This is a genomic window from Candidatus Accumulibacter sp. ACC012 (assembly GCF_907163155.1).
Classification (GTDB): domain Bacteria; phylum Pseudomonadota; class Gammaproteobacteria; order Burkholderiales; family Rhodocyclaceae; genus Accumulibacter; species Accumulibacter delftensis.
In genome coordinates this window covers 1-57671 of record NZ_CAJQUC010000009.1, presented here as the reverse complement: position 1 = coordinate 57671, position 57671 = coordinate 1, and the positions used below count along the sequence as shown (strand labels likewise).

Below are 57671 nucleotides of genomic sequence, written 5' to 3'. Positions count from 1 at the left end.
ATCCGCGCCGCGGCGCTGAAATCTGCTGTTTCTGCCATGACGACTCCCTACTCCCCTACTCCCCTACTCTCGAGTGGGCCGCTTGCCGAGCTTGCGCTGCAGCGTGCGGCGGTGCATTTTCAGGGCGCGCGCGGTGGCCGAGACATTCCCCTGCTGCTCGGCCAGGACGCGCTGGATGTGCTCCCATTCAAGCCGATCCACTGACAGCGGCGAGCCGGACACCGCTGTCGCCGAATCGCCTGCGCTGCCCTTGTTGAGTGCCGCGACCACCTGATCGGCGTCACAGGGTTTGGCCAGGTAGTGAATGGCGCCAAGCTTGATCGCCTCGATGGCGGTGGCGATGCTGGCATAGCCGGTGAGCATCACCACGCGCGTGTTCGGATCCAGCTCGATCAATTTCTCGATCAGCACCAGGCCCGACGTCCCGGGCATTTTCAGATCGACGACGGCATATTCGGGCGGCTGCTCGAGGGCGCTGGCGAGGGCTTCATCGACCGTCGCCGCGACGCTCACTGCATAGCCGCGGCGGTTGAGGGCGCGCGCCAGGACGCGACGGAAGACATCGTCGTCGTCCACCAGCAGCAGGGTCGAACGCTCGTCGTCGGGGAGTTTCGGGAGTTTCTCGGTCATCACAGGCATCAGTTCAGTTCTCAGCTTTGCGCTTTCAGTCGGGCCAAAAGCAGGGTGACGCGGGTGCAGGCGCCGCTCTCTGGCGGCTCACGGTTGAAGAGCTCAACCTTGCCGCCGAGGCGCTCGAGCGTGGCGTTGCTCAGGAACAGGCCAATGCCGAGGCCGCCGGCACGCTCGCCGGCGTCGACCTTGGTGGTGAAAAAGGCCTCGCCCTGCCGCTGCCGCGCTTCGGCGTTGAGCCCGGGACCGGCGTCGAGGATCTCGATGCGACAGCGGTCGCCATCCCAGGACGCCGTAAAGCGTAGCACTTCCTGGCTGGCACCGTTGGCGTCGGCGGCGTTATCGAGCAGATTGAGCAGCGCTTGCTCCAGGGTGCGGTCAACGGCGATCAAGGGCGCTGGTTGCGCACCGTGCAGCGTCACGCTGAGCCGCGCGTGCGGACGAATCAGCTGCCAGTCGTCAAGCACGTGCTGCAGGTAGGCATCGAGCGCCAGCGAGCGCAGACTTTCCTCGCGCCCCTGACCGGAAGAGGCGAGAATCTGCGAAATCGTCTGCTTGCAGCGATCGACCTGTTCGCGCAGCAGCAAGAGGTCCTCGCGCAACTCGGTGTCGCCGCTGCCATGGTTGAGCTCAAGCTCGCGGATGACCACCGCCATCGTCGCCAGCGGCGTCCCCAGCTGGTGCGCCGCGCCAGCGGCGAGGGTGCCCAGCGAGAGAATCTGCTCGTCGCGCAGAACGGCTTCGCGGACCACGGCGAGTTCGCGTTCACGCTGCTTGAGCGCTGCCGCCATGCGCGTCAGGAAAAAGGCAACGACGCCGACGCTGATCACGAAGTTCAGCCACATGCCGAGAATGTGCAGGGCAAAGCCGCTGCTGTGGATGGCGTGTTCGCTGGCGCCGCCGGTGGCACGGGCGAGCAGCGCGTCGAACTGGGCGAGATCGCCTTGCGGTGGCGGCAGCGGCAGCTTCCAGAAGATCAGGAAAGTGTAGGCAGCCAGCGTCATCGCCGCCATGGACCAGGCGTAGCGGGTCGACAACATCGCTGCAGCCAGCGTGGGTGGCAGCAGGAACAGCGAAACAAAGGGATTGGCCGAACCCCCGGCAAAATAGAGCAGGACGCCAAGGGCAGCGACGTCGATCGCCAGATGGGCGAAGACTTCGCCTTCGCTGGCCGCAGCACCGCGGGCCAGGCGCCAGCGGGTGAGCAGATTGACCGCGGCGAGCAGGGCGATGACCGCCATCATCGGTGCGACGTCGAGGGGGATCTTCAGCCACGCCACCGCCAACAGCAACACCACGGCTTGCGTCAGCACTTCGATGCGCCGCAGCACGAGCACGCGCGCCAAAGGATTCGCGCTGCCGGACACGAAAGCCGGTGCCCGCTCTTGCTCCTCTCCTGGCTGCTCCTGAAAGGCTGGAAACATCGTTGTTGGCGGCGCTAGCGAGCGGTCGAAAGCAGCAATTTTACGCCTTGCCTCTTGTCCTTGCCGAGACTGCGGCGATCTGCCGCAGGGAGGTCACGGTCATCGCCGCTTGTCGCCAGCCTGCGCATACCTCCGCCGACGACAGCGAAAGCTGCGAAATAACCACGCCAGGGCATTTCGTTGCGAATGATTCTCATGTATATTGCAAGCCTGTGCACTCGGGCTCTTGTCGCTGGTGCACTGCACTGACAGCGACAACGCCCCGCAGAGGCCAGACCTGACTGTCTTTTTTGAACGCTGGCAAGCGTTCGCAGCGGTATCGATGCACTAGCCGGAAGGTGGCAGACGACATGAATGGCCCATTGGAATTGATTTCCCTTTTCGACCTTCCGCGGGGTCACGAAGGTACTGTAAGCAGCGGCGACCTGGCCACCGCTGGCGATGCTGCCGAGCGTGAGCTGGCGCTGCGGCTGTACGAAATCGGCTTTGTCGACGGTGAGCGGGTGCGCGTCGTCGCGCGCGGCTTCCCGGGAGGCGAGCCGATCGCGGTACGCGTCGGCAGCACGATTTTCGCCTTGCGTCGCTTCGAAGCCGAGCGCGTACTGGTCGCCCCACTGCGTAACGGGAGAGCGACGGCATGAGCAGCGCCAGTGAAGCCATGAGCCTGGTCCTGCTGGGCAACCCGAACTGCGGCAAGACGGCCCTCTTCAACCTGCTCACCGGCAGCCGGCAGAAGGTCGCCAACTATCCTGGCGTCACCGTAGACCGCAAGGAGGGGCTGCTGACGACGCCAGCCGGCCGACCGTTCCGTATCCTCGACCTGCCCGGCGCCTACAGCCTCAACGCCGTCAGTATCGACGAGGAGATCACGCGCGATGTAGTTCTCGGCACGCTCGCCGGCGAGCAACGCCCGGACATGATCGTCTGCGTCAGCGACGCCACCAACCTCAAGCTCAACCTGCGCCTGGTGCTGGAAGTCAAACGTCTGGGATTGCCAATGATGCTGGCGCTGAACATGACCGATCTGGCCAAGAAGCGCGGCATCACCATCGACGTCGCCGCCCTGCAACGCGAGCTCGGCATGCCGGTAGTCAATACCGTCGCCGTCAGACGCGGTGGCGCCAGCGAACTGCTGGCCCAGCTCGAAGCGAGCGTACCCATGACGCTGCCTCACACCGCCGCCGAGCTGCCGCCACCGGCCGCCTGGCTGGCCCCCGATGTCGCCGATGTCAGCGCCACGCAGCGCGAAGTGCGCCGCATTCTCGCCGCCAGCGTCCGCGAGCCGGCGATCGACACCCGCTTCGACGAACGCATTGATCGCGTCGTCCTGCACCCGGTGTGGGGACTGCTGATTCTGGCGGCCACGCTTTTCCTGATGTTCCAGGCGGTATTCAGCTGGGCCAGCCTGCCGATGGAGATGATCAGCGCCAGTGTCGACGCCTTTGGCGCATTCCTCAGCGCCCACATGCCGGAAAGCCTGCTGCGCAGCCTGCTCGTCGATGGCATCGTCGCCGGCGTCGGTGGCGTGCTGGTCTTCCTGCCGCAAATCCTGATTCTGTTCCTGTTCATTCTCGCGCTTGAGGATTCTGGCTACCTGCCGCGGGCGGCCTTCCTGCTCGACCGCCTGATGGGGACCGTCGGCCTGTCGGGGCGTTCGTTCATCCCGCTGCTCTCGAGTTTTGCCTGCGCCATTCCCGGGATCATGGCCGCGCGCACGATCAGCAACTGGCGCGACCGCCTGGCGACGATCATGATCGCCCCGCTGATGACCTGCTCGGCGCGCTTGCCGGTCTATGCGCTGATCATCGGCGCCTTCATTCCGCAGACAACGGTCGGCGTCTTCAACCTGCAGGGCCTGGTGTTGTTCGCTCTCTACGTCGCCGGCGTGGTCAGCGCCATGGCCGTCGCCGCGGTCCTCAAGATGACCGTCAGCAAGGGCCTGCAGCATCCACTGCTGCTCGAACTGCCTTCCTACCGCCTGCCGCACGGCCGCAATCTGCTGCTCGGTCTGCTCGAACGCGCGAAAATCTTCCTGCTCCGCGTCGGCAACATCATTCTCGCGCTGACCGTGCTGCTGTGGTTCCTGTCGACCTTTCCCGGCGCACCGGAAGGCGCTACCGGCCCGGCCATCCAGTACAGCTACGCCGGCATGCTGGGCCAGGCACTCGAAGTGATCTTCGCGCCGATCGGTTTCAACTGGCAGATCTCGATCGCCCTGGTCCCCGGCATGGCCGCGCGTGAAGTCGCCGTCGGCGCGCTGGGTACGGTTTACGCTCTCTCGGCAACGGGTGACGACGTGGCCGGGCAACTCGGCCCGCTGCTGGCAGCCGGCTGGTCGCTGCCAACAGCCTTCTCGCTGCTTGCCTGGTTCGTCTTCGCGCCGCAGTGCCTGGCCACGCTGGCCGCGGTCAAGCGCGAGACCAACTCCTGGCGCTACCCGCTACTGATGGCCGGCTATCTGTTCGCCCTGGCCTACCTCGCGTCGTTCATCACCTATCGGGTGGCGCTGCTCCTTACTGGAGCCGGCCATGCTTGAGGATCTGATCGTGTACGCTGCGGTCGCCTGCGCCGCTCTCTACGCCGGCTGGCGCCTGCTACCGGCAGGCGCCCGTTTCTCGCTTGCCGAGCACACGGCCACCATGGCGCTAAGTCTGGGCTTTGCGAAAGCCGATCCCGAGGCGGTAGCGCTACGCCAACGACGCGCCGCGGCGCGCTCAAAAAGCGCTTGTGGCGGCTGCAGCGGCTGCGCCGGCAAACAAGGAGCGCAGCCCGTGCGCTTCATCAACAAGGGGAATTTGTAGCGTGTTCCTTCGCCACCATTCCCGCAACACAGCCCTACACTAGTCGCGCAGGGATACCGACTCCCCGGCCTGCTCCGAAAGCAGCCTCGAGAGGGCGGTCATCAGGTCCTCGCCGCCGCGGGTATCCTGCCAGCAACTACCGTCCCAGCGGTAGTGAAAACCGCCGGACCGGGCGGCCACCCAGACTTCCTTGGCCGCGTCATGGCGGTTGACGATGATCTTGCCGCCATCGGAAAACTCGATTTCGAGCAAGTTGTCGCCGACCCTTTCAAAGTCCAGATCGGCGCCGCTACGCTCCAGTCCGGCCTCGATCTCCTGCAGCGCTGCGTCGGCAAGCGCGTTGAATTCGCTATCATTCATCCTGTGCTAACATTTCCCGTTTTGGCGATTCGACCTATGCGGCAATATCTCGCGCTGGCTTTGCTGGCAACCCTCGCGCTCGCCGGCTGCGGCAGCAAAGGCGGACTGACGCTGCCCCCGAAAGCGGTGCCCACGACACCGTCGCCAAGCCCGGCAACGGCTGCGAGCGATTCTAGCACGGTGCCCGCGAGCGCCGAGAAAGCGACCAAATGAAGCGCGACGCGATAACCCCGCTGACCCCACTGCCCCCATTCCACAGCAGCAAGGGCGTGTTGCACGCCGAGTCGGTCGCGCTGAGCGACATCGCGAGCGAGTTCGGCACACCGTGCTGGGTCTACTCGCGCCAGGCACTGGAGAACGCACTCGACGAGTTCCAGCACGAACTGGCCGGGCTTGACGCCCTCGTCTGCTACGCCGTCAAAGCCAACTCCAACCTCGCCGTGCTCGACGTCCTGGCCCGCCGCGGCGCCGGCTTCGACATCGTCTCGGCCGGCGAACTGAAGCGCGTCCTGGCCGCTGGCGCCGATCCGCAGCGCATTGTTTTCTCCGGGGTCGGCAAGACCGCCGCCGAAATGGAACTGGCGCTGAACACCGGCATCCTGTGCTTCAACGTCGAATCCGCGCCCGAACTCGAACGCCTGAACGCCGTCGCCGACAGGCTCGGCAAGACCGCGCCGATCAGCCTGCGCGTCAATCCCGACGTCGACGCCGGTACGCACCCCTACATCTCGACCGGCCTCAAGGAAAACAAATTCGGCGTCGCCTACGACGAAGCACGTGCCCTCTACCGACAGGCTGCCGCACTGGCGCACCTCGAAGTCAGCGGCATCGACTGCCATATCGGTTCGCAACTGCTCGATGCCGCGCCATTTGCCGAAGCCCTCGACAAGCTGCTGGTACTGGTCGATCAGTTGGCCAGCGACGGCATCGTGCTGCAGCACATCGACCTCGGCGGCGGTCTCGGCATCCGTTACAGCGACGCTGATGTACCAACCAGCGTGCACGCCTACCTGCAACCGCTGCTCGAAAAGCTCAAGGGGCGACCCCTGCGCATCCTGCTCGAACCCGGTCGCCGCCTGGTTGGCAATGCCGGCGTGCTGCTCACCCGCGTCGAGTATCTGAAGCCCGGCGAAGTCAAGAATTTTGCGATCGTCGACGCGGCGATGAACGACCTCTCCCGACCGGCCTTGTACGGCTCGTGGCACGACATCGTTCCCGTGGCAGTACGTTCAGGCGACACGGCAAAATGGGAGATCGTCGGCCCGATCTGCGAATCCGGCGACTTTCTCGGTCACGGCCGCGAACTGAAACTGGCCGAAGGCGACCTGCTGGCGATCCTCTCCGCCGGTGCCTACGGGATGGCCATGAGTTCGAACTACAACACCCGCCCGCGCGCTGCCGAAGTGATGGTCGATGGCCAGCATGCGCATCTCGTTCGCCGCCGCGAAAGCGCCGAGGAACTCTACGCGCTGGAGCAGCGCCTGCCCTGACGAAAACGGCCGCCTTGCGGCGGCCGTGTGGACTGGCGACTTGCCCGAGCCAGTGACTCGGCGCTACTTGACGACCAGCAGGCTGTCGTCCCACTTGGCGTGCTTCTCGAAGCCGAGCAGGTTGGCAATCGTCGCCGCAATGTTGGAGAGGCCGGCAGTCTCGCTCGCCTGCAGGCCAAGCTTGCCGCCGGAAACATTGTCGTAGAGGATGAACGGCACCGGATTGAGCGTGTGCGCCGTCTTCGCCTTGAACGAACCATCGGCATTCTTCGCCGGCTGCTTGCTCTTCTTGTCGATCTCGTACATCTCGTCAGCATTGCCGTGGTCGGCAGTAATCAAGGCCACGCCGCCGAGCGCATCGATCACTGGCAGGATGCGCGCCAGTTCCAGGTCAACCGCCTCGATGGCCATCGTCGCGGCGCGGAAACTGCCGGTGTGGCCGACCATGTCGCCATTCGCGAAGTTGCAACGTAGCGTCTTGTACTGGCCACTCTTCAGGGCGGCGATCATCGCGTCGGCAATTTCAGCGGCCTTCATCCACGGCCGCTGCTCGAAGGGCACCACATCGCTGGGCACCTCCTGGTAGGTTTCCCCGTCGAACTTGTTCGAGCGATTGCCATTCCAGAAATAGGTCACATGGCCAAACTTCTGCGTTTCCGAGCAGGCGAACTGGGTGATACCGGCCTTGGCAAACCATTCGCCCATGGTGTCGAGAATGGCCGGCGGATCGACCAGGAAGCGATTCGGCAACTTGAGATCGCCGTCGTACTGAAGCATCCCGGCGTAAGTCACGCGGGGCACGCGGACGCGATCGAACTTGTCGAAATCGGCGTCTTCGAAAGCGCGCGTGATCTCGATCGAGCGGTCGCCGCGGAAGTTGAAGAAGACCACCGCGTCGCCATCATTGATCGTTCCAACCGCAACGCCGGCGCTGCCGATGACGAATGCCGGCAGATCCTGGTCGATGGTGCCGGGGAATTCCACCCGCAGGGCCTCGATCGCGGCAGCCGCACTGTCATATTGCGGGCCTTCACCGAGGACGTGCGTGTGCCAGCCCTTGTCGACCATGTTCCAGTTCGCCTCGTAGCGATCCATGGTGATGTTCATGCGCCCGCCACCCGAGGCGATGCGGGCGTCGAAGCGGTCATCGTTGATCTCGCCCAGGAAAGCTTCGAAGGGCAGTACATAATCAAGCGCGCTGGTCTCGGGAACGTCACGACCGTCGAGCAGGATGTGAATTCGCACCGCTTTGACGCCCTCTTCCTTGGCGCGGACGATCATCGCCCGCAGGTGGTCGACGTGGCTGTGCACATTGCCGTCGGAAAAAAGGCCGAGGAAGTGCAGCACGCCGCGCCCGCCCTTGACGCTGGCGACAACTTCCTGCCACGCCGCGCCTTGCCAGATCGAGCCGGCGGCAATGGCGTCGGCGACCAAGGAGGCGCCCTGGCTGTAGACCTGGCCGGCGCCGATGGCGTTGTGGCCGACTTCAGAGTTACCCATGTCGTCGTCGGAAGGCATGCCGACCGCAACGCCGTGTGCGCGCAGGGCGATATTCGGATACTTGGCAAAAAGACGATCCAGGGTCGGCTTTGTGGCGGCGGCGATGGCACTGCCGACGTCGGATTTGGCGATCCCGTAGCCGTCCATGACGATGGTTACGATAGGTCCCTGAATGCCAGGGAAAGAAGCAGATTTCTGCAGCATGATGGTGGATTCCTGGGGAGTGGAGAGGTCAGAAGCCAGGTCGCAGGAATCGGGACAAGCGACAAACCCGCGACGTCAGCGCCAGTATACCCCCAAGCCCTGCCGACCGGGATCGACGAGGAGTCGTCGTCGCAACGAGCGCTGACTGGGCCTCTCCCGCCTCCGCCAAGCATGCGCGGCGCGCCGTGGCAGGAGCACGCCGCCGCCCACAGGACAGCAGCGCCGCCAGCACCTACGCGGACGGCCGCAGCCTGATTCGGGTACGCACGCGCTTGAGCTTGATGCGCGCGCGAGTACGGAGGTGCTTTACCTTGGGCTGTGCGCTCGATTTGAGCCGCAGCAAACGCCGGCGTTTGCGCGGGGTGGCAAGCACCAGCGCGATCTTGCCGATCAGCGCCATAAAAACCAGGACCCAGAACAAGGGATACTGAACGACGCGTACGCCGAGCACAAGCAGATCACGCAGCAGATTGGAAGAGCTGGGCAGCGCTCCCTGCTCGGCGTCGCGGACCGCATCAAGCGCCGCGATCCGCCGCCCAAGCTGGGCACTCCTGTCCTGGTTGAACGCCAACACCGTATCGCCATACCCCAGCGACACCTGCCCGCTGCCAGTGCTGACGTGAAAGCCTTCCACGCCAGCCATGGAAAAAGTGACCCGACCGTCCTCGTCGACACGCGCGTCGAGGGCTTCGCTGAGCACTTCGGCAAGCCCTTCCTCCATTCTCAAAACCGCCGCAGCGATCTCGTCTCCCAGGATGGGGGTAAACGGGTCGAGCGGCTCCGTAGGCACAACCACCGCTGCGGCGGAAGCTCCCCGCTGCCGTCTGGCAGTGACGTTGACCACCGCGCGCAGCGCCCGGCCGAGGGGGTCAGCTTGCGCAGGCTTGGCAAAGTCCACGTCCTGGCGCGCATCCGGCGAAGGGTCGACGAACAAGGGGACGGGAGCCGCGCGGTCGACGCCGGGCAAGGACCCGGTCGACCAGGTGCCAGCGCTCACGGCCGCGGGCAACTCGGCAAACGCGTCGCGACTGACAGCGCCGTGCGCTGCCCGATCATAGTCGTCAAGTGGATATGCTGCGACCTGAGTTGCAACAAGGACCGCGGCGAAAAGGCCGAAGACCCCATGCGGTCGCTTGAAAGCTGCCATCATGCCCAGGATCCGAAACATTAGAAACAACCCAAGCAACAACTGTGCCGATATTTAATACAACATTAAATCATAGCGCCTTATTGAAAACCACAAGCGCCCGCTTATACGCTGTCAAATATTCCGACACTATCGCCCGGCACCAACCCACAGGTGCTCGGCGACGTGCGCCAACGGATGCGCGACTGCACTGCCACCCCGCCTTGTCCAGGCAACATCCGCGAATACGTGTCCAGGGCTGCTTTATAATCCTCAACACAGCGCTAAACGCGATTCTGAAGAAGGCAGCTGCCAAGACCAGAAGCCCGCGCACCGATAACGGTCAAGGGGGAAAAATGAACGAGAGATCTCGCGAACGGGTCGCCTGGCATTTCATCGCCGCTGACGAAGCGGCGACGCGCTTGCAAGCGAGCTACGACCAAGGGCTCGCCGCAGGCGAAGTTCTCAACCGCCGCGCGCTGCATGGGGAGAACCGGATTACCCAAAAGCCAGGCAAGGGGGCTCTGCTGCGCTTCGCCCTGCAGTTCGTCCAGCCGCTGGTGCTGGTGCTCCTGCTGGCCGGCGTGGTTACTGCCGTCCTCGGCGAATGGGTCGATTCGGGAGTGATCTTTGGCGTCACCCTGATCAACGCGGTGATCGGCTTCATCCAGGAGGGCCGCGCCGAGGATGCGCTGGCGGCGCTGGCGCGCTCGGTCAGCAGCGAAGTCACCGTCCTGCGCGACGGCTGCAAGCAACGTCTGCCATCGACCGAACTGGTTCCTGGCGATGTGGTGCTGCTGGCCGCCGGCGACAAGGTGCCGGCCGACCTGCGCCTGTTCCGCGCCAAGGACTTGCAAGCCATCGAATCGGCACTGACCGGCGAATCGACGGCGGTCGCCAAGCACGGCGACGTGCTCCCCGAAGCCACTGTGCTCGCCGACCGCTGCAACATGGCTTATGCCGGCACGGTGATGATTACCGGCCGCGGCGCCGGGGTGGTGGTCGATACCGGAGACCGCACCGAAACCGGCCGCATCTCGCAACTGATCGCCGAAGCACCGGACCTGACGACGCCACTGACGCGCAAGATGGCGGTTTTCAGCAACTGGCTGCTGATCGCCATCGGCCTGCTGGCGGTACTCACCTTTATCGTTGGCATGTGGCGCGGTTCGTCGGCATTCGAAATGTTCATGGCCGCCGTCGCGCTGGCCGTCGGCGCCATCCCCGAAGGGCTGCCGGCGGCGATGACCATCACCCTGGCCATCGGCGTCGCGCGGATGGCCAAACGGCGGGCAATCATCCGCAAGCTGCCGGCCGTCGAAACCCTGGGCAGCACGACGATCATCTGTTCCGACAAGACCGGCACCCTGACCGAAAACCAGATGACCGTCCGTGAGCTGTACGCCGGCGGCGTGCAGACGACGGTCAGCGGCAGTGGCTACGCGCCCGAAGGCAAACTCGGCGACGGCAGCGAGATTGCTGGCGCCTTGCGCGAGTGCCTGCTCGCCGGCGTACTGTGCAACGATGCCGCGCTGAGCAAGGAAGAGGCCGGCAGCGAAGGCAAGGACCTGCGCGAACACGGCGAACAATGGACGATCGTCGGCGACCCGACCGAAGGCGCGCTGATCGTCGTCGCCCGCAAGGCCGGTCTCGACGAGGCGACGCTGCACAAGCGCTTCCCGCGCCACGACGAAATCCCCTTCGATTCGACGCGCCAGTACATGGCGACAGCCCACGAAATCGACGGCCAGCGCCTGGCATACTTCAAAGGGGCTCTCGAACAGTTGCTGCCGCGCTCGCGGCAGATGCTCGACGCATCAGGAGAGCCGGTGGCGCTACGCTCCGAGGAGATCGAGAACGCGGCGCGCGCCATGGCCAGGGAAGGCCTGCGCGTCCTGGCGATCGCCCGCCTCACCAGCACTACCACAAAGACGCTGCCAGCACTCGACGAGCACAGCGCCGATGCCGGCCTGGAGTTCATCGGCCTGGTCGGAATGATCGACCCGCCGCGCCCGAAAGCGATCGCCGCGGTGGCCACCTGTCACGCCGCCGGCATCACGGTCAAGATGATCACCGGCGATCACGCCGTCACCGCCCTGTCGATCGCCCGCAAACTCGACATCATCAAGGACGGTGAGACGGCTCTCACCGGCGTCGAACTGGCGGCTTTCGACGATCAGCAGCTGCGCCGGGTGGTTACCGAGGTCAACGTCTTCGCGCGCGTCGAACCCGAGCAGAAGCTGCGCCTGGTCAGGGCGCTGCAGGCCAATGGCGAGGTGGTGGCGATGACCGGCGACGGGGTTAACGATGCGCCGGCGCTGAAGCAGGCCGACATCGGCATCGCCATGGGCCTGGCCGGCACCGAAGTGGCCAAGGACGCCGCCGACATGGTCCTCACCGACGATGATTTTGCCGCCATCGAAGCAGCCGTCGAGGAAGGGCGCGGCGTCTACGACAACCTGGTCAAGTTCATTACCTGGACGCTACCCACCAATTTCGGCGAGGGCCTGGTGATCCTGGCGGCGGTCGTCGCCGGCGCCACGCTGCCGATCACGCCGCTGCAGATTCTCTGGATCAACATGACCACCGCCGTCTTTCTCGGTCTGATGCTGGCCTTCGAACCGATTGAGGCGAATGTCATGCAGCGCAGCCCGCGCCGGCCGGGGACCCCGATTCTCGACAGCGCGCTGGTGTGGCGGATCGTGCTGGTCAGCCTGCTGCTGCTCGCCGGTGCCTTCGGCCTCTTCCTGCGCGAACTGTCGCTCGGCAATCCGCTCGCCGAAGCGCGTACGGTCGCCCTCAACGTCTTCGTCGTCGTCGAAGCGATGTACCTCTTCAACTGCCGCTCGCTGACCCGCTCGGCGCTGCATGTCGGCCTGTTCTCCAATCCGGCCATCTGGTACGGTGTGCTGACCATGGCCGTGCTGCAGGCGCTGCTGACCTACCTGCCGCTGCTCAACCGCCTCTTCGCCACCGCGCCGATCGGCGTTCGCCAATGGCTGGAAATAGCCGCGGTCGGCTTGCTCGCCTATATTGTCGTGGGCGTCGAAAAACGCCTGCGCGAAGTTCGCCAAGCCCACTGATGCCTGCCACTCACCTGAAAGCATCCCGCTCGATGAAACAAATTCTCGCCCTGCTTTCCCTGATCTCGCTGCTCGCCATGACCGGCAGCGGTGCCGCCGCGATGTCGAGCGACAGCGTCGCCCAGGAGATGACTTCGCTGTCGCTCGATCAACCAGTCGCCGCCGACGATCCGGCCGTAGCCAGGGCGCGGGCTATGCTCGAGCAGATCAGCAAGCGCAGCGGTGACGACGCGACGGCCATTTTCGCGGCCTGCCGACGCTACGCCGGCCATCTGCGCGACGCCGCCCACATCAAGGCCAGCCAGCTCGAACTGCTGGCAGCACTCGATACCTATGGCAAGACCGGTCAGTCGATCAACGACACGCTGCAGGCCTATGTCGCCGCACGCAAGGCGGCAGCGGACAAAACGCACGCCGCCGCAATGGCGGCACTCGCCAGGCAGAAGTAGGCTGCAGCCGCGATACGCGCGACAGCGGCAGCAACGGCAAGGGGGATGGCGAAGCGCTGGCCAGCGCTGTCTTTGCCAGCATGGCGGACTTCATGAAAGTGGCAACGAATGCAAATCTGGGTTGACGCCGACGCCTGCCCCGGCGTGATCAAGGAAATCCTCTTTCGCGCCGCGCAGCGGACGCGCATCATGACTACGCTGGTCGCCAATCAAATGCTGCGCGTACCACCCTCGCCTTACATCCGCGCGCGCCAGGTGCCCGCCGGTTTCGACGTCGCCGACCAGCGCATCGTCCAGGACGTGCAGCCCGGCGACCTGGTGATCACCGCCGACATTCCCCTCGCCGCGCTGGTCATCGAACGCCAGGCACACGCCCTGAATCCGCGCGGCGAGTTCTACACCCCGGAAAACATCCGCGAACGACTGACAATGCGCAACTTCATGGAAGAGCTGCGCGGCAGCGGCGTGGACATCTCCGGGCCGGCGGCTTTCAGCCACAGCGACCGACAGGCGTTCGCCGCGCAGCTCGATCGCTTTCTCGCCAGGCCGCACGGGCCGGGCTAACGGTCAGCGCCGCCGCGCCTGTCAGCCGGCCGCGCGCTTGTCGAGTTCGTCCTCGATCACTGCCGCCCAGGCGACTTCATCGCCGCGCGCCGCCCGCGCGGCGCGGATCAAGGCCAGGTTGCGCGCCGTCGTTTCCGGCTCCCACGATTCGCGAACGGCGGCCAGCGCATTGCCGGCAGCCTCCATTGCCGCGTCTTCGTCCTTTTGCAGGACGGCCAGTTCGAGCAGCGTCGCATGGTCCCAGTAGTCCGGAGTGCCGTGCGCCAGGCGTCGCTTGACCGCATAACTGACCACCGGCAGCAGCTCAAGCCGGCGCGGGTCGGGCGGGTTCTTCAGCTCCATCAGCGTCACCGCGTTGATACCCGGGTAAGCGTCGCGCCAGTCGGCTTCGAAGCCCTGCAGGTAAGTGTCGATCGCCTTGCGCAACCAGCCGTTGGCTTTGAGCGACTCACTCGCGTTGCGCGCCTCGTCCCAGCGATCCTTGTACACGCGACCGAGCAGTCCGTTGGTTTCGCTGCTCGCGCCGCGCTCCTGGATCAATTCGGCCAGCAGCTGCTCGGCTTCGTCGCGACGCTTGAGGCGATTGAGGGCAAAGCCCAGTTGCTCGCGTACCAGCACGCTGCGTGCCAGCGGTGCCGACATTCGCGCCGCCAGATCGACCATCGCCTGCCAGTCGCTGAGCGCGCGATACGAGAGAAAGAGATCGATGACCACCCCCGCTTCGAGATCCTGCACCTCGCCGAGAGCACCCGCCGCCTTCTTGAGTGCGTCCTTGCCGGCGCGCCGGGCGTCCGCGAGCTGCTTGCGCGCCTCGACCGCATAGTGCGCGCAATCCCGAAAGACATCGGTTTTCAGGCGGGCGATATCCGGCGCGGTGTAGCCCTCGAGCAACTGGAAAACCGGACTGTCGGCACTCTCGTCTCCGCGCGCAGCCCTGGCGGTTTCGAGCAGCTTGGACAAGGCCTGGCGTGCGCCCTCGACATCGGTCGGCTTGCCGTCCGCGCCCAACTGGTAGGGCAAGGCACGCAAAGGCGCGACGTCAAACGGCATGCGTTCGCTGCCCGCGTAGAGCAGGACGGTGGTCGCAGGGCGAACGCCGTGACGCAAGCCAAGCTCATAGAAGACATTGGCGTTGGCACCGGTGAGGTCGGCGACGGCGAAGTCGCAGAGAATCAGCCGCTCGTACATCGGTTTGTGAATCACCCCGCCGCTGACCTCCTGGTCGGCCCGCAGCGCCTCCATGCCCGCCGCCTCTATCGCCGGGGCGATCAGGTCGTGGTAAACGGCGTCGAAGTCGACCGTGGCCCCGGAGGGAATGGCCTTCTTGCCGAAGGGCATGAGTACGAAACATAGCGGTAGCATCGTTCTTCTCCTTGAAAGAAAGCGCATCAGCAAGCTTGCTTCGGGCCGCCTGACCGCTGAAGCACCCGGCGACGTGGATCAGCGCCACGGTAGTCGCGCCAGCGGCGCTCCTTGTCTATTCTGAACTCAGCCACCAGCCTGGCCAAGCGACTCGCGAAGATTCGCGAAGCCGCAGCGGCGATCGCTCTGCCCGGAAAAAGCTGCCAGCAAACCTGAGGTCTGCGCTCAATCCTCAACCCGCCAGGCTCGCTCGATCAGCCAGCGGCGCATCAGCGGCACGCGCAGGACGCATTCCCCCGCGCTCTCGACGAGCAGCAGACGGCGGCGTAGACGGCGGCGTAGCGAGGCGTACACGCGGGGGTCAGCCGGCGGCGGCTGACGCTCGCTGCCCGCAAAGCCGCGCAGATACTCCCATTCACCCGGCAGCCGGCTCTCGCGCCGCGACAACTCATAAAGGACGTTATGCCCCTTGACGATCGCCTGCGCCAGCGCCTGGTCGAGAAGTGCGGCATCGAGCTCGCGGCGATCGCTGTCGTTAACCAGGTCAATCGCCGTTTCGGCGATCAGCTGCACCAGGTGCGGCCAGCCGCCGGCTTCGGCATGGATACGTTCGATGCCGTCTTCGCCCCAGAAGGCGCTGGCAAAGCGCGGCCGCTGGCGGTCTTTCTCGCACCAGAAACGCGAATGCTGCAGGTCGGTGATTTCGTGGCTGCCGACGAGGCTCCAGGTGATCTGCCGGTGCGACTGAATCGACTCGCGCAGCGTGTCGAGCAGCTCCTGCGGCAAGACGCCTTGGCCGATCTTGTCGTCGATCATCTCGTATTCGTCCAGACCGATCAGCAGGCGACGGTCGTCCTTTTCCAGACTCCGGTTCGCTTCCCCGAGAAAGGCGAACAGTTCGGCCAGGCCGACCGCTTCGGCGGTGATCGGCACTGGCGGCGCCACTGTGCCCAGCGCCTCGCGAATGCGGGTGATCAGCAAGCTGATCAACGACGCAAGCGAAGCAAAGGCCTTGGGGTCCTGCATTGACAGGCAGACCGGCAACACCGTGGCCGGCAAAAAGCCCCCCAGGTTGAGCAGCACCGTCGACTTGCCGGTACGACGCCGGCCGTAGAGGACGATTCCCGGGCAGCCGGTGCTCAACATCACCTGACGTTCGAGCTCGCCGAAAACTCCGAGGCGGGCAACAAAAGCCTCCTGCTCGCGGCGCACCGGATCGCCGGCACGAAAGACCTGCGGAGTCGGTTCGCGATCGCGGCAACGCCTGACTTCCTCGCGCTGCCGACGCGCGATCGCCAGCCAGTTCGTCACCGCCCGACGAAATTCGCTGGCCAGCGGCTCGTGCAATCCGGCGATGCGATGCGCGAAGTTGTCGACTTTTTCGTCGTGCTTGCTGGACAAACATTCGCTTACAAGCGAAAATACGCCTCATGGAGATCGCCCACTACCTCACCGCAGACGGCCATGATCCGGTGCAAGACTGGATGGACGCCGTGCGGGACATGCGGGCGCGGGTGGCAATCCTGCGGCGACTTGAACGGATGAAAGTCGGCAACTTCGGAGACCACAAGTTCTGCCGTGACGGGGTGTGGGAACTGCGTATCGATACCGGGCCCGGTTACCGCGTGTACTACGCGCAGGCGGGCGAGACCCTGGTGTTGCTGCTCTGCGGCGGCGACAAGCGCAGCCAGCGTTCAGATATCGAACGGGCGGCAGCTTACAGGCAGGACTGGGAACGGAGGACATGATGAGCGGCAAATCAAGAGCGCATGAGGACGCGACCATCGAGAGTTTTCGCAACGACCCGGTTTTTGCGGCCGAGTACCTCAACGCGGTACTGGCAGACGGCGACCAGGCCGAACTGCTGACTGCCCTGCGCTACATGGCAGCGGCTTTTGGTGGCGTGACCGGATTGGCCGATCAAACCGCGCTGAACGCGACGACGCTGTACCGCACCCTCTCGCCACAAGGCAATCCCGAGTTGCGCAGCCTCACCGCCATTCTCAAGGCGATGGGTATGCGGCTTGCCGTTCAGCCCGATGTCGGGCCGCGATCGGTGGTTTAAGAGGCCAGATTTGAAGGAGCAGAAAATGGACGCAGAATGGGTTCTCACCACTCTCACCGACGCCATGGAAGCACTCGAAGAAGCGATCGGCGAACTGGAGTCGGATCCGGAGGCGGTCGACGAGCTGTTGCCACAACTGCTGCCGGCGATATACGCCAAGCTCAATTACGCGTGGAATAGCCGCGAGCTGGGGCCGGAGGCGATTGACAAACTCGACCACGACGAGCTGATCGGCTTTCCGAAGGATTTGCCAATGTAATTGGCGAAACGGTGTTCGTTGGCGTGCTGGCGGAGGCCGACTTCGCCGACGCACGCGCTTTTTTTCGTCACCCTGCGCCAAAGCGTGTATAGTGCCGCCCAGAACTGAGCCGCGTTTCATCCGGTCGGCAGCTCGTTCTCTCGCGGTTGATCCGCCGTCGGCACTTGCCGATCGCCCCGCAGCACACCCATCCCCCTAGTTCCAAGCGCCTGAACCGGCTCTGTTGGCATCATGCCGCAGCAGGTCGTTCACCGGAGATTCACCTTGACCCAATCGTTTTCCGCGCTCGGCCTGTCGGCCGAGCTCACCCGTGTTGTCGCCGAACAAGGCTACACCGAGCCGACGCCCGTACAGGCGCAGGCCATTCCATTGATTCTCGAAGGACGCGACGTCCTCGCCGGTGCGCAAACCGGCACCGGCAAGACCGCCGGTTTCACGCTGCCGCTACTGCAACGCCTGGCCACCATGCCCGCACGCGCTGGCGCCACTGCGCAGCCACGCCAGCGCGTGCGGGCGCTGATCCTGACCCCGACCCGCGAACTCGCCGCGCAGATCGAAGAGAGCGTGCGCACTTACGGCAAGTACATGTCGCTCAAGACGACGCTGATCTATGGCGGCGTGAACATCAACCCGCAGATCGACGCCTTGCGCCGCGGCGTAGACATCCTGGTGGCGACACCCGGACGCCTGCTCGATCACCTGCAGCAGAAGACCGTCGAGCTGTCGAATGTCGAAATCCTGGTACTCGACGAAGCCGACCGCATGCTGGACATGGGTTTCATCCGCGACATCCGCCGCGTTCTCGCGCTGCTGCCGGCGAAACGCCAGAACCTGCTTTTCTCGGCGACCTTCTCGGAAGAAATCCGCAAGCTCGCCGACGGCCTGCTGCACAACCCGGCGATGGTCGAAGTTGCACGCCGCAACGCCGAGTCCGAACTCGTCGCGCAGCGCGTGCACCCGGTCGATAGCTGGTGCAAGCGCGATCTGCTGGTGCATCTGGTGTCGTCGGGCGACTGGCAGCAGGTGCTGGTGTTCACGCGCATGAAGAGCGGCGCCAACCGCCTCTCCGAATACCTGTGCAAGGCCGGTATCGAGGCTACCGCGATCCACGGCAACAAGAGCCAGCCGGCGCGCACGCGCGCCCTGGCCGGTTTCAAGAACGGCACGGTGCGCGTCCTGGTGGCCACCGACATCGCCGCGCGCGGCCTGGACATCGAAGAGCTGCCGCACGTGGTGAACTTCGAACTGCCCAACGTTCCCGAAGATTACGTGCACCGTATCGGCCGCACTGGCCGCGCCGGCAGCTCCGGCGAAGCGCTGTCGCTGGTTTGTGCCGAAGAGCGGCCGCTGCTGGCGGCAATCGAGAAGCTGCTCACCCGGCGTATCGAGAAACAGGTCGTCGAAGGCTTCGAGCCGGGCACGACTCCTGCGCCAGCGGTGACCACTCCGGCGCCGCGCGGCAGCCACGACGGCAACCGCCGCGGTGCGGGCCCTGGCCACGACGGACGCGCGCGCGCGCCGGCCAAGGCACCGGCCAAGGCGGCAACGCCACCAACGCGGCCGGGAGCGCCTTCGTCCCCCGCCCGAGCCAATACGAGCGCAGCGCACAACCCACCGCGCGCACCGCAACGTCCGCGCGCGGATGGCGGCGCCGCCACGGCAGCGCTGTTTCGCGGCCCGGCGCGGCGCGGCAGCTGAGGGCGATGGGCGGCGGCCTGGACCGACGCCCGTGCCGACCGTGCCAGCCATGCCACTCCCGGCCCGCCTTGATCCATCGCAAGCTCCGCTCAGGAGTCGGCAATGAAACAGACTGCGAAGAGCGCTTGCCCCTGTGGCAGCGAGCGTCCCTACGCCGAATGCTGCGGCCCCCTGCACGATGGCGCCGCAGCGCCGGATGCGGCAGCGCTGATGCGCTCGCGCTACAGCGCCTACGTACTGGCCATCGAAGCCTACCTTCTCTCCACCTGGCACCCCTCCACCCGGCCGACGCAAATCGACCCTGATGGCGCCCTGGCGCCGCAGTGGCTGGGCCTGCAAGTGCGCCGCCACGTGACGACCGGACCGGAAACGGCGATCGTCGAATTCGTTGCCCGCTACCGGGTAGGCGGCCGCGCGCAGCGGCTGCACGAAGTCAGCCACTTCGTGCAGCAAGCCGGTCGCTGGTACTACGTCGATGGCGAGTTCCCTGCGGCGACGAGCAGCAAGTGAGCCCCAATGATTGACGCCGGTAGCGCCGTGCTGCCCATCATTTATCAAGACCAGCACCTGGTCGCCATCCACAAGCCGGCGGGACTGCTGGTCCACCGCAGCCTCATTGACCGCAGCGAGCGACGCTTTGCGTTGCAGATGCTGCGCGATCAGCTCGGCCAGCGCGTCTACGCGGTGCACCGCCTCGACAAGGGAACCTCCGGTGTCCTGCTCTTCGCGCTGAGCAGCGCCGTCGGGCGGGCGCTGAGCACGAGCTTCGAACAGCGCCAGGTCGGCAAGAACTACCTGGCGGTGGTCCGCGGCCATCCCCCGCTAGCGGGCGAAATCGACCACCCCTTGCGTCGCCACTTCGACACGGAAGGCGCTCGCGCCGCCGCCGCTGCCACCGCTGAACTGAACTCGCCGACGCAGGACGCCTGCACCCGCTACCGGAGGCTGGCCACCATCGAATTGCCGCACCGCGTCGACCGCTATCCCTCGAGTCGCTACGCCCTGCTTGAACTCGAACCACTGAGCGGGCGTCGGCATCAGCTGCGTCGGCATCTCAAGCACATCGCACACCCGATCATTGGCGACGCGACGCACGGCAAGGGGCGCCACAACCGCCTGTTTCAGACCCTCTTCGCTTGCCACCGGCTGCTGCTGGCCTGTACCGAGCTGCGTCTGGCGCACCCGCTGACCGGCGCGGAATTGACGCTGCGGGCACCGCTGGCGAACGATTTCCACCGCCTGCTGGCACGTCTGGAGTGGACCAGCGCCGTACCGCCGCAGTGGCTGCCGGACGGCGCTGCCCCGGGGCTGGAGGAAAGCGATGGCGATGACGGCAGCGCGACGATCACTGCCCCCGGCGATCCGGACTGAGCACGCTGGCCGCGCGCAGAAAAACAACGCGCGGGAGCGGCGCCGGAATCCGAATACGCTTCAGGGTTTATTGACGCACTCGCCGACAACGCTGTCCCCGGCGCGACCGCAGGGGGTCGCGACGCCAGCTCTCGGCTGCGGGCTGCCGTCCTCGTCCATGTGCGCGGCCAGGGTCTCCCAGGCGAGCAGTCCACTCTTGTCCAGGGTCAGGCGCAGCAGCCAACCGGTACGCGTGGCGGCATTGTCGAAACCGTCGAAGACAAAATTGCCCAGGCTATAGACGATCAGCTTGCCGCGGTAATACTCGGCGCCCTGCGTGACATGCGGGTGGCCACCGACGACGACATCGGCGCCCGCATCGATCATCGTCCGCGCCAACTGCCGCTGCCGCTCGCTCGGCTGCTCTTCTCGCTCCCAGCCCCAGTGCATGAACGGAATCACCAGGTCGGCACCGGCCGCCCGCGCGGCCCGGATGTCGGCGACGACCTGGCTGTCCTCGCTCCAGGCGATGCCAGGCCAGTCAGCCCCGGCTTCGAAGGAACGCGGCTTGAATTCGTTGTAGGCCAGTACCGCAATGCGCAAACCGCCACGCGCGATCCACAGTGGTCGGTGCGCTTCTTCGAGATTGTGGCCGCCACCAAGGGCGGCGATTCCCTGGCCGGAAAGATGGCCGAGCGTTTCCAGAAAGGCCTGCTGCCCGTAGTCACCGGAGTGATTGTTGGCGACCGCCAGCGCGTCGAAGCGGCCCTTGAGCAGGGGCGCCACGCGCGGATCGGCGCGAAAGCTGTAGATCTTGCTGTCCAGGGCTTGACCCTGCGTGGCAATCGGACATTCGAGGTTGCCGATGGTGTAGTCGGCGTCCTGCAACTGCGCCGCAAACGCCGCCAGTGGATCGCCACCACGGCTGATCAGACGGCCTGGCCCGTCGTCGAGCATGACGTCGCCGACGAAGACCAGGCGCACGCTCTCGGCGCCAGCCGGAGCCGCCAGCGCCAGGCCGAAAGCGAGCGCCAGCAATGCAAGAACACGGCTTCCCCTGCTCATTGTTGCTGCCCCGCGGAGCGCGAGTCCCGCAGCTCGCCCGACCACTCGCACCAGTAGCTCAATTCGCCGTCCCTGAGCGGCTCATAGACGTGATTGAGTCCGGTGAATCCCCACGGCGCAGCTTCCACCAGCAGCGGTGGATAAGCGTGCGTCGCCTGATGGATCGGCGTCGGGCCGCTGTCCTTGGCGGCCAGCACATAGACCTTGATCGCCGCCAGATCGGCAGGCTCCTTCTGAAAAACGACGCGGAAGAGAAAATACGAACCCACTTTCTCGACCGCGACGCCGTAGGGCGAAACAACGGGCCGCGCCTGCAAAATCCGGGTTTCGCCGCCGTAGCTGACGTGGCAAGCGACGCTTTCAAGGTCTGCTGCTCGCGCCGGAACGGCCAGCAGCTGCGAGCTGAACAGGCCAAGAAGAAAGAGACAGAGACGAGGGGCAGGCATGCGAGCAGACAGTGGTTGCGAAGGGCGGAGTATCGGGAGCCGCCGGAAGCCCGTCAAGATATATAGATGAATTGAACGCTCGCCAGCACAACCATCCAGGGAGAATCATTGCTAAACTAGAAGTCTCGCGCCTGGGGAGTCATCTCCCGAATCGGGCGCCGTCTCCCGCATTAAGGGCCGTGTCTCGACCTGCAGGTGCATCAAAAATGCCTCCTTACCTTCGTCTTCGCCTCATCTGCCTTGCCGGCGCCATACTTCTCAGCGCCTGCACCACCATCGACCAACCCGTGAGCGAGCCGGTCACGGTTCGCGAACCAGTGCCGGTAACACCCGCAGTCCCTAACACGCCTTTCGCCGACGAACCCGAGAAGAGAACCGTCTATTTCGGCTTTGGCGAGGCGCGGATCGGCCACGAAGGCGTCGTCGTTCTGCGCGAGAATGCCCTGCACCTGAAAAATGATTCGCAGCTGATCGTGACCCTGGTCGGCCATACCGACAATCTCGGCAGCGCCGCCTACAATCTGGCGGTTGCGGACAAGCGCATCGAAGCGGTGAACGACAAGCTGCGCTCGCTCGGCGTGGCCAAGAACCAACTGCGGCGCCTGCCGCTCGGCAGCGAGCAGAGCAACAAGGAGGCCTGCGACAGCGAGGCCTGTCGTCAGACCATGCGCAAAGTCGAACTGGTGTACGAAAGGCGCTGAGTTCGCACTGCGCAGCACCGCGGCCGTCGCCAGATTGGCGACCAGCACAGGCGATCACGAAACCGCGGCAGCCGTGACTGGACGGCTGCCCCTCCACTTGCAGTGCGCATTCCGGCTTTCACGCCGGAATCGTTCGCCGAGCGGGGAGCATGCTCCCCGAATTCCCCGCCCCCCCGGCCCTTCTCCCGCAGGGGGAGAAGGGAGTTTCGTGAGTCGCTTGCGCGACTTTCACATTAATGTGAAACAACGCCATCTTCGGACGCAAAAAAGCATCGCCGACAATGACGTCGCGATGCCAGGAAAAGAGCCGCGCGGACCCACTCTGATGCCTCTGTCAAGCACCACCCCTGGTGCCTCTAACTTTGGTCGGCGAGCAGACCGCGCCTCAATATGTTTCATGATACGGGGTGGCTACCCGCTCTGCAATGACCGTTAAAGCAACTTCAACTTGTGTGCCGCTGCGCTAAGTTCGCCACGAAAATCAGGGTGCGCAATACTGATCAGCGCCTGCGCCCTTTGCTTGGCGCTCTTGCCACGCAACTGCGCAAGCCCATATTCGGTGACCACGTAGTTGACATCGTTCTTGCTGGTGGTGACGTGCGCGCCAGTGGTCAGCGTCGGCACGATTCGCGAAATGGTGTCGCCCTTGGCCGTTGCCGGCAGGACAATGAAGGACTTGCCATCGCGTGAGCGGTTGGCCGCACGCACGAAGTCGACCTGTCCACCGGTACCCGAGTAGGACTGCGGACCGAAACTCTCCGAACAGCACTGGCCGATCAGATCAACCTGCAGCGTCGCGTTGATGCTCACCAGCTTGTCGTTGCGCGCCGCCAGGAAGGGATCGTTGGTGTAATCGACCGGATGCATTTCGAGCGTCGGGTTGCGATGCATGAAGCGATAGAGCGGCTGCGAACCGAGCGCAAAGGTGGCGACCATTTTTCCCGGCAGATAGGTTTTCTTGCGGTTAGTGACCGCACCGCATTCGAGCAGCTTGAGGATGCCGTCACCGATCATCTCGGTGTGGATTCCGAGATCGTGCTTGTTAACCAGTTGCATGACCACGGCGTCAGGAATGGCGCCATAACCGATTTGCAGCGTCGACCCGTCCTCGATGATGTCGGTGACGTACTCGCCGATCGCCTCCTGCACTTTGCCGATCTTCGGCAGGCCGACCTCGAGTACCGGGTCCTCGTTCTCGACGAGGGCGGCAATCTGCGAGACATGCACGTGACAATTGCCGTTGGTGAACGGCACGTTCGGATTAACCTCGAGGATCACCACCCGCGCGCGACTGATCGCCGCCATGGTGTAGTCGGCAGCCAGGCTGATCGAGAAGTAGCCGTGCTCATCCATGGGCGAGGCCATGGTGAACACCACGTCGACGCGAATCTGCCGGTTCTTGATCAGCGACGGCATCTCGGAGAAATAACTTGGCAGATAATCGATCCATCCTTCCAGTCCGCCGGGACGACTCGCACCACCATAGAAGAAAGCGAGATGGCGGACGTTTTCAACCGTCTCGGGGTCGAAATAGGCGTATTTGCGCAGCGGCAAAATCTGCGCCACGGTCACCCCGTGAAAGCGCTCGCGTTGGTCGGAAAGCGCGCTCAGCAGGGTCGGCGGTTCGCCAACACCGGTTGGCACGCTGATAAAATCGCCATTGTCGACCAGACCCATGGCCTCTGCTGCCGTCATTTTCTTGCTCTGGTAGATCCTTTGGTAAATGTCCGACATGCTCCATCCCCTCCTTGCTATTGGCCAACAAACCGTATCCCGGGAGTGGCTGCCTCCCGACTACGCTCTTTTTTCTGGCGCCGTGCCACGCATGCAAAAGACACACACCGGGCGCGCGGGCAAGGCGCGTCCCGGCAAAACCCGGCCTGCAAGCTACATGCTACGACGATACTGACCGCCGACGTCGTAAAGCGCATGCGTAATCTGCCCCAGCGAGCAAACGCGCACAGCGTCGATCAGCACCGCGAAAACGTTGCCGTCTTCGATGACCGTCTGCTGCAGACGTTCCAGCATCGCGCCGGAGGCGTCGGCGTTGCGCTCCTGGAAGGCTTGCAGGCGCGTGAGCTGCGACTGCTTTTCTGCTTCCGTCGAGCGCGCCAGCTCAATCTCGATCTGGGCGTCGCCCTTCGGATTGCGAAAGGTATTGACGCCGACGATCGGGAAGGAGCCGTCGTGCTTCTTGTGCTCGTAATGTAGCGACTCTTCCTGGATCTTGCCACGCTGATAGCCGGTTTCCATGGCCCCGAGAACGCCGCCGCGCGAAGCGATGGCTTCGAACTCCTTGAGCACCGCTTCTTCGACCAGATCGGTCAGCTCGTCGATGATGAACGAGCCCTGGTTGGGGTTTTCGTTCATGGCCAGACCCCACTCGCGGTTGATCACCAACTGGATGGCCATGGCGCGGCGAACGGATTCCTCGGTCGGCGTGGTGATCGCTTCGTCGTAGGCGTTGGTGTGCAGCGAGTTGCAGTTGTCGTAAATGGCGATCAGCGCCTGCAGCGTCGTGCGGATGTCGTTGAAGGACATTTCCTGCGCGTGCAGCGAACGCCCCGAGGTCTGGATGTGGTACTTGAGCTTCTGGCTGCGCTCACTGCCGCCGTACTTGTTCTTCATCGCCACCGCCCAGATGCGCCGGGCAACGCGACCAATCACCGAATACTCGGGGTCCATGCCGTTGCTGAAGAAGAACGACAGGTTCGGCGCGAAGTCGTCGATATGCATGCCGCGCGCCAAATAGGCCTCGGCATAGGTGAAGCCGTTGGCCAGGGTGAAAGCCAGCTGCGAAATCGGGTTGGCGCCCGCTTCGGCAATGTGATACCCGGAAATGGACACCGAGTAGAAATTGCGGATGTTGTGATGGACGAAGAACTCCTGGATGTCGCCCATCATCTTGAGCGCGAATTCGGTCGAGAAGATGCAGGTATTCTGTCCCTGATCTTCCTTGAGAATGTCGGCCTGGACGGTGCCACGCAGGTTGGCGAGCACCCACTCGCGGATTTTGTCGATCTCGTCTTCGGTCGGCTGGCGACCGTTCTCGCTGTCGAACTTGGCAATCTGCTGGTCGATCGCGGCGTTGAAGAACATCGACAGAATGATCGGCGCCGGGCCATTGATGGTCAGCGATACCGAAGTCGTCGGCGCGCAGAGCTCGAAACCGTCGAAGAGGACTTTCATGTCGTCGAGCGTGGCAATCGATACGCCGGAGTTGCCGACCTTGCCGTAGATGTCCGGCCGGGCGTCGGGGTCGCAGCCGTAGAGGGTGACCGAGTCGAAAGCGGTCGATAGGCGCTTCGCCGGCATGCCCTCGGAGACGCGCTTGAAGCGGCGATTGGTACGGAAAGCGTCGCCTTCGCCGGCGAACATGCGCGTCGGATCCTCGTTCTCGCGCTTGAAGGCGAAGACGCCGGCGGTGAACGGGAAGGAGCCGGGCACATTCTCGCGCATCAGGAAACGCAGCACTTCACCGTCGTCCTTGTAGGTCGGCAGCGACACCTTGCGGATGCGCGACCCGGAGAGCGAGGTACTGGTCAGGCGAGTACGTTTCTCCTTGTCGCGGATTTTGACGACGTACTCGTCCTGGGCGTACAGCTCAAGGGTTTTCGGCCACATGTCGAGAAGCTTGCGGGCGCGCGCGTCGAGCTGCCCCTCCTTCCATTCGATCAGCTCGTCAAAGTCGCTGCCGGCCGGCTTGCCGCAGGCCTGGAAGAGGTTCTTGGCGGTGCGCAGCGACTGCCGCTCGCGGGCCACTTCGGCCTGCTCGGCGGTATGTGCGTGGTAAGCACGTACGCTATCGGCAATCTCGGCCAGGTAACGCACGCGCTGCGCCGGCACAATCGCGCGCCGGTTCGACGATTGGCGAACGGAAACCAGCGGCAGCTTGCCTTTCTTGAGCGGCAGGCCGAGCTCAAGCAGACGCGGCAGCATGGCCTGATAAAGCGCGGTGACGCCGTCGTCGTTGAAGCGCGCAGCCATGGTGCCGAAGACCGGCATTTCCGCGGTACGCTGACCGAAGGCCTCGTGGTTGCGCTGAAACTGCTTGCGCACGTCGCGCAAGGCGTCATCGGCACCCTTGCGGTCGAATTTGTTGATAGCCACGAAATCGGCGAAATCGAGCATGTCGATCTTCTCTAGCTGCGACGCGGCGCCGAACTCGGGCGTCATCACATACAACGAGGCATCGACCAGCGGCACGATGGCCGCGTTGCCCTGCCCGATCCCCGAGGTTTCGACGATCACCAGGTCGAAGCCGGACAGCTTGCAGGCGGCGAGCACTTCGGGCAGGGCGGCGGACAGCTCGCAGCCTGTGTCACGCGTCGCCAGTGAGCGCATGTAGATGTTCGCATGCTCGATGGCGTTCATCCGGATGCGGTCACCGAGCAGGGCACCACCGGTCCGCTTGCGCGAGGGGTCGATGGAAATGATTGCCAGCTTGAGGCGCTCGCTCTGGTCGAGCCGGAAACGGCGCACCAGCTCGTCGGTCAGCGACGACTTGCCGGCGCCGCCGGTGCCGGTGATGCCCAGGGTCGGGACTTTCAGCCCGGCGGCCGCGTCGACGAGCTTCTTGCGTAGCGCTTCCGGATAGACACCGTTCTCCAGGGCCGTAATCACCTGCGCCAAATGGCGGCGATCGCCAGCCTTGAGCGTCGCCAGCACCAGTTCGGGATCCTGTGGCGCCAATGCCGAGAGATCGAAGTCGGAGCTTTCCGCGACATCATTGATCATTCCCTGCAGGCCCATCGACTGACCGTCTTCCGGCGAATAGACCCGCGCCACGCCGTAGGCATGCAGCTCGGCGATTTCGCTGGGCACGATGACGCCGCCGCCGCCACCGAAGACCTTGATCTTCTCGCCGCCGCCCGCTTTCAGCAGGTCGATCATGTACTTGAAGAATTCGACGTGGCCGCCCTGGTACGAGGTGATGGCGATTCCCTGCACATCCTCCTGCAAGGCCGCATTCACAATTTCCTGCACCGAACGGTTGTGGCCGAGATGGATGACCTCGGCCCCGGTTCCCTGCAAAATCCGGCGCATGATGTTGATTGACGCGTCGTGGCCGTCAAACAGCGAAGCCGCAGTCACAAAGCGCAGTTTGTGCTTGGGTTTGTACGGTAGAAGCTTCTTGGCAATCGAAAGGTCGGTCATCAGCTTTGTGCTCCACGAAAATTGAAGAAGTCTCGGTGATCGGGAATTTCACGGGAATGTCCATGGTAGAAACTTGAGCACGATAAAGCCATTACCCGACACGCCTTGAACAGTGTAAATTTCGCCAACTTGAAATATGCTATCAATTCACGGCCTTGCAAGACGACCATGCGCGACCCTGAGAAGACTGCCAAACACCTGCCGACAAGCCCCGCCGCGCCCCGCGGGTCCGCCACCGGTCGCGCGACGGTGGCCATCGCCTTCGTCAGGGGAATGCTCGCCGGTCTGCAACATGCCGGCGGCCCCACCGCGCCCCTGCTCGAACACGCCAACATCGCCCCGGCCCTGCTCGACGACCCGAGCGCGCGCATTCCTGTGGACCGCTATGCCGCGCTCTACAACCTGATCAACGCGCAACTCGACGACGAAGGCTTCGGGCTTTTCTCGCAACCGATGCGCTGCGGCGCCTTCGAATACCTCTGTCGCAGCACGATCACCGCGCCCACCCTCTCCGAGGCCATCGAACGCAGCATCCGCTTTCTGCGCCTGGTCCTGCCCGATCTCGGCGTCCGCCTCGAAACCACCCACGAGCAGGCCCGCCTGTGCATCGCCGAGACTCGCCCCTTGCTGATCGGGCGCGTGTTCGCTTTCGAATGGCTGTTGCGCCTGCTGCACGGCCTGCTGTCGTGGCTGATCGGGCGCGCCATCGTGCTCGATTCGGTGGCCTTCCCCTACCCCCGCCCACGACACGCCGACGACTACGCCCTGATCTTCACGGCCGACTCGACTTTCGACGCCCCGGCACTCACCGCCAGTTTTGCTGCCAACCTGCTCGACTGGCCGATCCGCCGCGACGAAGCCAGCTTGCAGACCTTCCTCGACGGCGCGCCGGGCAAGCTGACAACGCTCTACCGCCGCGACCGCGAAATGGTGCTGCGCGTTCGTAACGCCTTGCGCGATGCCCTGCCCGCTTCGCCGTCGCTGGCTGCCATCGCGCACCAGTTGCATTTGTCGCCACGCACCCTGCATCGCCGGCTGGAAGACGAGGGATCCAGCTTTCAGGCAAGCAAAGACGCCTTGCGCCGAGACCTGGCCATCAACCGTCTGGCCAAGACCAGACAGGCACTGGCCCAGATCGCCGCCGAACTGGGCTTCGCCGACACCACCGCCTTCTACCGCGCCTTCGTGCGCTGGACCGGCATGGCGCCCGGGCACTATCGACGGCGGCTGCACGCAGCGGCAGGTGCAGGTAAGCACGAGCCGAGCAAACGCCGCCAGGGCGCCGCGGCGCCGCCTGCGCCGCCAGACGGCGCCGCGAAATAGTTCAACCGCCAGATCGGTTCCCAGAGCACCAGCCGCAGCGCTCGGGCACATGACAAGCGGAAGTTCCGATAGTGGGAGCCGGATTGGAACGGTGCCGCCTCAACGTTCGGTCATAAAGCGCGTCGCGTTTTCAAGGTCCGCATGGGTGCTGCCGCTGTACAGCGCATTGACGAACTTGCGCCAGATCAAATCCGGTTCGCCGAGACGGAAGCCGTAGACCCCGCCCTCCGACACCCGCGAGGCCGCGACCTTGACCTGTGAGGTTTCAGCCGGTCCGAGCTGAATCGTGATTTCACCCCAGACACCGATGGGAACCGAGACCAGGGCGTGTGCCAGGAAGCCGTAGCGCGACAGCTGGATGATTTCCAGGCTGATCTTGCTCGCCACACCCTCTGCCGAGGCGATCACGAACTTCGCCGGGCAGCGCACCGAAAAGCGCCGATGCCGCCGCCGCCCGCTCTCGTCCTGCCCGCTATCCTCGACCGCCGGCAGCACCGCCTGATAGGCAGGCAGATCGTAGATCGTATGCATCAGGCATTTCTTTCGATCGCTCAGTTCAGCGAAGACGTTCGTCCGCACGTTGAAAAAGTAGTCGAGCAATTCCGGGGTCAAGACCGGGTCGTTGGTGGTGTAGAAACGGCGCTGCGGCAGCTGGATATTGGCTAGTTTGAGCCGAAAGAAGAAGGCATGCAGATTTCGCTTCGGTGGTTTCGACCCGTAATGCTTCGCGAAGATGGCGTCGGCAGCGCGCAGGTCCAGCGTCGCACCAACGGCTGGCGCGCCATTGACGAAATCATAATTCTCGACAACGTTCTGGGTCAGGCGCTGGAAGAACAGCAGCGATTCGTACATCTCGATATGACGGGGGTTGACCGCGATGACGATGTGCCGGGTGTCGAAAAACGTGTGACAATAGTCGTACATGAACTTCATCAGCGGAAACAGGATACTGCCGCCCGTGCGGCGAAATTTCCGGTGCACCGCCAGTGCCGAAACCTCGGCGATATTCCCCTTCTTCTCACGTACCGCGGTCAGATCGAAAATCCGTTGCAGCGGAAAACCGAGCACGCTCTCGCGAATCAAGGACAAGGTGCCAACCACTTGCCCATCGTACTTTGCGCACAAGGTAGTCGTCGTCGGCAGGGCATGATAGATCGTGACGCGCATTCCGGAAGGATCCGGGGTCATGAAACCACTGCCGACATAGGCATCGTGCAGCAGTGTAAAGCAGGCTTCCAGTTCCTCTTTAGTATCGGCGATCTTCAAGACCAGCCGCTCATCGGGTGCTGGATTGCACTCGACGAAGTTACGATAGACAGCAAAACGCCTCTTCTGAGGGAGGATGTTGAACAGCTTTCTCAAGGTCCGCTGCAGCAGTTTCCGTACCGGCACGACTAGTCTTCTGAACATCTCCACCCCCTGTTCAACCACGACGGTCGGAAGCGCCCGCAGCCCGGATACTGATGAAATTAGGCTTGCCATTCCATCGACAATGTCACGGCACGGCGCTGACAACACTGCCACCGTGCATCTTATCAAAAGCGACGCCCCCCTACGCCGCCCGTTTGCCTTCTACTACGCGGGCCATCGCCGGCCGACAAGCGCTCTCGCCACGTCAGTAGCGAATGCAGACTTTTCAAAAGTGGGCACCGCTCTTGAGGCAAGCCATCGCGGCCTTGCGTTCCTCGAAAGCAAAAAAACGATCGATCAGCGGCTGCAGCCGCTGCTGGTGCGAGCGCTTTGGCGTGTTCAAGCCTGGCGTCGCTCGACGAGATCACCGTCACCGGCGCACCCGGCTGCGGATCGGGGCGGCTGGCCATCAGCAAGTGCGGCATGCATGCCCCAGCCTTCCTGGCGCTGAAAGACCCTCAAGTTGTTGATCCTTCTGCTACCATCGTTGGCCAGATGAGCGCGCTCTGGCTCGCCAGAGGCATTGGCCGACCCGTCGCGAAAGTATAATTGGCCGATTTAAGCGTGGTCAATCGCAATTGAAGCGCCGTCAGCGGAAGGCTGAGCGGAGTCGTGAGCGAGAAGTGCATGCGGCTCCCTGCGCTATCATCAGCTTCGCCGAAAATTTCCGGGAATGTCGTGTTGATCGTGTCGAAGCAAGCCGTGCTCATGTTCGTGGCCGTGTTCTGCAGCCTGAGGCTGATGGCCGCCGAGCAGCAGAACTATCCTTTTAGCCTCGAAACGAGAAAGGAGGGGAACAGTCACAGCATCGTCGCGCACAATCGTGGCGCGGCAGCGGTCTCGGTCAGGATTTCCCTCGCCAACTCGCGTAACGCCGCCCCGGACCGCCCCTTCCCTCTTTACGCGGTCATTCCCCCGGCTAGCGGAAGCATCTCCCTGGCACGTATCCGGTCGGCGGCGACGGGCGCCAGCTACAGCTTTCGCACCCAGACATCATGGATGCTTGGCGACTACCATGCGCGACAAAGTGCCGCCGCCATCTATCGCCTGCCCTACGCCGACGGACTGGCCTTCCATATTGGCCAGGCACCCGGAGGCCCGCTGAGCACCCACGGCACGCCGGACAGCGAATACGCCGTCGATATCGGCATGCCCGAGCGCACGCCCGTGGTCGCCGCCCGCGACGGCATCGTGGTCTACACCGAAGCCAGGGAGAGCTATGGTGGCCGACACCCGGACCTGATGAGCAGGGCCAACGCAGTGCGCATACAGCACAGCGATGGAACCATCGCCCTCTACGCGCACCTGGCGCACGGCGGGGTGAATGTTTTCCCGGGGCAGCGAGTTAAAGCCGGCATGCAAATCGGCTTGTCGGGCTCGACTGGCTACTCGTCCGGGCCGCACCTGCATTTCGCCGTCCAGACGGTGCTGCGGGCGGGCGATCGCTTGACAACGTACTCGCTACCCTTCAACTTCTATGTCGGCAGGCCCGCTGCGGTATTCGCGCCAGGTTTTGGCATGTTCGCCGCAGCGCAGTACGCTTCCCCGGGTCGGGTGCCGATCACCGTTCCGGGCCCCAAGGTGCGTCCCCCCAAATGACAACTGCGTTTGATGGCCTTGTCACTTGCTGGCAGCAGCCAGGGCTACGGCAGCTACGGCGAGGATTTTGAGCCACGTACAGGATTGCCGAAAGGCTCGTCAAGAAGACAGCACTACACTAGAATCCGCCGAGGAACTTCTCGCCCGCATCAAGGCCGGAAGTTCGTCGCACCGTGCAGCAATCCAGGGCTTCGTTTCGCGACGGCTCTTGGCTCGGCGCTCGACGGGGCTGAGGTCCGTACCGCTGCTTGTCGGCCTACCAGCAAAAAACTCAACAGGATCCAATGAACAGTTCTCTCTTCGGCCGCCAGCACCTCGCCGTCTTGCTGGCACTTTTCCTGCCGCTGCTTTCGGCCTGCGCGTCTTACGGCAAGATAAGCAACGAACCCATCGTCGCCGAAGACGAGTCGTCCGGTAGGTACTCGATCACCCAAGCGGTGCATTCCGGACGCTCGGATGAAGCAACCATGATCCTGGCGTTTTCCGGCGGCGGCACCCGCGCCGCCGCACTGGCTTACGGCGTTCTGCAAGCGCTGCGCGACACCCGCATCGAGCTCGGTGGACAATCGCAACGGCTGCTGGACGAGATCGACACCATCAGCTCGGTATCGGGTGGCAGTTTCACGGCCGCGTATTTCGGCTTGTATGGCGACAAGATCTTTACGGATTTCGAGAAGGACTTCCTGCGCCGCAACATCTCCTTTGAACTGATGCAGGGGCTGTTGGACCCGGCAATGTTGCTCTCCGAACGTGGCCGTACCGAGATGGCCGCCAATTATTACGATGGCAATGTGTTCAAGGGCGCGACCTTCGCTGACCTGCAGCAGGGGAACGGTCCGCTGATCGTGATCAATGCCACCGATCTCGGTCGGGGCGTGCGCTTCTCCTTCCTCCAGGATTACTTTGATCTGCTGTGCTCGGACCTGTCTTCGTATCCGATTGCCAGCGCCGTCACTGCCTCATCCGCCGTGCCGGTCCTCTTCCATCCCCTGGTGCTCGAAAATCGCAAAGGCTGTAGCGATCGCGCACCAACCTTCCTGACCGACTTGCAGACCAGTGCCAACCGCTCACCGCAGTTGGCGCATGTCGTCGACGGCCTCAACAGCTACGCGCTCAAAGACCAGCGCCGCTATATTCATCTGGTCGACGGCGGCATTACCGACAACCTCGGCCTGCTGGCGGTCTACGAGATGATCGAGTTGGCCGGCGGCGCAAGAAATCTGCTCGGCTCGCTTGGCGGCATACCCGGACGACGTTTCATCGTCATCTCGGTCAATGCCTCGACCTCACCGCAATACGGCATGGAACTGAGCAAGGCCTCCCCATCGATGGCCGATACCGTCAATCTGGTGACCGACGTCCAACTGCATCGCACCAACGCGGCAACGATGGCGCTCATGCAGAGCAGCATCAAGCGCTGGGCGGAGGACCTGTCAACACCCGGACAAGCCGTCGAATCCTATTTCGTCGACATCGACTTCAAGAACGTCCCGCAAGCTCAGCGAAAACTCTTCCTGAACCAGATTCCGACCAGCTTTTCCTTAAAGGAGGCGCAGGTCGACGAATTGATCGCGACCGGTCGCGAGCTCTTGCTGAGCAACCAGGAGTTTCAGCGCTTCATCCGCGATCTGGGAGGAAGTCAGCCGGCGCAAGCGCGCTGACCCACGCCCGAGCGCATGCGCCTGCTCTTCGCATCGGGCCAGCGAGGCCGCACGCAGGAAAAGCCGGCCATTCTCGCCACGAAGCGCCGGGTCAGGTACTACCCTCGTGCCTAGAGAAAGAGTCAAGATCTGGCCCCGCGTGTGGCGGATTGCGGGTTGTGGGTTGTGGGTTGAATCCGGGACCCGGGCCCCTACACAGAAAAAGGAGACCATCCATGATCCTTCGCTCACAGCTGCTGGTTCTCGCCTCTCTGCTCACCGGTTGTTCCAGCTGTCATGTGGCATCGTATTACAAGCCAACGCCGGACAGCCGCAAGTACGTGCAGACCTACACACAATTGCCCGGCTACGCCGGCTTGAAGCTTGGCGACCAGGCATCAGCGATGATCGCATTCTGCGGCGACAAGTCCCTGCCAGCACCGGGAAGCACGGTTCAACTGTGCATGTCGGTGGAACTGGCCAACAACTCGACAATGCGCTTCCTGGACGGCACAATTCAGCTCACCGCTGGCGCCATGAAGCCGGCAATGGTGGCGATCGCAAGCATTGAATACGAAGTCTGGTGCCGTGTTCAGGCCGGGGCCCGCATCTGTTCGTCGTCCGAGGAATCACCGGTAGAAGGACCGCGAACAAAACGTCCGGGAATGACTGCCAGCATTGATCGTTACGTCTTCGAGCCACTATTGGCGTTTCGCGGCGCCAACGACACCTTGCATGAAGGAGCCATGTTTGGCCAGCGCCTGAGCGGGACGCGGCGCTATCTGGTAAAGACCGCGCCCATGGCGATCGGCAAGGAAACCCCCATTGTTATTGCTTTTCCCGATGCGCTCATCGACGGACAGGTAGTTGCGCTACCTCGCCTGGAGTTTCAGGCAGTCACCGAGGAGGTTTGTCGACTGCTTCCTCTTGCATAGTCAATAAAGAGACGACGAGAGCACCATGCGCTCATGTGGGGTTCTTGTCCATCGGCGCGCGGATTCGCTCCACGCGGCCTCCCCACACTCGGTCGCCCGCGTGCTGTTGCGCTTCACCTCGTTTGCTGTGGCCAACTTACGGGCGGACTTTAACGGTCATGACACGTGGAGACACCCCAAATCATGAAAGTCATGACCGTTTCCCTCTTCCCCTGCCCCTTCTCCCGCAAGGAGAGAAGGGAGGTTCGTGAGTGTCGCTTGCGCGACTTTCACATTAACCGCCAGGATCGCGCCCATGCTGGGCGCACAACGGATAGATCGTGGCTTCGCACGATCTATCCTTATTCCTTACCTCAAGGCCGCGTCGGGAATAGTAAATGCGGCGCCACACCAGCCCCCACGTCATTGCGAGGAGGCGCAGCCGACGCGGCAATCCAGTTCCATCCTCTCACTATTTCCCACCGCATTGACATCTTGAACACTGAATACGCGAAAAGACAAATCTCTGGATTGCCGCGTCGGCTTCGCCTCCTCGCAATGACGGAGGGTGGGAGATGCTTGGCGAAAGTCTCATCAAGAATGCATGCCCACACTACTGCGTTTGCCTGAGATGTGAATCGGCTGATGCGACTCCGATGCCTGATCGATCAGGCGATACAGATTCGCTCTTGCTTCGCTGGCGGTCAGGGTGGTCAGTGGACCTCCGGTTCGAGGCTTTTAGCGTACGTACGCCTCGTCAAACCCGCGGGAACGGCACAGCGCAGCCCTGTGCCGGCTAATCGGGATAGGAGAAAACCTCACGGCCTCCCTCGCTGAGCGGGCATGGCAGCCGTTGCACGCCGCGCAGCGTAGCGTAGCGACCCAGTTTCTGAAGATCTGTTTTGAGCTATTTGCAGCGGACAAACCGTGGTCTGTCCCCGGATTCCATTTGCGGATTCCTTGTGTTCGTCTTCCTTGACGTCAAGAGCGTCGGCTTGGTGGCTAGCCGACAAACCGGGGATCGAGTAGGGGACGGAGTTACCTCCGTCGCCCTCTCACACCACAGTAGGTGCGGTTCCGCATACGGCGGTTCATCTGTGCAGCAGATGGGGTCTTTCCCTGTGGTTGTTCCCATCACAGGGTTTTCAAGAACTCCACCAGCGCATCCTTCTCGGCCGCCGACAAGCCCGTGCCAAACTCATGCCCCTGGTTGCTGCCACCCTTGCTGCCGGTATCGAGCTTCGTCCCGACACGTTTGGCCGCCGGCGTGTCGGTAACGAACCCGACCCTCGCTTGGTCATACACGTCATAACCTCGCCAGAAAACCGTCGGCCGCTGCCCAACCGGCTCCAGCAAGTCCCTCAGCGTCGGCACCGACCCATTATGCAGATACGGCGCCTTCAGCCAGATGCCGTCCAGAAAAGGCGCGACGTAACCGATCAAATCTTCCTCAACCAGGCCGCGACGCTCGAGGCCCATTTCCTTGACCACCTGGTTGGCTTTGATCGCGGCGCCCTTGTTCCACGAGTCCAAGCGGCCGCGGTCGGTGCCGACTTCAGCCAGCGGTAGCGGCCGGCCGGTGAGTTCGCTGGCGTGGCAGCTGGCGCAGTTGGCGTCGAACAGGGTTTTGCCCTCGGCCGCCTTTGCCTGATCGATGGCGAAGGGGTATTTCGGTGGTGGCAGTTCGGAGAGGTAGCTGTGCAGCCATTGCACCTGCCCGACGAAGTCCTGCTTGTTGGCGGGCGCGGCGCCAAGCAGGCCCAGGGCGGAGTCCATGATCACCGAGTAGGCGTCGCTGCTGTCGCCGGCGTAGTTCATGCGGTGGCCCTGATCCCAGACGTACTTCTTGAGGTTCCATACCGAGGGCATGTCGGTGGGGCCGAAGGTATCGTCCATGGGAGCGCCGATCATGAAGTACTTGGTCAGGTTCATGGCGTCATCGCGGCCGCGGCCCCAGTCGGGAAAGTCGGGGCGGTAGATCCAGGCGAACTGCTGCTCGCGTTCGAGCAGGCGCTTCTTGGTGATCGGGATGACGAAGAAGCGGTAGAGAAGCTGGTCGATGAGGTCGAGATCGGTGACGCGATTGATTTCGGCCATCAGGATGTCGGCGTTGAAGCGCGGGTCCTTGGCGCAGTCGATCAGGTAGCGGAAGAAGGCTTCGACGTTGGTGGTGTGTGCCGGACCGCCGATGACAAAGACCGGGTTGGCATCAGGCGATTCGCGGTAGCTGGTGGTGTGGCAAACGGCGCAGTTATTGGCCACGCGCGGAAAGCCGATGGTTTTCTTGCTGAAGCCGGCCGGCAGTTCCTGGCCCTGCTCCCAGGGAACGCCGAGTGCGGCGTAACCACCGGGAAGGACCTTGCCGTCCTGGGTCAGTTTTTCGGGAAAGACGCGCGGCAGGACGTAGAAAATCCAGTAGGGGATGCCGGCGTCGTGCTCGGCACCGATCGAGCCGTACTTGAAGCGCGTTTCGAAATCGGCGGTTACCCAGTCGGGCTGGGGACGTTCGCGGAAGCCGCGATCGTAGCCGATCACCCCGCCAACAACGACCGTGACGATGATCACCACGCCGATGGCGCGGAACCAGTTCCTGCAGGATCGCATGCTCATCGTCGGCTCCTCAGAAGGTCTTCATGAATTCGACCAGGGCGGTCTTTTCGTCGGCGCTCAGCTCGGTGCCGTAGGCCTTGCCGGTGTGGCCGCCGTTGCCGTTGCCGGGAGCGCTGGTGTCGAAAAGGAAAAACGGCTGACCGTTGCCCTGCGGCTGATCGGAGACGAAACCGACCTTGAGCGGGTCATAGACGTCGTTGCCGCGATAGAAGCTCGCGGGCCGGGCGGCCGCCGGTTCGAGCAGTTCGCGCAGGCTGGGCACCGAGCCGTTGTGCAGGTAGGGCGCGCGCAGCCAGACGCCATCGAGCGGCATGTTGGCGTAGCCGTGCGTCTTGCGGAAATGCGTGAAGCGCCACGGGTAGCCGGCGTAGAGTGTGGCCTGGTTCACCGCCAGCGTGTAGCTGTAGGAATCGAGCCGGCGCCGGTCGGTACCGATCTCGGCCAGCGGCGTCACCTTGCCGACCAGCTCACCACTGAAATCGCTGCCCGAAGCGCCGTGACAGTTGGCGCAATAGGCCTTGTAGATCGGCGCGCCGCGCAGGGCCAGTTCGGCGTCGACCGGGAAGAACTGGCTGAAGCTCGGTGGCGAGGCGTCGAGGATCCAGTCCTCGACGCGGCTGATGCGTTCGATGTCGATGGTCGGCGGCGTCGTGCCGGTGCCGAAGGCGGCACTCTTGTTGCGCTCTTCGACGGTGGTGTTGTTGCCGTCCCAGTGCAACTGCATCTCGTGCGGCTCCTTGCGCTGGCGTTGCCGCCACAGCGAAGGAAAGTCGGCCGGGGCGTCGAACTCGGCGGGGTCGAGATGCGCCATCGGGAAATTGAAGATCACTTTCGCCGAGTTGAAGGTATCGACGCGTCCCGGGCCCCAAGCGTGCTGCCTGGCGACCCAGTCGAAGCGCCCGGCAAGCGCCAGCACGCGATCGCGCATGATGGCAATGGCCACCGGGTAGACGACGTAGCGATCGAGCAGGTCGAGCTGGCCGCCCTGGCGTTCGATCTCCGGCAGGATGAATTCCTTGGAGAACTTCGGGTCGGCGGCGCAGTGGAAGAAGAATTCCTCGAAACCCTTCATGTTGAAAGTCGCGGCCGGCATGCCGAGGACGATCGTCGGTGGCTGGGCGGCGGCAGTACGCACGGTACTGGTATGGCAGACGGCGCAGTTGACGAAGACCCGATCGATGCCCTGGTAGCGGCGCTGCGAAGTGCCGACCGGAAGGTCGCGGTCGCTGCCATCGGCGTTCTTCTCGAAAACCATTCCCAGGGACTGGTAGCCCTTGCCGGGCAGATATTGCGGGCAGACGTCGGGCAGCACCCGCCAGATCCAGTAGGGGAAACCCATCTCGTGCTCGCCGCCAGTGGAACCGTACTTGAAGTGCTCGGTCGGGCTGGCGTGGTCCACCGGCACGTCGCCGCCAAAGCGCTGCACCAGCCAGATCACGGCCAGCAGCGGAAGTACGATGGTGACGATGAAGAGAATGATGAAGCGTCGCTTCCAGGGGCTTTTCGCTGTGTCGTTTTCGTTCATCTATCTTCTCCCTTTTCTTCTCGCCGGCTAATGCGCCGGCAAACACGGGCGCAGGGCCTCATAGCCGGCGGCGAGCAGCGTTTCAAGTTGCGGGGTTTGACCGGTTTCGGCGCGCAGCCATTGTGTCACCTGAGCGAGCAGTGCGGCGCGCACCGGGCTGCTGCGCCATGCTTGAGCGTCGCTGGCAAACGCCGGCAACATGCTTTCCGGCGGCATCGGCGTCTTCGCACGCTGCGCCGGCGCGATGTCGGCCATCGCCAGGCGTACGTAGAGGCGCGGGGCGCAGTGGCGAAGACTGGCGTCCACTTCGGGCGGACTACCCTGCAGAAAATTCGGCGGAAAAGTCTCGGCGGTCTGATGGCAAGCGGCGCAATAGGGTTGAAAGCTGCGCAGCAGCGGATCGCCGGCGCTGCTCGGCGCCTGACCCGGCGCCACGGCAGCGACTTCCAGCTGCGCCGGTGGCAAATACTCGGCAGCCTCGCAGCAGGGCGCCGCGGCAGGCGTGCCGAGCTCGGCGAACAGTGCTGAAAAAAGCGACTGGCGCGGGAAAGGAGCAGGTCCGAACAGGATTGCGGCTTGCGGGCCGGCGGCCAGGCGGTCGATAGCCTGCTGCACGATGGCGAAATCGGGGCGGACTTCCAGTATCGCCTCGCCATCGACCCAGCCATCGCCCGCATTGGCCTCGCTGCGGCGGATTTCGATCGAGGAGATCACGTCGGCGGCAGCGTTTCTCACGGGCAGCCCGTCGGCTTGCGGCGACAAGGTCGCGCCGGCGGCGGTCCCCGTGCCGACCAGTGTCAGCTCAAGATTGTTCAGGGCCGTGCCGCCGGGCAGCGTCAGCCGCGTCAGCCGCCCTCCGCTCGCTCGGCCGGCCGGCACCGACAGCGTTCCCGCCAGCAACGTTCCACCCGTAGCGGAGCAGCGCAAGGACCAGCGCGCAGCGACTCGGGTATCGATTCGGCAGGGCACGCCGAATCGCTCTGCGTCAGGTGGCGCCAAGCGCGCCAGTGCACTCTCCAGTTGCCGCCGATCGCTGTCGGCGACAAACTCCGCCAGGCCAGCCACCAGCTGCCGCAGCGCATCCGGGGCGTGCGGGCGCCAGAGCGCTCCAGCGGAGCGCGGCAAGAGCGGGTCGAAGCGAGCCGGCACCGCCGCCAAAGCCGCCCGCGCAGCGCTCTCCGCGGGCCAGCCATTAACCGCCTGCAAGGGGTTGCGGTTGGGGATGTCGGGATTGCCCGCGCTCAGGCCGCCCGGCCAGCGGCGTCGCGCCTGCTCGCGCAGCGGCTTGTCAACCGCCTGCATGAAGCGGGCGTCAGCGGTCCAGGTCTGACCGCTTGAGAGCGCGTGCCGCAAGGCGGCGGCGAACAGGCCGGCGCGGCAGCCTTGCGCCTCGGCCGAATGGCCGCCGCAGCCCGCGCGCCACAGAAGCTGGGTCAGGGCAAAGCCGTTGGCGCGCTCACTGGCGTTGTCGATGGCGTAGGGAACGTCGATGCCACGGTCGGGAGGGATGCCGTAGTAGCTTTGAGCGCTGGCCAGCAGCGTCGCCGCCACCTGGGCATTGGCGTTGGTCTCGTCCCACAGGGCGCGCGAAAAAATCGGCGAGCCGTTCTGATGACAAGCAAAACAGATGCTGCGGTTCGCGTAAACCAGGCGCGGCTTGGCGCCAGCGCGGTAGTCCTTGAGCAACTGGAATTCGAAGCGCCCGGCGGCCTCGTTGTAACTGATGATCTCGATGACCGCCGACTGCTCCTGGTAGCCGATGTAGAGGCGGTCCTTGAGCAGTGGCATGCCGGCGGCGAGCGGCGGGCTGTCGACGGCCACCAGGACGCGCGGATAGGCAAAGTAGTCGGGCGCGGCGGCCGTCCGCTGCAGCGAGCGACCCAGCGGAATCAGTACGCGCTTGGCAGGCGGCAGCGGACTGGCCGGGTCACGCTGCAGCTGGGAATCGATGCGGGCGAGCAAGGCCGCAAAAGGAAAAGGCACTTCGATTTCGGCGGCGGCACCACGGCGCACGGCAAACAGCTCCTCGAACAATGAACGGCCCTGGCTCGGGAGATGCTCGCCGGGGTCGGCCGGATTGACGACGGGCAGCGCAGCCACCGGCACCGGCCCCGTCGGGCGCGCTTCAGTCGCCGACACCGGCATGGCGACGAGTGTGGCCAAGCACGCTGCCAAGCCCGCCGCTGCCAGACCCGTGGCAAGCCGCCGCAGGATCACCAGCGAGGTCACGGGCGGACGCATCGTCAGCTGCCATGCCCAGGCTTTGCCAGACTCAGGGCTTTGCAGACTTGCCAGTAGCAGCGACCACGGTGCGTTGCTGCGTTCCCGGCCAGCAGTCTTCCTGCACCTTGCCGGTGGCGACGAAATTCGCCTGAGCCTTCTCGTCGGTGGCTTTGTCGTAAAGCGTGAAATTGAGCGCGAAACCGCGGTCCAGATAGGCGCGGCCAAGGTAAAAGCCGGGGCGGATCATGCGGATTTCGTCGCGCACCTTGAGTCCGCGCCGGCCGGCGAGGTAATCGGGACTTTCCTGGTAACGGGGAATTTCGTCGCTAAAGAAATAATCGATGATGATCGATTCGCGCCGCGAGTCGAGCAGACTCTGGCCGCAATAGAGCTTGGCCGGGAACAGCAACCAGGTTTCCTTGCCCGCGTAACTCATCTTCTGCGGCTCACCTTCGACCAGGCCGAGCTTCTTGAGCAGTGACAGATCCTCGATGCGGTTGCGCAGCACGCCCTCGTCGCGGAAGAACACTTTGCCGCGCCAGAGGACTTCGCCAATTTCCTCGACGACCAGTCCCTTGAGGTGCAGGACGGTGCCACTGAAGCCACCGACCAGCTCGGAAAGCCGGAACTTGCCGCTGCTTCCACGCGGCAGCAGGATGCGACCTTCGAAAGCGCCATCGGGGATCGGACCGGCAGTCAGGCGGGCGTAGATCTGATCAATCTGCTCCTCGTCCAGCGTCGCCAGATAGTCGGGCGTGATCTTCGCCAGCTCAGCCGGTGGAATCGGATACTGATAGTCGACCTGCGCCAGGCTCATTTTCGTCTGGTAGCTCTTGGCATAAGGCGCGAACTTGATATCCGGGGGTTCCGGCTTGCTGCACGCGGCAAGGGCAAGCGCGGTGAGGGTGGCTAGCGCGCCAAGCGCGAAGCGTGACATCCGGTCAGTGCGCTGGGTGCGCTGGGTGCGCTGGGTGCGCAGTTGGCTCAGGGCAAAGGTGTGCGGCAGTCGCATGATGTGATCTCCCGTTTCCTTACAGCGTGGCGAGGAAAGCGGTGAGCGCTTTCTTGTCGGCCTCGGAAAGATCCTCGCCGAAGCGGTGACCCTGGTTTTCGATCTCCTCGGTGCAGCTCTGGTAATTGGCACTGATGAAATCGCGCTGCTCACGCAGAATTTCGACGAAGCGCGACGGATTCTTGATGATCTCGTCGGCGATTGTCTGCAGCGTCGGCAAGAGGCTCGCCTTGCCGGCCGCTTCGAGCTTGTCCGGGTGGCGCTTGGCAAGGAACAGGTCGCCGATCAGCTGCTTGTGCATCAGGCCATTCAGGAAACCGGCGCTGGTACCGGCCGGAATCTTCACCTGCCCGAAATCGAACAGCGGCTTCTCGGTCTTGCCGTCGAGCGGTCGTATGCCGACGTCGATGATCAGGTCGGCGTTGGTCAACGTCCGCTTGCTGCCCCGTTCCTTGGGGTTCAGCAGCTCGAACATCGACAGCTTGTAGAGGTCGAAGCGGCCCTCGACGCTCGGGTCGTAGCGCAGGCAATCGGGCTGCCGTGCGAGGAGCAGGCCAGCGCTATCGACATAGCGGGCGCGGTGGAAGTCGTTGGCCTTGTTCGCCGGCTTGCCGCAGATTTCCGGCCCGATGGCGTTGTTGTGCATGAACGGCGCGGTCGCCCAGATATTGACCAGCGAGACATTACGCAGGTAGCCGCGACCGGCATCCTTGAGCTCGTCGCGCTCGGGAATGTCGGCAACGACCTCGCGCTGGCGCAGGGTGTCCGACGCCGATTCCATGTACAGGTTGCCCGCCTTGTGGTTGGAGTGCAGCGAGCGGCAACGGAAAGTGCCGACCTCGGTTACCGGTGTCGCCTGATCGTTGCCCAGGAAATCGGCCCTTACCTGGCGCGGATGCGTTTCGCTGGCGGCGGCGAAGTCGCGATTCTTGAACGAGCCGCCTTCGCTCTCGGGAATGCTCGAATGGCAGCGCGCACAGTTTTCGGCGAAGACCAGCTGTCCGCGGCCAACGGCACCGGCGCCGAATTCGCTTTCCAGGTCGCGGACCAGATCGGCGCGACCATAAACCAGGCCACTTGAACCGGCCTGGCGAACATTGGCCAACGCCGCGTAGAGGTCGGTCTGATCCGACTCGGCAGAGGCAAAGAAATCGAGCACGTTCTGCAAGCGGTCCTCGACGGCCCGGAAGTTCGGGCAATCGCGGCGGCACTGGCCAATGTCGAAAGGTGTCTGTCCGAAACCGCGCTGCTCCGGGTCCACCTCGCGCATGTCGGCGAGGTGATTGACCCAGCACTGCTCGGAGCAGGAGCCGATGTTGAAGTACACGCGCTGGATCGCTTCCAGCGCGCCGGTCGAGTCTTCGCCGCCTTTGAGGATGTGATGGACGCCGGGCAATACAACTTTCTGGCCGCCGAGATTGACCGGCGTGGTGTCGTCGTCGCGGGTGCTCTTCTCCCAGCACTTGCCTTCGCGACCCGGCTCGCACCAGCACTTGCCCGCGTCGGTCTCGCTGCCGCAGCTCGCCGCCTTGCGCCATTTGGTTACCACTTCACCCTTGAATACCGGCCGCTGCGCGACATTGATCAGGGCATTGATGGTCCCCGGATTGTTGACCTGGTCATGCGAAATCGCCGAAGTGTCGGTGACCCCGGGACGGGCGTGCGCGAACATCTGATACTCGAGACTGCTCATCGGCAGGCCCGAACCGAGCAGTTCGGACATGCGCGTGTACTGGTTGCCGATCAGCCCCTTGAGATTCTCCCACTTGGGATGCGCCGGGTCGGCTGGCGGGTTGAGCGGATCGAACGCGATATGGCAGGAACCGCAGGAAGTGCCGATCAGGAATGGCGGCTCGACCGAGCCATCGGACAGCCGACTGACGCGCTGATCGGAGGCGATGCCGGTCTTGTCGATCAGTGGGCGGTCAAAGCCGGACCAGCTTCCGGGTTCGCCATTCAAGGCCTGCCACTTGGCGGCGTCGAAGCGTGGATTGGGAAACTTGCGAATTCCCAGCGCTCCCGTGGAGGTGCCGAACTTGAGATCGCAGGCGGAGTGCCGTTGGTCGAGCTTGCCGCCCTGGCTGTGCGGGTCGTCCGGGTCGAGGGCCGCATCCTTGAGGCCGCAGGCCGGGTCGATGTAGCCCGGCTTGCCGACATACTTCAGGAGCACGTCGTCGCCAGGACACCAGTCGAAGCCATAGGTTTCCGCCACCGACTTGGCCGGGCAGTCGGGATCGCCGGGTTTGCAGCACGAGGGATCGTTGATGATTCCCCAGGCCCAGAAACGATCGTCGCGCTGATCGGATCGCAGGACGCGGAACCAGTCGACCAGGACGCCAATGCGCTGCTGCAGGGTATAGGTATGGAAGCGGTCGTTACCGGCGGTGGCCTTGAACCAGATCAGCCGTCCGACGCATTCCGAATCACTCAGTCCTTCGCGGGCACAAGCTTCGTAATACGGAGCATCCTGGTCGATGATCGACGCTTCCGGAAGGCTTTGTTCAGCGGGAGCGGCAAGCGGGGAAGCCGCTGCGCCTTGCGCATACGCGTCGCCGAAATTGATGTCGCGCTGGTAGAAAACACCGAAGCCAGCACCGAGAATGAGAGTCGCCGCCAAAGCGGCAAGCAGAGTACGTTTCATGCGTTCTCTCCTGACGGACACAAACAGCTTGAAACCCCAAACGTGGGAGACTCGTCGGTAGTGCAGTCGACGGCAGGGCAGTATCTGTTCGCATGCCCGCCCTGTCAAGCGCCGCCATTCTCGGCGCCACGCCCTATTTCAGTCCCAGCGTCCGCAGCGCGAGCTCTTGTTAAATTATCGTGCCGGCACTCTCTTCGCGCTGCCGCGACTGACGGAGCTTTGGCAGCCGAGGCGCAAGGTGGTTCCACGAAAGCTGACGACCGACAAGGCACCCGCCCCCTCTGCCGCTATTCAAGAGACCTGCAGGCCCTCCCGGACGCAGGCAGGCGCTGCCAAAGAAGCTTTTTTTTGAAAAACCATGCCGGCGGAAAATGTATTAAGCTTCCCCATTGCCAATCCAAAAATATTATCGACTGCGTGAAAACCTCGTGAACTGGACTCGCTTCAAAGGGCGCTCGCTCAAGACGAGAATCACCTTGTTTACGCTGACCATCTTCCTTGTCAGCATTTGGTCACTGGCTTTTTACAGCAGCCAGACCTTGCGGGCGGATATGGAACGTCTATTGGGTGACCAGCAATTGTCGACGGTCTCCCTGCTGGCCGACGAGCTGAATCACGAATTGGGCGACCGTCTGGCAATTCTGGCGAGAATTGCCAGCAGAATTACTCCGGCGATGCTGGCCAACACCACCACCTTGCAGGCTTTCCTGGCGCAGAGCCTGACTCTCGAAGGCGAACCATTCAACGCCGGCATCATTGTCCATCGACTCGACGGTACAGCGGTCGCCGAATTTCCTCCCGCCCCTGAGCGACTCGGTGTCAATTACACGGACATCGACAGCGTCGCTACGGCGCTACAGGAAGGAAAATCGACGATCAGCCGGCCTGTGATAGGCAAGAAACTGCAGGCGCCGGTTTTTGGCATGACCGTAGCCATTCGTGACCCACGTGACCATGTGATTGGCGCCGTGAGTGGGGTCGTCAATCTGGCCATACCCAACTTTCTCGACCACATCACCGACGGCCGCTACGGCAAGACCGGTGGTTTTCTTCTTGTTGCACCGCAGTACCGCCAGATCATCACCGCTACCGACAAGAGTCGCGTCATGGCCCACTTGCCGTCGCCAGGCGTCAATCCGACGATCGATCGCTTTATCGAAGGTTTCGAGGGACCCATCGTCTTCGTCAGTAGCGTTGGCACCAAGGTACTGAGCTCGGCCAGGAGAATCCCGGTTTCAGGTTGGGACATGGTGGCCATCCTTCCGACCGCTGAAGCTTTTGCCCCGATTCGCGCGATGCAGCAGCGCATGCTGCTGGCGGCGCTGCTACTGACCCTGTTGGCAGCCGCCGCAACGTGGTGGATATTGGATCGGCAGCTTGCGCCGATGCTTTCTGCCGCCAAGCTGCTCTCCCATTTGTCGGCTACGCAGCAGCTCCCGAAACCCTTGCCGATAGCCCGCCATGACGAAGTTGGCGAACTCATCGCCAGCTTCAATCACCTCGTCGACAGCCTGGGAAATCGCGAAAAAGCGTTGCAGGAAAGCGAAGCCTTCAAGAACACCATCCTCAATTCCATGGCTGCCGAAATCGTCGTCCTCGATCAGCACGGCGTCATACAAGCGGTGAACAAGCGTTGGCGGCGGTTTTCGCGGGAGAACAGCAGCCAGCCAGGGCAGCCCGCAGCGCATACCGAAGCCGGCGTGAATTACCTCGCTTTCTGCACGCTCGACGCTGCGGCCCTGGCCGACGATGCAGCCAACCCCAGGCTTGGAATCGAAGCGGTTCTGGAACGCCGCTTGCCCTCCTTCAGTCTTGAATATGCCTGCCACTCGCCGCAAGAACTGCGTTGGTTCACGATGACGGTCATGCCTTTGGGTCCCGACATCGAGCGCGGCGTAGTGATCACCCATAGCGATATCACGGCCGTCAAGCGCGCCGAGCAATACGAACAGTTTCGCGGCCGCATCCTGCAACTGCTTGCGGAAGGCGAGCCGCTACACGGCATTCTTGAAGCGCTGGCGCAGGGTGTAGAGGAACTCAATCCGGGCATGCTGTGCAGCATTCTGCTGGTCGACAACGATGGCCAGCGCCTCACCACCGGCGCCGCCCCAAGCCTGCCAGACTCCTTCAACGCCGCGGTCAACGGGATGAAAATCCGCGCCGCAGCCGGTTCCTGCGGAACGGCGGCGTTTACCGGCCAGCGCGTCATCGTCGAAGATATCGCCACGCATCCCTACTGGGAGCGCGCCAGAGAGCTGGCGGCCAGCGCCGGCCTGAGATCCTGCTGGTCCGAACCGGTTCGCTCATCGCCGGGAAAAGTAATCGGTACCTTCGCCATTTATCATCGTCACCCGCATAGCCCGAGCGCGGCCCATATCGAGCTGATCGAACAATCCGCCCGCCTGGCCAGCATCGCCATCGAGCGCAACCTCGCGGCTGAACGGCTGCGCACCAGTGAGGCGCACTACCGCCTGCTCACCGAGAATGTTGCCGACATCGTCTGGCGGCAGGACCGCGATCACTACTTCACCTATATCAGCCCGGCCGACGAACGCTTGCGCGGCTACAAGGCAGAGCAGGTCATCGGTCGGCACGTGACAGAAGTGCTGACCGCCGAGGGCATCGCCATTCTCAAGGAGAAACAGGCGCTGCGCGCAGAAACCGAACGGCGGGGCGTGCGCACCGGGATTACCCGCTTCGAACTGCCACAGCGCTGCCAGGATGGCAGCCTGATCTGGCTGGAAGTCCTCTCCACGCCGGAACGTGACGCGCAGGGCACGATCATCGGTTATCACGGCGTCAGCAGGGAAATCACCGAACGCAAGTACGCCGAGGACCAGGTCCGCAAACTGGCGTTTCATGACCCACTGACCGCGCTCCCCAATCGCCGCCTGCTCAACGACCGTCTACAGCAGACGATGGCCGCCAGCGGGCGAGCACCCTGCCATGGTGCCGTGATGTTCGTCGACCTGGACAACTTCAAACCGCTCAATGATGCGCATGGGCACGTCATCGGCGACCTGCTCCTGGTCGAGGCGGCTGGGCGTCTGAAGAGCTGCGTTCGCGAGGTGGATACCGTCGCCCGCTTCGGTGGCGACGAGTTCGTGGTGATGATCAGCGAGCTGGCTGCGGACAAGTACGCGTCAATGGAGAAAGCCGCCATCATCGCCGAAAAGATTCGTGTCGCCCTGCGAGAACCCTATCGACTGAGCATCCCGTCCGCAGGACAATGCGCCACGACGCTGACCCACCGGTGCTCGGCGAGCATCGGCGTCGCCTTGTTCATTGGTCACCAAGCCACGCAGGACGAGATCCTGCAGCGGGCCGATGCGGCCATGTATGAAGCCAAGCAGGCCGGGCGAAATTTCATTCGCTTTCACGATGGCGAACAGCGCGGCAGAGAGCCGCCGGCACAGCAGCGGGACGACGGGGGGTCTAGGGTCTAAAATGGGCGCTTTGCCAGACTGCGACCCCCAGCCATGATCCGCACCCGTTTTGCGCCCTCCCCGACCGGCTTCCTGCACATTGGCGGCGCGCGCACCGCGCTCTTCTCGTGGGCCTTTGCCCGTCGCCACGGCGGCAGCTTCATCCTGCGCATCGAGGACACCGACCTGGCACGGTCGACACCTGAAGCCGTGCAGGCGATCCTTGACGGCATGAACTGGCTGGGCCTGAGCCACGACGAAGGGCCTTTCTACCAGACCCAGCGCATGGCGCGCTACCAGGTGGTCATCGACGAGATGCTCGCCGCCGGCACGGCCTACCATTGCTACATGCCCCCCGAAGAACTCGATCGCCTGCGCGAGGAGCAACGTGCGCAAGGACTGAAGGCGCGCTATGACGGCACTTGGCGGCCGGAGCCGGGCAAGGTCCTGCCGACGCCGCCGGCCGGCGTCTCGCCGGCGGTACGCTTCCGCAACCCGGGCGACGGCGTCGTCGCCTGGGACGACCTGGTCAAGGGGCGCATCGAAATTGCCAACGCCGAACTCGACGACCTGGTGATCGCCCGCGCCGATGGCACACCGACGTACAACTTCTGTGTCGTCGTCGACGACTTCGACATGGGCATCACGCAGGTCATTCGCGGCGACGACCATGTCAATAACACGCCACGGCAGATCAACATCCTGCAGGCGCTGGGCGTGCAAGTGCCGCAATACGCGCACCTGTCGATGATTCTCGGTGACGATGGCCAGAAACTCTCCAAGCGCCACGGCGCGGTGAGCGTCATGCAGTACGACGAGGAAGGCTATCTGCCGGAAGCGGTGCTCAACTATCTGGCGCGCCTGGGCTGGTCGCACGGTGACGAAGAAATCTTCTCGATGGCGCAGTTCTGCGAGTGGTTCGACCTCGACCACATCACGCCGTCGGCCGCGCAGTTCAACACCGAGAAACTCAACTGGCTCAACGCGCACTACCTCAAGCGCGCCGACGCACAGCGACTGGCGGCGCTGGTCTTGCCGCGCCTGCAAGCGCGCGGCGTGACGGTCAGCGCAACACCTTCCCTGCCGGCGGTGATCACCCTATACCAGGAGCGCGTCGCCAACCTCAATGAGCTGGCCGACGCGGCGGCGGTGTTCTACATCGACATCACTCCGAAAAGCGAACTCCTGGTCAAGCATCTGACGCCGGAAGCCCTGCCGGCGCTGGCCGACTTCGTCGCCGGCCTGCCAAACATCGCCTGGCAGCCGGCGGCGATTGGCGCCCTGATCAAGCACAGCGTCGCCGCGCACGGGCTGAAAATGCCCAAGCTGGCGATGCCTCTGCGGGTGCTGCTGACCGGCCAGGAACAGACGCCGTCGGTCGATGCCCTGGTCGCCCTTTTCCCGCGCGAAGAGGTACTCAAGCGACTGGCTGCCGCCGGCTGACGCTGACGGCGGGCCGAGACCGGCAAGCTTGCCAGCTGGCTAGCTTGCTAGACGGCGCCGGTGAATTCGCCGCGCGCCGGGTAGTCCTTGCTGATGGCGAAGTCGACCGCGCCGAGCAGATCCTGGAACTGCGGACGCGCGAAGGGCATCGTCTGGACCGCGCCGTAGTACAGCGTCCCATCCGGACGAACCAGGAACACACCGGGTTCGCTGAACAGCTCGGGCTCCTCGATCCCGATCGACGTCTGGCCGCGCGAAGTGCTGATATACAGCCCCCATTGGCGTGCGCTGCGCAGGCTCAGGGCGTAGGCGAACTGCACGCCTTTGGCACCAACTTTCTCGGCCATTTGCCGGCCACGTTCTTCACCGTCGCTGCTGATGGCCACGATCTGCACACCACGCGACGCAAACTCGGGCGCCAGGCGTTCGAGCTCGAGCAGGTATTTGGCACAGATCGGGCAATGCAGGCCGCGATAGAAAACCAGCAGGTCGAAGTGCTCGGCGGGTGACGCACCGAGGACGAAACGCCCGCCGGAGGTCAGCGCCACATTCAGGGCGGGAACCGGGTAACGCGGCAGCAATGCGTTCAGATGCATCTGGATCTCCTTGTGGCTAACGGTCATGACATGTCGAGACACCCCTGATCATGAAAGTCAGGACCGCCCCCCTCTCACTTGCAGTGCGCATTCCGGCTTGCACGCCGGAATCGTTCGCCGGGCAGGGAGCATGCTCCCTGAATTCCCCGCCTCACCCCCGGCCCTTCTCCCGCGAGGGGAGAAGGGAGTTTCGTGAGTCGCATACGCGACTTTCACATTAACGGTCATGACACGTGGAGACACCCCAAATCATGAAAGTCATGACCGTTTCCCTCTTCCCCTGCCCCTTCTCCCGCAAGGGGAGAAGGGAGTTTCGTGAGCCGCTTGCGCGACTTTCACATTAAGAGCTTGTGGGTGAGGCGTGGCCGCGTCGGATCGGGGGCGAGAACCGCCCGACCCGAAGCGGCCATTTTCAGCTTTCTTCGTCGCCAGCGATGAAGCGATAGCTGAGCGCACCGAGCACACCACCGATGATCGGAGCCACCCAGAACAGCCAGAGTTGGGCAGTCGCCCAGTCGCCGACGAAGATTGCAACGCCGGTGCTGCGCGCGGGATTGACCGAGGTATTGGTGACCGGAATGCTGATCAGGTGGATCAGGGTCAAGCACAGGCCGATGGCGATGGGTGCGAAGCCGGCCGGCGCGCGCTTGTCGGTAGCGCCCATAATCACCAGCAGGAAGAACATGGTCATGACAATTTCCGTGACCAGCGCCGCAAGCAGCGAATATTTGCCGGGAGAATGCTCGCCGTAGCCGTTCGAGGCAAAACCGTTCGACAACTCAAAGCCCGGGCCGCCGCTGGCAATGACGTACAACACCGCGCCAGCCGCTATACCACCGAGAACCTGAGCGACGATGTAGGGTGCGAGCTGGCTCGCCGGAAAACGACCGCCGGCCCACAGGCCGATGGAGATTGCGGGGTTGAGATGACAACCCGAGATATGGCCGATGGCGAAGGCCATGGTCAGGACGGTCAATCCGAATGCCAGGGCAACACCGGCAAAGCCGATGCCTAACTCGGGAAACGCGGCGGCAAGTACCGCACTACCGCAACCACCAAGAACAAGCCAGAATGTTCCAAGGAACTCCGCGCTGTATTGCTTCATTGAATTATCCTTCTTGAAATTGAGCCGCTGTTGGTCGTGGTGTGCCCAGTCGAGTACGGGAGAATACGCACGGTTCCTTCCCTTATACCGGCACACATAACGGGTACCAGAACAGCAGCTTGGCGCGCAGCGTGGAGTGACATGGCGGCAAGCCGGGAACCGATGCTGCGCATTTTAGCCGAATATTCTTTCAATGGCGCAATAGCAGCCACCTTCAAGCACCGCGTCGCCCACCCGTGGCCGCTCCCCTGCCGATCAAATCCATTTCATCTTCTTGAAGAGAATGTACTGAGCAAAGGCAAAGACAAACAGCATGACGCTGACCAGGGCAAATGCGGAGCTATTTTCGGTTCCCGGAATGCCGCCGACGTTGATTCCCAGAAGACCTGTAAAGAGACCCAAAGGGAGAAAGATCGCGGCGACGATCGACAGCACGTACATGGTTTTGTTCATCTTCTCGGAGAGGGCGTTGTTGAGTTCTTCCTGGGTAATCGCGGCACGATCGCGCGCCGAGTCCAGATCATCGACGAACCTGGCCGTGCGTTCGGCGAGTTCGCGGATTCGCACCCGATCGACTTCGTTCAGCCAGGGCACGCGTTCGTTCTGCAGGCGTGCCAGCACATCGCGCTGCGGCGATATATAGCGTCGCATGCTGATCGTTTGTCGGCGCAGATGGGCAAGTTTGGGGCGCAGCTCGTGACTTTCCTCGGTCAGTACCGTGTCCTCCAACTCGTCAACACTGTCATCGATGTCACTGATCACATCGGCCATCCGATCGGTCAGCTTGCTCGCGGCCATGACCAGAAAATCACTGATCGAATCCGGCCCCTTGCCGGCCTGGATACTCTTGTCGATGTCGTCCATGGCCATCACCCGCCGATGCCGCATGCTGATGATGCGGTGCTCCTCGAACCACATGCGGATGGCGACCATGTCTTCGAGATCGGCACCGGGATTGAAGTTGACGCCACGCAGGATGAGGAGCAGGGACGTGCCGGATGACAAGACCCGCGGGCGGGTTTCTTCGGCCATCAAGGCGGCGCACGCCACTTCATCGAGTCCACTCTCTTCGAGCAACCATTGCCTGGCTCCTTCGTCGGCGTAATCGAGATGCAACCACAGGATTCCCTGGCCCGGTTCCCAGCTGCTGATCCGATCCCAGTTCATCGCCTTGCCGGCCCCACCGTCGAGAATGTATGCAAAGACCAGGCCGCTCTTCTTCTTACCCATGCTCAAAATCCAATCCTTAATGTGAAAGTCGCGCATGCGACTCACGAAACTCCCTTCTCCCCCTGCGGGAGAAGGGCCGGGGAAGAGGGAAAACGGTCATGACTTTCATCATCCGGGGTATCTCGACTGTCTTGACCGTTAGGTTGATCGTGAATCGCGACCGCCGAATCGCGGCTTGCGCCCCGTCATCCGACTCACTCCGGTCAAGGAAAGTTCGCAGGAAAGATGCGGCCAACGACTATTTGCCGGGCACACCCGCGTTCTCGCAGCGCGCATCCCGGTACGGCCCGCCGACCCGCTGCCAAGCGGCGCCTAGCGGCGTCTGGGCGCAGAATACCTGACCATCAAGCTGGCTGCGCCAGAGGTACCAGGGAGCAGGCGCAGCAAGCGCTGAGGCAGCGAACAGCAGGCATGAAAGCACCATCGCAAAGTCGGATTTCATGCCGCTTCCTGGCAATCGTTCGGCCGTCGGTCGAAGATTTTCAGCTCCCTGAGCACGCCGTTGATTGGCGTCGTGCCTTGCCGTGACATCGACGTTCTCCCGTTGGAAAATTCAGCCGCAACCATACTGCGAAACGGCACGCTTCGGGGTCTCGAATTCTTCCGCGGCACGCGACCGCTCAACGGCGGCGTGCACCAGGGCCATGCCGCAGTGCAGTAGTACACAGTCCGCTCGACGCTCTGGGGTAAAATGGCGCCCCTTATAGGGCGCCGCGGCGGCGCACAATTTCTATGCTGTTCTGTGCGCACTGGTGCGCTGTGCTCGAAGCACTCCGACAGCCCCTGCCAGCACCCCGCTTTTCCTGACCGATGACCCCTACCAGCGCCCGTACCGCACGCCCTCCGCAGAATCCTTTCGCCGACTGCCTGGCACTCGACCAGCGTCAGCTGCGCGCACTGACGCGCGCTTTGCGGCACGGCTTCGGCGCCAAGCGCGACGCGCTGCAGGCCGAGCTCGACAACCTGATAGAGAGGTCCCGCGCCGCCGTGGCCGCGCGGCGGGCGCGCCTGCCGACGCCGGTCTTTGCCGACGATCTGCCGGTCAATCGGCGGCGTGCCGAGATTGCGGCGCTGATTGCCAAGCATCAGGTACTCATCGTCTGCGGCGAAACCGGCTCGGGCAAGACAACGCAGATCCCCAAGATCTGCCTGGAAATCGGTCGCGGCACCACCGGCCTGATCGGTCACACGCAACCACGCCGGATCGCCGCGCGGTCGACCGCGGTGCGTATCGCGCAGGAATTGCAGAGCGAAGTCGGGCGACTGGTCGGCTACAAGATCCGCTTCAGCGACCGCACCACACCCGATGCCTTTATCAAGCTGATGACCGACGGCATCCTGCTCGCCGAGACGCAGGGCGACACCGGGCTCGAGCAGTACGACACGCTGATCCTCGACGAGGTCGCACGAGCGCAGCCTGAACATCGACTTTTTGCTCGGCTACCTTAAACAGCTGTTGCCCAAACGCCGCGATCTGAAGCTGATCATCAATTCGGCGACGATCGATGCCCAGCGTTTTTCCCAGCACTTCGACGACGCACCGGTCATCGAGGTCTCGGGCCGACTGCATCCGGTGGAGTTGCGCTATCGACCGATGCAGAAAGACGAGGACGGCGAAACGGGCAGCGCTGGCGGCGACAGTGGTGGGCGCACGCGAGCGCGGTGACGACCAGCGCGATCTCTGCGACGCGATCGTCGACGCCCTGTGACGAGCTCGATCGTGCCGGACCGGGCGATGTGCTGGTCTTTCTGCCCGGCGAACGCGAGATCCGCGAGGCCGCCGAGGCGCTGCGCAAGCATCACCCGCCGCATACCGAAATTCTGCCGCTCTTTGCCCGCCTGTCGAGCGAAGAGCAGGGACGGATTTTCAGGCCGCACCTTGGCCGACGCATCGTACTGGCGACCAATGTTGCCGAAACCTCCTTGACCGTGCCGGGAATCCGCTACGTCGTCGATAGCGGCCTGGCGCGCATCAAGCGCTATTCCTACCGCAACAAGGGTCGAGCAACTGCAGATCGAGAAAATCTCGCAGGCCTCGGCCAATCAACGCGCCGGGCGCTGTGGGCGGGTCGCGGCCGGAGTGTGCATCCGCCTCTACGAAGAGCAGGATTTTTGCGCTCCGCCCGGCGTATTCGGAACCGGAGATTCTCCGTTCGTCGCTGGCCGGGGTGATCCTGCGCATGAAGGCGCTGCGTCTAGGCGACATCGAGGACTTCCCCTTCCTCGAGGCGCCCCCGCGCAAGGCCATCGGCGACGGCTATCAGCTGTTGCTCGAACTCGGCGCGGTGACCAGCGAAAATGCGCTGACACCAACCGGCCAGGAACTGGCGACGATGCCGCTCGACCCGCGCGTCGGGCGAATGATCGTTGCCGCCCGCGACGAAGGCTGCCTGCGCGAAGTCCTGATCATTGCCGCCGCGCTGAGCGTACATGATCCGCGCGAGCGACCGCAGGACAAACAGGGCAGCGCCGACATCGCACACCGCAAGTTTGCTGACCCGAAATCCGAATTCCTCGGCTGGCTTAAGCTGTGGGACTGGTACCAGATTCGAAGTCGAACATCGCAAGTCGCAGCGCAAGCTAGTGCAGACCTGCCACGAGCACTTCCTCTCGGCGCTGCGCATGCGCGAATGGCGCGACATCCACGGCCAACTACAGGCCCTGGCGGGCCGAACAGAAATGGCGGGTGAACCAGGTTCCGGCGACCTACGACGCCGTCCAACCCGCGCGCTGCTCGCCGGTGCCTGCTCGGCAACATCGGCTGCAAAAGCGGAAGATTCGGCCGCATTACCTTGGTCCCACGCGGCATCAAAATGCTGATCCATCCCGGCTCGGCCCTGCAGAAGAAGGCCGGCAAGTGGATTGTCGCCGCCGAGATCAGCGAAACCACGCGCTTGTTCGCCCGCTGCGTCGCTCGCATCGAGCCGGAGTGGCTGGAAGTGGTCGGTGCGCATCTTCTCAAGCGCAGTCATTTCGACCCGCACTGGGAGAAGAAAGCGATGCAGGCGGTCGCTTTCGAGCGCATCACGCTGTACGGCATCGTCGGCGATCCACGCCGACGGGTGAACTTCGGGCCGCTCAACCCACCGCAGCACGCGAACTGTTCATCCCGCGACGCCCTGGTTGCCGGCGGAGGTCAGTGAAGAATTCGCTCGGCGCTGGGATTTTTTTCCATAACAATCAGCAACTGGTGCTCGACATCGAGGACCCTGGAGCACAAGTCGCGCCGACCCGACGTACTGGTCGACGACGAACTGATTTTCGCCTTCTTACGACCAGATCATCCCCGAGGAATCTACTGCGGCGCCAGCTTCGACAAGTGGCGGCGCGCCGCCGAGCGCGAGCAACCGCGCTTGCTGCACTGGTGCGAGAGGACTTGATGCGCACGAAGCCGCCGGCATCACCAGCGAGGCTTTTCCGCATCAACTGCAACTGGGTGGCGTCGACTACCCGCTGGCCTACCACTTCGAACCCGGCAGCGCTCGCGACGGCGTGACTCTGACCCTGCCGCTGGCGCAGCTGAACCAGATCCCCGCCGCACGCTGCGAATGGCTGGTGCCGGGGCTGCTCAAGGAGAAGGTGCAGCAGCTGGTAAAAACGCTGCCGCAACGGATTCGCGCCAAGCTGGTGCCAGTGCCTGACTTCGCCAGCGAGTTCGTCGAGCAGCTGCCGCCGACGGACAAGCCATTGGTCAGCGCACTGGTGCACTTCATCCTGCAAACACGCGGGCTGAACGCGCGCGGCTGGGACGTCACTCCCGACGCGTTTCGCCCCGACGCGGTGCCGGCACATCTAAGCTTCAACTTTCGCCTGGTCGACGAAAACGGCCGCCAGCTCGGCCTGAGCCGCAGCTTGAGCGAACTGCGCAGCGAATGGGGACGCGAAGCGAAGCAGGAGTTCGCCGAGCTGCACGAGACACCCGCCGAGTTTTCGGGAATGACCGACTGGAGTTTCGGCGAGTTGGCCGAGCTGATTGAAGTCGAGGTCGGCGGTGGCCAGACGGTTTTTGGCTACCCGGGACTGACCGACGACGGCGACAGCGTCTCGGTGTGCGTCTTCGATTCGCCCGAGGAGGCGCTGCAGGCGCATTCGCGGGGGCTGCTGCGACTGTTCATGCTGCAGTTTCGCGAGCAGATCAAACATCTGGAGAAAAACCTGCCGGGGCTGACCCAGATGGCGATGCAGTTCATGGCACTGGGCACCCTCGACGAACTGCGACGACAGTTGCTGGAGCTGACTTTCACGCGCGCCTGTCTGAAAGAGCCCTGGCCGACCGACGCGGCGAGTTTCAACGCCCGCTGTGTGGAAGCCAAGCCGCGGCTAGGCTTGCTGGCGCAGGAGATATGCCGTTTGGTCGGCCAGATTCTCGGCGACTGGCTGGCGCTGCACAAGAAGCTGCCGGCGTTCAAGGCCTACGGCAGCACCGTCCATGACATCGAGGGGCAACTGGCGCGGCTGATCGGCAAGCGCTTCGTGGTCGACACGCCTTTCGAACGTCTGCAACAATATCCGCGCTATCTGAACGCCATCGCCGTGCGCCTGGACAAGCTGAAGACCGGCGGCGCCCATGGCGCGGCTCGCGACGCCCGACTGCTGGCCGAGGAGTACCTGCCGCTAGCGACCGCCTATCAACGACGCGCAACCGTGCTGGCCAAGCAGGGGGTCAGCGACGCGCAGGTCGAACAGTTCCGCTGGTTGCTTGAAGAATTGCGTGTGCACCTCTTTGCGCAGGCACTACGCACACCGGTGCCGGTGTCGAGCAAGCGGCTGCAGAAGATGTGGGAGGGTATCCAGTGATCGCCAAACGATCATCAGATCGTAATAGATGGAGGGTGACTAAGTGACTGAAATTGTTCTTGCGCTGGGACGCAGCCTGCGCACGCTTGGGCGTGGACGCGTCTGGCTGTTGTTCTTCGGGCCGGCGGCGGTGGCGCTGGTGATCTGGATCGCGCTGATGGTGTTCGCGCTGGAAAGCCTGATTGCGACCCTCCTCGAGCAGCCGCCGATGACCTGGCTGGCTGGCTGGGGAGCGGTATGGCTGGCCAAGCTCGGGGCCGTGCTCGGCGGCTGGCTGCTGATTCTCGCGGCGGCCTTCGTCACCGCCATGCTGCTGGCGGCGATTTTCGTGATGCCACTGCTGCTCAATCATGTCGCCCTGGCCGACTACCCCGAACTGGCACGAGTCGGCGGCAAGGGACAGCTCTGTCTCGGGGGCCGGACAGTGTCGCTGCGCTGCTGCTG

Annotated in this window: 44 protein-coding genes and 2 pseudogenes (1 of these 46 running past the window's edge); 23 read left to right on the top strand and 23 right to left on the bottom strand. The window is 63.5% G+C overall.

The annotated features are described in order from the left end of the window. The 3 genes in view from QZ648_RS11110 to QZ648_RS11100 are tightly spaced (at most 25 nt apart) and all read right to left on the bottom strand, a layout consistent with a single transcriptional unit that may run on beyond the window. Positions 1-38 carry the 5' end (the start) of an RNA-binding S4 domain-containing protein gene (locus tag QZ648_RS11110; protein ID WP_169066761.1) on the bottom strand. The gene continues 370 nt to the left of window position 1, outside the view, so the window shows 38 of its 408 coding nt (coding positions 1-38); it begins with the start codon at positions 36-38; the stop codon falls past the left edge of the window. Positions 39-63: 25 nt separating this feature from the next. After that, positions 64-630, bottom strand: coding sequence for a response regulator transcription factor (locus QZ648_RS11105; RefSeq protein WP_169066762.1), 567 nt, complete (start codon positions 628-630; stop codon positions 64-66). A 20-nt stretch (positions 631-650) separates the two neighbouring features. After that, positions 651-2054, bottom strand: a complete 1404-nt coding sequence (locus QZ648_RS11100) for an ATP-binding protein (protein ID WP_291997053.1) — start codon at positions 2052-2054, stop codon at positions 651-653. Positions 2055-2404: 350 nt separating this feature from the next. On the opposite strand from QZ648_RS11100, the gene QZ648_RS11095 reads away from it, so the two are divergent. The 3 genes from QZ648_RS11095 to QZ648_RS11085 are packed head-to-tail and all read left to right on the top strand — an operon-like array spanning position 2405 to position 4855. Beyond that, the gene (locus QZ648_RS11095) at positions 2405-2695 is read left to right on the top strand and encodes a FeoA family protein (RefSeq protein ID WP_169066764.1); all 291 of its coding nucleotides are present in this window, start codon (positions 2405-2407) and stop codon (positions 2693-2695) included. Then, entirely contained in the window at positions 2692-4590 is a 1899-nt protein-coding gene (locus tag QZ648_RS11090) for a ferrous iron transporter B (RefSeq protein ID WP_169066765.1), read from the top strand. Before QZ648_RS11095 ends, QZ648_RS11090 begins: the two co-directional genes overlap by 4 nt. After that, positions 4583-4855, top strand: coding sequence for a DUF6587 family protein (locus QZ648_RS11085; protein ID WP_169066766.1), 273 nt, complete (start codon positions 4583-4585; stop codon positions 4853-4855). The genes QZ648_RS11090 and QZ648_RS11085 overlap by 8 nt, the downstream gene beginning before the upstream one ends. Positions 4856-4894: 39 nt before the next feature. On the opposite strand, the gene cyaY is transcribed toward QZ648_RS11085, so the two are convergent. Beyond that, on the bottom strand, positions 4895-5215 hold the full coding sequence (gene cyaY / locus QZ648_RS11080) for an iron donor protein CyaY (protein ID WP_291997052.1): 321 nt from the start codon (positions 5213-5215) through the stop codon (positions 4895-4897). A 36-nt stretch (positions 5216-5251) separates the two neighbouring features. Between cyaY and QZ648_RS24945 the strand changes: the two genes are divergently transcribed. Next, positions 5252-5428: a lipoprotein gene (locus QZ648_RS24945; RefSeq protein WP_248595392.1), complete on the top strand. Its 177-nt coding sequence runs from the start codon at positions 5252-5254 to the stop codon at positions 5426-5428. Then, on the top strand, positions 5425-6705 hold the full coding sequence (gene lysA / locus QZ648_RS11075; protein WP_169066768.1) for a diaminopimelate decarboxylase: 1281 nt from the start codon (positions 5425-5427) through the stop codon (positions 6703-6705). The genes QZ648_RS24945 and lysA overlap by 4 nt, the downstream gene beginning before the upstream one ends. 63 nt (positions 6706-6768) lie before the next feature. Here the strand turns inward: lysA and gpmI are convergent, their stop codons facing one another. Together gpmI and QZ648_RS11065 are read right to left on the bottom strand one after the other, a co-directional pair. Further along, a complete protein-coding gene (gene gpmI, locus QZ648_RS11070; RefSeq protein WP_291997051.1) occupies positions 6769-8409 on the bottom strand; it encodes a 2,3-bisphosphoglycerate-independent phosphoglycerate mutase in 1641 nt (546 codons plus the stop codon). 232 nt (positions 8410-8641) lie between these two features. Further along, complete coding sequence (locus QZ648_RS11065; RefSeq protein ID WP_291997050.1) at positions 8642-9559, bottom strand: hypothetical protein; 918 nt, start codon at positions 9557-9559, stop codon at positions 8642-8644. A 332-nt stretch (positions 9560-9891) separates the two neighbouring features. Here QZ648_RS11065 and QZ648_RS11060 point away from each other — a divergent pair, with 332 nt between their 5' ends. The 3 genes from QZ648_RS11060 to QZ648_RS11050 all read left to right on the top strand — a co-directional run bounded on the left by QZ648_RS11060 (position 9892) and on the right by QZ648_RS11050 (position 13631). Next, positions 9892-12618 carry a cation-transporting P-type ATPase gene (locus QZ648_RS11060; RefSeq protein WP_169066770.1) on the top strand — a complete coding sequence of 909 codons (2727 nt, stop codon included), beginning with the start codon at positions 9892-9894 and terminating at the stop codon, positions 12616-12618. A gap of 32 nt (positions 12619-12650) precedes the next feature. Beyond that, entirely contained in the window at positions 12651-13067 is a 417-nt protein-coding gene (locus tag QZ648_RS11055; RefSeq protein WP_169066771.1) for a hypothetical protein, read from the top strand. A 108-nt stretch (positions 13068-13175) separates the two neighbouring features. Further along, complete coding sequence (locus QZ648_RS11050; RefSeq protein WP_169066772.1) at positions 13176-13631, top strand: YaiI/YqxD family protein; 456 nt, start codon at positions 13176-13178, stop codon at positions 13629-13631. 21 nt (positions 13632-13652) lie between these two features. On the opposite strand, the gene QZ648_RS11045 is transcribed toward QZ648_RS11050, so the two are convergent. Both QZ648_RS11045 and QZ648_RS11040 read right to left on the bottom strand, forming a co-directional pair. Continuing rightward, positions 13653-14993: a TRAFs-binding domain-containing protein gene (locus QZ648_RS11045; RefSeq protein ID WP_291997049.1), complete on the bottom strand. Its 1341-nt coding sequence runs from the start codon at positions 14991-14993 to the stop codon at positions 13653-13655. A 225-nt stretch (positions 14994-15218) separates the two neighbouring features. Beyond that, complete coding sequence (locus tag QZ648_RS11040; protein WP_291997048.1) at positions 15219-16394, bottom strand: hypothetical protein; 1176 nt, start codon at positions 16392-16394, stop codon at positions 15219-15221. Between the two features lie 29 nt (positions 16395-16423). Between QZ648_RS11040 and QZ648_RS11035 the strand changes: the two genes are divergently transcribed. From QZ648_RS11035 to QZ648_RS11010, 6 genes are all read left to right on the top strand, one after another. Beyond that, positions 16424-16741, top strand: coding sequence for a type II toxin-antitoxin system RelE/ParE family toxin (locus QZ648_RS11035; RefSeq protein WP_291997047.1), 318 nt, complete (start codon positions 16424-16426; stop codon positions 16739-16741). Then, positions 16738-17058, top strand: a complete 321-nt coding sequence (locus QZ648_RS11030; RefSeq protein WP_169066775.1) for an addiction module antidote protein — start codon at positions 16738-16740, stop codon at positions 17056-17058. Before QZ648_RS11035 ends, QZ648_RS11030 begins: the two co-directional genes overlap by 4 nt. Positions 17059-17083: 25 nt before the next feature. After that, positions 17084-17317, top strand: coding sequence for a hypothetical protein (locus QZ648_RS11025; RefSeq protein ID WP_169066776.1), 234 nt, complete (start codon positions 17084-17086; stop codon positions 17315-17317). A 264-nt stretch (positions 17318-17581) separates the two neighbouring features. Further along, complete coding sequence (locus QZ648_RS11020) at positions 17582-19015, top strand: DEAD/DEAH box helicase (protein WP_248595393.1); 1434 nt, start codon at positions 17582-17584, stop codon at positions 19013-19015. A 102-nt stretch (positions 19016-19117) separates the two neighbouring features. Beyond that, positions 19118-19525 (top strand): YchJ family metal-binding protein, encoded by a 408-nt coding sequence (locus QZ648_RS11015; RefSeq protein ID WP_291997046.1) that lies wholly within the window; start codon positions 19118-19120, stop codon positions 19523-19525. Between the two features lie 6 nt (positions 19526-19531). Continuing rightward, a complete protein-coding gene (locus QZ648_RS11010) occupies positions 19532-20386 on the top strand; it encodes a pseudouridine synthase (RefSeq protein ID WP_291997045.1) in 855 nt (284 codons plus the stop codon). Positions 20387-20446: 60 nt separating this feature from the next. On the opposite strand, the gene QZ648_RS11005 is transcribed toward QZ648_RS11010, so the two are convergent. Both QZ648_RS11005 and QZ648_RS11000 read right to left on the bottom strand, forming a co-directional pair. Continuing rightward, on the bottom strand, positions 20447-21430 hold the full coding sequence (locus QZ648_RS11005; RefSeq protein WP_169066779.1) for a CapA family protein: 984 nt from the start codon (positions 21428-21430) through the stop codon (positions 20447-20449). Then, a complete protein-coding gene (locus QZ648_RS11000) occupies positions 21427-21876 on the bottom strand; it encodes a hypothetical protein (RefSeq protein WP_291997044.1) in 450 nt (149 codons plus the stop codon). Before QZ648_RS11000 ends, QZ648_RS11005 begins: the two co-directional genes overlap by 4 nt. A 206-nt stretch (positions 21877-22082) precedes the next feature. Between QZ648_RS11000 and QZ648_RS10995 the strand changes: the two genes are divergently transcribed. Continuing rightward, a complete protein-coding gene (locus QZ648_RS10995) occupies positions 22083-22577 on the top strand; it encodes an OmpA family protein (protein ID WP_169066781.1) in 495 nt (164 codons plus the stop codon). Between the two features lie 432 nt (positions 22578-23009). Here the strand turns inward: QZ648_RS10995 and QZ648_RS10990 are convergent, their stop codons facing one another. Beyond that, positions 23010-24311: an acetyl-CoA hydrolase/transferase C-terminal domain-containing protein gene (locus QZ648_RS10990; protein ID WP_291997043.1), complete on the bottom strand. Its 1302-nt coding sequence runs from the start codon at positions 24309-24311 to the stop codon at positions 23010-23012. A 153-nt stretch (positions 24312-24464) separates the two neighbouring features. Then, positions 24465-27734 (bottom strand): fused isobutyryl-CoA mutase/GTPase IcmF, encoded by a 3270-nt coding sequence (gene icmF / locus QZ648_RS10985; protein WP_291997042.1) that lies wholly within the window; start codon positions 27732-27734, stop codon positions 24465-24467. Positions 27735-27902: 168 nt separating this feature from the next. On the opposite strand from icmF, the gene QZ648_RS10980 reads away from it, so the two are divergent. After that, the gene (locus tag QZ648_RS10980; RefSeq protein WP_291997041.1) at positions 27903-29057 is read left to right on the top strand and encodes an AraC family transcriptional regulator; all 1155 of its coding nucleotides are present in this window, start codon (positions 27903-27905) and stop codon (positions 29055-29057) included. Between the two features lie 99 nt (positions 29058-29156). Here the strand turns inward: QZ648_RS10980 and QZ648_RS10975 are convergent, their stop codons facing one another. Next, on the bottom strand, positions 29157-30467 hold the full coding sequence (locus QZ648_RS10975) for a GNAT family N-acetyltransferase (protein WP_291997040.1): 1311 nt from the start codon (positions 30465-30467) through the stop codon (positions 29157-29159). A gap of 687 nt (positions 30468-31154) precedes the next feature. Between QZ648_RS10975 and QZ648_RS10970 the strand changes: the two genes are divergently transcribed. From QZ648_RS10970 to QZ648_RS10960, 3 genes are all read left to right on the top strand, one after another. Further along, entirely contained in the window at positions 31155-32066 is a 912-nt protein-coding gene (locus QZ648_RS10970) for a M23 family metallopeptidase (RefSeq protein ID WP_291997234.1), read from the top strand. Between the two features lie 284 nt (positions 32067-32350). Beyond that, positions 32351-33727, top strand: coding sequence for a patatin-like phospholipase family protein (locus tag QZ648_RS10965; protein ID WP_291997039.1), 1377 nt, complete (start codon positions 32351-32353; stop codon positions 33725-33727). A 215-nt stretch (positions 33728-33942) separates the two neighbouring features. After that, positions 33943-34641, top strand: coding sequence for a hypothetical protein (locus QZ648_RS10960; RefSeq protein ID WP_291997038.1), 699 nt, complete (start codon positions 33943-33945; stop codon positions 34639-34641). Positions 34642-35232: 591 nt separating this feature from the next. Here the strand turns inward: QZ648_RS10960 and QZ648_RS10955 are convergent. From QZ648_RS10955 to QZ648_RS10930, 6 genes and pseudogenes are all read right to left on the bottom strand, one after another. Then, a pseudogene (locus QZ648_RS10955) lies at positions 35233-35337 on the bottom strand (type II toxin-antitoxin system Phd/YefM family antitoxin); the annotation flags it as partial. A 417-nt stretch (positions 35338-35754) separates the two neighbouring features. Then, entirely contained in the window at positions 35755-37230 is a 1476-nt protein-coding gene (locus QZ648_RS10950) for a c-type cytochrome (RefSeq protein ID WP_291997037.1), read from the bottom strand. Positions 37231-37240: 10 nt separating this feature from the next. After that, positions 37241-38755 (bottom strand): cytochrome c, encoded by a 1515-nt coding sequence (locus tag QZ648_RS10945; RefSeq protein WP_169065658.1) that lies wholly within the window; start codon positions 38753-38755, stop codon positions 37241-37243. Between the two features lie 27 nt (positions 38756-38782). Further along, positions 38783-40996, bottom strand: coding sequence for a hypothetical protein (locus QZ648_RS10940; protein ID WP_291997036.1), 2214 nt, complete (start codon positions 40994-40996; stop codon positions 38783-38785). 31 nt (positions 40997-41027) lie between these two features. Then, on the bottom strand, positions 41028-41990 hold the full coding sequence (locus tag QZ648_RS10935) for a hypothetical protein (RefSeq protein WP_291997035.1): 963 nt from the start codon (positions 41988-41990) through the stop codon (positions 41028-41030). A gap of 19 nt (positions 41991-42009) precedes the next feature. Continuing rightward, positions 42010-44631 carry a cytochrome c gene (locus QZ648_RS10930; RefSeq protein WP_291997034.1) on the bottom strand — a complete coding sequence of 874 codons (2622 nt, stop codon included), beginning with the start codon at positions 44629-44631 and terminating at the stop codon, positions 42010-42012. A 428-nt stretch (positions 44632-45059) separates the two neighbouring features. Here QZ648_RS10930 and QZ648_RS10925 point away from each other — a divergent pair, with 428 nt between their 5' ends. Together QZ648_RS10925 and gltX are read left to right on the top strand one after the other, a co-directional pair. Continuing rightward, positions 45060-48077, top strand: a complete 3018-nt coding sequence (locus QZ648_RS10925) for a diguanylate cyclase (protein ID WP_291997033.1) — start codon at positions 45060-45062, stop codon at positions 48075-48077. A 33-nt stretch (positions 48078-48110) separates the two neighbouring features. Continuing rightward, positions 48111-49499, top strand: a complete 1389-nt coding sequence (gene gltX, locus QZ648_RS10920; RefSeq protein WP_291997032.1) for a glutamate--tRNA ligase — start codon at positions 48111-48113, stop codon at positions 49497-49499. A gap of 47 nt (positions 49500-49546) precedes the next feature. Here the strand turns inward: gltX and QZ648_RS10915 are convergent, their stop codons facing one another. The 4 genes from QZ648_RS10915 to QZ648_RS10900 form a co-directional block, all read right to left on the bottom strand. Then, positions 49547-50095 carry a peroxiredoxin-like family protein gene (locus tag QZ648_RS10915; protein WP_169065653.1) on the bottom strand — a complete coding sequence of 183 codons (549 nt, stop codon included), beginning with the start codon at positions 50093-50095 and terminating at the stop codon, positions 49547-49549. Between the two features lie 412 nt (positions 50096-50507). Next, complete coding sequence (aqpZ, locus tag QZ648_RS10910) at positions 50508-51296, bottom strand: aquaporin Z (RefSeq protein WP_291997031.1); 789 nt, start codon at positions 51294-51296, stop codon at positions 50508-50510. A gap of 159 nt (positions 51297-51455) precedes the next feature. Further along, on the bottom strand, positions 51456-52430 hold the full coding sequence (locus QZ648_RS10905; RefSeq protein WP_291997030.1) for a zinc transporter ZntB: 975 nt from the start codon (positions 52428-52430) through the stop codon (positions 51456-51458). Positions 52431-52668: 238 nt separating this feature from the next. Continuing rightward, entirely contained in the window at positions 52669-52872 is a 204-nt protein-coding gene (locus QZ648_RS10900; RefSeq protein WP_169067042.1) for a hypothetical protein, read from the bottom strand. A gap of 368 nt (positions 52873-53240) precedes the next feature. On the opposite strand from QZ648_RS10900, the pseudogene hrpA reads away from it, so the two are divergent. Next, positions 53241-57227: pseudogene (gene hrpA, locus QZ648_RS10895) on the top strand (ATP-dependent RNA helicase HrpA). 43 nt (positions 57228-57270) lie between these two features. Beyond that, positions 57271-57671, top strand: a 401-nt coding sequence (locus QZ648_RS10890; protein ID WP_366144121.1) for an EI24 domain-containing protein, incomplete at its 3' end; no start/stop codon positions are given.

Bases quoted from the DNA above. Each gene is read 5' to 3' on its own strand.
- QZ648_RS11105 (WP_169066762.1), bottom strand. From the start codon at position 630: ATGACCGAGAAACTCCCGAAACTCCCCGACGACGAGCGTTCGACCCTG.
- QZ648_RS11100 (WP_291997053.1), bottom strand. From the start codon at position 2,054: ATGTTTCCAGCCTTTCAGGAGCAGCCAGGAGAGGAGCAAGAGCGGGCA.
- QZ648_RS11095 (WP_169066764.1), top strand. From the start codon at position 2,405: ATGAATGGCCCATTGGAATTGATTTCCCTTTTCGACCTTCCGCGGGGT.
- QZ648_RS11090 (WP_169066765.1), top strand. From the start codon at position 2,692: ATGAGCAGCGCCAGTGAAGCCATGAGCCTGGTCCTGCTGGGCAACCCG.
- QZ648_RS11085 (WP_169066766.1), top strand. From the start codon at position 4,583: ATGCTTGAGGATCTGATCGTGTACGCTGCGGTCGCCTGCGCCGCTCTC.
- cyaY (WP_291997052.1), bottom strand. From the start codon at position 5,215: ATGAATGATAGCGAATTCAACGCGCTTGCCGACGCAGCGCTGCAGGAG.
- QZ648_RS24945 (WP_248595392.1), top strand. From the start codon at position 5,252: ATGCGGCAATATCTCGCGCTGGCTTTGCTGGCAACCCTCGCGCTCGCC.
- lysA (WP_169066768.1), top strand. From the start codon at position 5,425: ATGAAGCGCGACGCGATAACCCCGCTGACCCCACTGCCCCCATTCCAC.
- gpmI (WP_291997051.1), bottom strand. From the start codon at position 8,409: ATGCTGCAGAAATCTGCTTCTTTCCCTGGCATTCAGGGACCTATCGTA.
- QZ648_RS11065 (WP_291997050.1), bottom strand. From the start codon at position 9,559: ATGATGGCAGCTTTCAAGCGACCGCATGGGGTCTTCGGCCTTTTCGCC.
- QZ648_RS11060 (WP_169066770.1), top strand. From the start codon at position 9,892: ATGAACGAGAGATCTCGCGAACGGGTCGCCTGGCATTTCATCGCCGCT.
- QZ648_RS11055 (WP_169066771.1), top strand. From the start codon at position 12,651: ATGAAACAAATTCTCGCCCTGCTTTCCCTGATCTCGCTGCTCGCCATG.
- QZ648_RS11050 (WP_169066772.1), top strand. From the start codon at position 13,176: ATGCAAATCTGGGTTGACGCCGACGCCTGCCCCGGCGTGATCAAGGAA.
- QZ648_RS11045 (WP_291997049.1), bottom strand. From the start codon at position 14,993: ATGCTACCGCTATGTTTCGTACTCATGCCCTTCGGCAAGAAGGCCATT.
- QZ648_RS11035 (WP_291997047.1), top strand. From the start codon at position 16,424: ATGGAGATCGCCCACTACCTCACCGCAGACGGCCATGATCCGGTGCAA.
- QZ648_RS11030 (WP_169066775.1), top strand. From the start codon at position 16,738: ATGATGAGCGGCAAATCAAGAGCGCATGAGGACGCGACCATCGAGAGT.
- QZ648_RS11025 (WP_169066776.1), top strand. From the start codon at position 17,084: ATGGACGCAGAATGGGTTCTCACCACTCTCACCGACGCCATGGAAGCA.
- QZ648_RS11015 (WP_291997046.1), top strand. From the start codon at position 19,118: ATGAAACAGACTGCGAAGAGCGCTTGCCCCTGTGGCAGCGAGCGTCCC.
- QZ648_RS11010 (WP_291997045.1), top strand. From the start codon at position 19,532: ATGATTGACGCCGGTAGCGCCGTGCTGCCCATCATTTATCAAGACCAG.
- QZ648_RS11005 (WP_169066779.1), bottom strand. From the start codon at position 21,430: ATGAGCAGGGGAAGCCGTGTTCTTGCATTGCTGGCGCTCGCTTTCGGC.
- QZ648_RS11000 (WP_291997044.1), bottom strand. From the start codon at position 21,876: ATGCCTGCCCCTCGTCTCTGTCTCTTTCTTCTTGGCCTGTTCAGCTCG.
- QZ648_RS10995 (WP_169066781.1), top strand. From the start codon at position 22,083: ATGCCTCCTTACCTTCGTCTTCGCCTCATCTGCCTTGCCGGCGCCATA.
- QZ648_RS10990 (WP_291997043.1), bottom strand. From the start codon at position 24,311: ATGTCGGACATTTACCAAAGGATCTACCAGAGCAAGAAAATGACGGCA.
- icmF (WP_291997042.1), bottom strand. From the start codon at position 27,734: ATGACCGACCTTTCGATTGCCAAGAAGCTTCTACCGTACAAACCCAAG.
- QZ648_RS10980 (WP_291997041.1), top strand. From the start codon at position 27,903: ATGCGCGACCCTGAGAAGACTGCCAAACACCTGCCGACAAGCCCCGCC.
- QZ648_RS10975 (WP_291997040.1), bottom strand. From the start codon at position 30,467: ATGTTCAGAAGACTAGTCGTGCCGGTACGGAAACTGCTGCAGCGGACC.
- QZ648_RS10965 (WP_291997039.1), top strand. From the start codon at position 32,351: ATGAACAGTTCTCTCTTCGGCCGCCAGCACCTCGCCGTCTTGCTGGCA.
- QZ648_RS10960 (WP_291997038.1), top strand. From the start codon at position 33,943: ATGATCCTTCGCTCACAGCTGCTGGTTCTCGCCTCTCTGCTCACCGGT.
- QZ648_RS10950 (WP_291997037.1), bottom strand. From the start codon at position 37,230: ATGAGCATGCGATCCTGCAGGAACTGGTTCCGCGCCATCGGCGTGGTG.
- QZ648_RS10945 (WP_169065658.1), bottom strand. From the start codon at position 38,755: ATGAACGAAAACGACACAGCGAAAAGCCCCTGGAAGCGACGCTTCATC.
- QZ648_RS10940 (WP_291997036.1), bottom strand. From the start codon at position 40,996: ATGCGTCCGCCCGTGACCTCGCTGGTGATCCTGCGGCGGCTTGCCACG.
- QZ648_RS10935 (WP_291997035.1), bottom strand. From the start codon at position 41,990: ATGCGACTGCCGCACACCTTTGCCCTGAGCCAACTGCGCACCCAGCGC.
- QZ648_RS10930 (WP_291997034.1), bottom strand. From the start codon at position 44,631: ATGAAACGTACTCTGCTTGCCGCTTTGGCGGCGACTCTCATTCTCGGT.
- gltX (WP_291997032.1), top strand. From the start codon at position 48,111: ATGATCCGCACCCGTTTTGCGCCCTCCCCGACCGGCTTCCTGCACATT.
- QZ648_RS10915 (WP_169065653.1), bottom strand. From the start codon at position 50,095: ATGCATCTGAACGCATTGCTGCCGCGTTACCCGGTTCCCGCCCTGAAT.
- QZ648_RS10905 (WP_291997030.1), bottom strand. From the start codon at position 52,430: ATGGGTAAGAAGAAGAGCGGCCTGGTCTTTGCATACATTCTCGACGGT.
- QZ648_RS10900 (WP_169067042.1), bottom strand. From the start codon at position 52,872: ATGAAATCCGACTTTGCGATGGTGCTTTCATGCCTGCTGTTCGCTGCC.